Below are 57,456 nucleotides of genomic sequence, written 5' to 3'. Positions count from 1 at the left end.
CTGGTGTGGGCCCTGCAAAATGTTCGCGCCGGTGTTTGCGCAAATGGCCGGCACTTATGCCAGCCGTGTTCGTTTTGCCAAGGTGGACACCGAGGCGGACCCCTCGCTGGGTGCGCGCTACAACATTCGCAGCATCCCGACGCTGGCCTTGTTCAGCCAGGGGCGGGAGCTGGATCGGGTCTCGGGTGCCTTGCCGCCAGCCCAGTTGCAGGCCTGGCTGGCGCGACACGGTCTGTAGACGGCTGGCAGGCCGCACCCAAGGCGATCAGTATTGGTCGCCTTCGCCGGTATAGGTGCCGGGCGCGAGGTTTTCGAAGCGCGTGTTCGACTTCAGGAAGGCCAGGTGCACGCTGCCCACAGGCCCGTTACGCTGCTTGCCGATGATGATTTCGGCCTGTCCTTGCAGCTTGGACTCGCGGTTGTAGTACTCGTCACGGTAGATGAACATGATGACGTCCGCGTCCTGCTCGATGGCGCCGGATTCGCGGAGGTCGGACATCATGGGGCGCTTGTCAGGGCGCGTTTCCACCGAACGGTTCAGCTGCGACAGCGCGATCACCGGGCATTGCAGCTCCTTGGCCAGGGCCTTCAGCCCCCGGGAGATTTCACCGATCACGGTCGCGCGGTTTTCCTCGTTGCCGCCCGAGCCACTCATCAGCTGCAGGTAGTCGATGATGATCAGGCCGAGGGTGCCACCGAACTGACGAGCCAGGCGACGCGCACGCGCGCGCAGTTCGTTGGGAGACAGGCCTGGGGTCTCATCGATGAACACATTGGCTGTGCGCAGTTTTTCAACCGTTTCGCTCAGCCGGCTCCATTCGTCGTCCGACAGTCGGCCAGTACGCAGATTCTGCTGGTTGATGCGGCCGATCGAGCCCACCATACGCAGTGCCAGTTGCGAGGCGCCCATTTCCATCGAGAAGATGGCCACGGGCAGGCCTTCATTGACGGCCACGTTTTCGCCGATGTTCAGCGCAAAAGCGGTTTTACCCATGGAGGGGCGGGCCGCCAGAATGATCAGGTCGCCCTTTTGCAGGCCGGCCGTCATCTTGTCCATGTCGATGAAGCCAGTGCGCACGCCGGTGACGTCATCCAGACCGTTGTCGGCCAGTTCGGTCACGCGGTCCAACAGGTCGACCACCAGGCCGTCCATCGCATGAAAGCCTTGCTTGTTCTTGTTACCCTCTTCGCCGATCTTCATGATCTTGGCTTCGGCCTCGTCGAGGATGTCCGACACCGACTTGCCGTTGGGGCTGAAGGCATTGGTGGCGATTTCATCGCTCACCGTGACGAGTTTGCGCAGCACGGCGCGTTCACGCACGATTTCGGCGTAACGGCGCATGTTGGCCGCGCTGGGCACCGACTGGGCCAGGGCATTCAGATAGGTCAGGCCACCGACGTCCGAGCCTTTGCCGGACATCTGCAACTGTTCATAGACCGTGATCACGTCCGCCGGCTTGGACGCGTTGATCAACTGCTGAATCGCCGTGAAGATGAGCTGATGCTCGTGGCGATAGAAGTCGGAGTCGCTCAGCAGATCGGAGGCGCGGTCCCAGGCGCTGTTGTCCAGCAGCAGGCCGCCCAGCACGCTTTGTTCGGCTTCGATCGAGTGGGGCGGGACGCGCAGTTTGGCGACTTCATCGGCGCCTATCGCGTCAGTGAGCTTCGAAGGGGAAAACGGGGTCGGTAGAACAGCGGCCATGGTCTGCAATCATAAGCTCGCCCACAGCAGGCACCTGTGGGTAACTCTGTGGACATGTGGGCAAGTCTGTGGACAGCCGTGGGAAATCCTGGGGATCAGCGGGGATAACTGCCAGATACTTCCTGAGGGCGTGTTCGTGAAACGACAAAGCCGGCACGAGGCCGGCTTTGTGTCGGGGGCGGCGAGCCGCCCCCTTCAGGTACAAGACCTGACTCAGGCGGTTTCGCCAACCACAGCGACGACGATCTCGGCGACCACGTCAGTGTGCAGCGACAGCGACACAGGGTGCTCGCCCACGGTCTTCAGAGGACCGTTAGGCAGGCGGATCTGGTGCTTGGCCACGTCGAAGCCGGCAGCCTTCAGGCCTTCAGCGATGTCGAAGTTGGTCACGGAGCCGAACAGGCGACCGTCCACGCCAGCCTTCTGGGTGACGTTGATGGTCTTGCCGGAGAGCTTCTCGCCCAGAGCTTGAGCGGCGGCCAGCTTTTCAGCCTGGACCTTTTCCAGTTCAGCGCGGCGGGCTTCGAACTCGGCGACAGCCTTTTCAGTGGCGCGACGGGCTTGGCCTGTGGGGATCAGGAAGTTACGAGCGTAACCGTCCTTCACGCGGACCACATCACCCAGGTTGCCCAGGTTGGCGACTTTTTCGAGGAGGATGATTTGCATGACAGAGAACTCCTTAGACGCGGTGCTGGTCGCTGTAAGGCAGCAGAGCCAGGAAGCGAGCACGCTTGATGGCGGTGGTCAGCTGACGCTGGTAGATCGCGCGGGTGCCGGTCAGGCGTGCGGGGATGATCTTGCCGTTTTCAGCGATGAAGTCGCGCAGGGTGTCAACGTCCTTGTAGTCGATCTGTTCGACGTTGGCGACGGTGAAGCGGCAGAAGCGCTTGCGACGGAACAGCAGGGATTGCGTGTTGCGCTTGCCCTTGCGGTCTTTGGAGAACTTGCCGTTCTTGGAGCGGGGAGCAGCCATGATGACCTCTCAGTATCCGAATGGATGTGTTTAAACGATGTCGTTGAGTTCGGTGATGTGGAGCAGTACGCCACGTCCGTTTCGCGGAGCACCCAGGAAGCCGGCAATGCCCAGGGGCACGCCAACTGGCTGCAGGTTCAATTGCTGTGCAATCGGACCCATGGCCACGGCCTTGATTTCCACCTTCACCTTGCGGGGAAGCTGGGCCTCGGTCACTTCGGATTCGTGCTCAAGCACGACGTCGAGTGCGGGCAGGCCGGCGGGTGTGTATCTCAAAGCCTTTCGCTCGATGATCTGGGCTGTCAACAGCACACGGTTCATGAACGTCGGGCTCGCAAAAAAACTACTTGCGGACGCGTTGTCTGACGATGCCTTGCGGCATCAATCAGGCAGCGGCTTGCTCTTGCTGGGCCTTGCGGGCCTCTTCACGCTCAACTTGCTTCATCATCACGGAAGGAGTGGTCTCAGCCTTGTCCTTCAGCACGGTGAGGTGACGCAGCACGGCGTCGTTGAACTTGAAGCCGGTTTCGAGCTCAGCCAGGGTTTCCTTGCTGGTTTCGATGTTCAGGCACAGGTAGTGAGCCTTGGCCAGCTTGTTGATCTGGTATGCCAGCTGACGACGGCCCCAGTCTTCAAGACGGTGAACTTGACCGCCGGTGGAGGCGATCAGGGCCTTGTAGCGTTCCAGCATGGCGGGAACTTGTTCGCTTTGATCCGGGTGGATCAGCACGACGATTTCATAGTGACGCATGGATACTCCTTGTGGATTCCAGTTGATGGAAGCCGCTACGAAGCGTCAAACCCGTAAACGGCAAGGGCTGCTCAGAAATTGAGCAACAGATGGAAAGCCTGCGATTGTAGCAAGGAAAACGCCACCCGAGGGTGGCGCGCTGTCGGAAAAAGCCGGATTTCTGTCTGAAACCCAGCCGGTTTGTCCGAAAAACTTATTTGGCAGCCAGGCGCTGCCAGGTCTCGACAACCGTATCCGGGTTCAGGGACATCGACACGATGCCTTCGTCGGCCAGCCATTCGGCGAAGTCGGGGTGGTCCGAAGGGCCCTGGCCACAGATGCCGATGTACTTGCCGTGTGCACGGCAGGCCGCGATGGCGCGCGAGATCATGGCCTTGACGGCCGGGTCGCGTTCGTCGAAGTCCTGTGCCAGCAGTTCCAGGCCGGAGTCGCGGTCCAGGCCCAGGGTCAGCTGGGTCAGGTCGTTGGAGCCGATGGACATGCCGTCGAAGAACTCCAGGAACTGCTCTGCGAGGATGGCGTTGGATGGCACTTCGCACATCATGATGACGCGCAGGCCGTCAGTGCCGCCCTTGGAGGCGCGCACCAGGCCGTGGTCAGCCAGCATGCCCGTGACGCGCTCGGCCTGCTTCAGGGTGCGCACGAAGGGCACCATGATCTCGACGTTGGTCAGGCCCATGTCGGTGCGCACGCGCTTGAGCGCTTCGCATTCCATGGCGAAGGCCTCACCGAACTCGGCGCTGATGTAGCGCGAGGCGCCGCGGAAGCCCAGCATGGGGTTTTCTTCCTCGGGCTCGTAGCGCGAACCACCGATCAGCTTCTTGTATTCGTTGGACTTGAAGTCCGACAGGCGCACGATGACGGGCTTGGGCCAGAAGGCGGCGGCAATCGTGGCGATGCCTTCGGCCAGCTTGTCCACGTAGAAAGCGCGAGGCGAGGCGTGGCCGCGGGCGACCGACTCCACGGCCTTCTTCAGGTCGCTGTCAATGTTCGGATAGTCCAGGATGGCCTTGGGGTGGACGCCGATGTTGTTGTTGATGATGAACTCGAGACGAGCCAGGCCGACGCCGTTGTTGGGCATCTGGCAGAAGTCGAAGGCGAGCTGTGGGTTGCCCACGTTCATCATGATCTTCAGGCCGATGTGGGGCATCTCGCCGCGGGTCACCTCGGTGACTTCGGTTTCCAGCAGGCCTTCGTAGATGTAGCCGGTGTCACCCTCGGAGCAGGCCACGGTCACCAGGGTGCCGTCGGTCAGGCGCTCGGTGGCGTTGCCGCAACCCACGACGGCAGGGATGCCGAGTTCGCGGGCGATGATGGCGGCGTGGCAGGTGCGGCCGCCACGGTTCGTGACGATGGCCGAAGCGCGCTTCATCACGGGTTCCCAGTTGGGGTCGGTCATGTCGGTGACCAGCACGTCGCCAGGCTTGACGGTGTCCATCTCGGAGATGTTGTGCACGATGCGCACGGGGCCGGTACCGATCTTCTGACCGATGGCGCGGCCTTCAGCCAGGATGGTGCCGGTGCTCTTGAGCTTGTAGCGCTGCTCCACCTTGCCCTGCATCTGGCTCTTGACCGTTTCAGGGCGAGCCTGAAGGATGTAGAGCTTGCCGTCGCCGCCGTCCTTGCCCCACTCGATGTCCATCGGGCGGCCATAGTGCTGCTCGATGATCACGGCGTAGCGGGCCAGTTCGGTCACGTCCTCGTTGGTCAGGCTGTAGCGGTTGCGGGCCTCGACGGTGGTGTCGACCGTCTTGACCAGCTTGCCCGTGGCGGCCTTTTCCTCTGGCGTGGCGAACTCCATCTTCAGGAGCTTGGAGCCCAGGTTGCGGCGAATCACGGCCTGCTTGCCAGCCTTCAGCGCTGGCTTGTGCACGTAGAACTCGTCAGGGTTGACGGCGCCTTGCACCACGGTCTCACCCAGGCCATAGCTGGAGGTGATGAAGACCACGTCCTGGAAACCGGATTCGGTGTCGATCGTGAACATCACGCCGGCGGCGCCGAGGTCGGAGCGCACCATGCGCTGCACGCCGGCCGACAGGGCCACGACGTCATGGGCAAAGCCCTTGTGCACGCGGTAGGAAATGGCGCGGTCGTTGTACAGCGAGGCGAACACTTCCTTCATCTTGTGCAGGATGTCTTCGATGCCGACCACATTCAGGAATGTTTCCTGTTGACCGGCAAACGAGGCGTCGGGCAGGTCTTCTGCTGTAGCGGAGGAACGCACGGCAAACGATGCCTGCAGGTTGTCGCCGGCGAGCGTCGCGAAGGCGCCACGGATGGCCTGTTCCAGGTCGGCAGGGAAGGGTTGGGCCTCGACCCAGCCACGGATTTCGGCGCCGGCTTCCGCCAGCGCGCGCACGTCTTCGGTGTTCAAGGCTGCCAGGCGCTGGCTGATGCGGTCAGCCAGGCCGTCGTGCTTGAGGAACTCGCGGAAGGCATGGGCCGTGGTGGCAAAGCCTGTGGGCACACGCACGCCATTGGGCAGTTGCGAGATCATCTCGCCGAGCGAGGCGTTCTTGCCGCCGACGACTTCGACATCGGACATGCGCAGTTGCTCGAAGGGCACGACCAGGGCGGTCGGCTCAAAGCGGTTGGTCATAAAAGCTCCAGGATGGTGAAAAAAATGCTTGTGGCATCCACGGCCCGGCGTCGGTCTGTTGGTGTTGTTGGGTGACCTTCATCGAGCGTCCGTGCGGCATCTGACAACACGTGTGGACACGAGATGGACTGATTGTAGGGTCAGGCCTATGATGATGGGTTCACCAAATTGAAATCCTGGGGCCCTCATGCGGGTGATTGGCGCGCGTTTGCGTACATTTGCGTGCATACCTCGCATGTCTCGGGAAAAACTTGTCTGCTTATGTCTGATCGCAGCGTCTTTTTCGTGTCCGATGGCACGGGTATCACGGCCGAAACCATGGGGAATTCCATCCTCGCGCAGTTCGCCATCAAGCCTCGGCACGTGCGCCGCCCCTTCATCGACACGGTGGACAAGGCGCATCAGGTGGTGCGTGAGATCAACGCTGCCGGCTTGCGCGAGGGCAAACGCCCCATCGTGTTCACGACCCTGGCCAACGACGACGTGCTGGCGATCCTGCGCGGCTGCGAGGCCCGTGTGTTCGACGTGATCAAGACCTTCGTCGAGCCGCTGGAAGAAGAGTTCAACATGAAGTCCAACCACCGGGTGGGGCGCTTCAGCGATGCCAGCGTGGATCAGGAATACAACGACCGCATCGAGGCCATCAACTTTGCGCTGGAGCACGACGACGGGCAGTCTTCCCGCAGTCTGGAACTGGCCGATGTGGTCCTGGTCGGCGTGAGCCGTTGCGGCAAGACACCGACATCTCTCTATCTGGCGATGCAGCACGGCATCAAGGCCGCCAACGTGCCTTTGATCCCCGAGGATTTCGATCGCGGTTTTCTGCCCTCGATGCTCAAGCCTTACAAGAAGAAGTGCTTCGGCCTGACGATCGAGCCGAACCGCCTCAGTCAGATCCGCAACGAGCGTCGGCCAGGCAGCAAGTACGCCAGCCTGGAAAACTGCCGCCTGGAGGTGGCGCAGGCCGAGGCCATGATGCGCCGTGAGGGCATCGACTGGCTGTCATCCACGCACAAGTCGATCGAAGAGATCGCCACGACCATCCTGCGCGACATCCGCCCGGATCGCCTGATCTATTGAGATCTGGCCGCCTGGTATCGGGTGGCCATGTCGATGAAGTCGCCCAGGCGTGCCGACAGCGTCTCGGCTGTGGTCAGGGCTTCATCGCTTTGCTGGCGAGCCTGTTCCTGCGTCTGAACGGACAGCCGTGCCAGTTCGGGCGTATGCAGGTTCAGCGCCGTGCCCTTGATGTTGTGCGCCACCTTGGCCAGCGCGTCCATGTTGCGCGCCATCCGGGCTTGCTCAAGCTCTGTCTGAATCGCCGAGAGTGTGGGCGTCAGCATGCCAATCAGTTTGTCCAGCAGTTGAGGCTGGGATTGGAAGTACTGCTGCATCGCTTGCCAGTCAGTGATGTCCTGCTGCATGGAAGGCTCGGGCGTGTTGCCGCCAGTGAGTGGCTCGTCGTCTGAAGGTGGTGGATCCCCTGGGCGCCGACGGGCAAAGCGCCTGATTTCTTCGACCAGTGTATCGAGCATATACGGCTTGGTGACGTAGCCGACCATGCCTGCGCGTCGGGCTTGTTGTTTGGCCGTGTCAAAGGCGTGGGCGGTCAGGCCGATCACGGGCAGGGAGGGGGCGATGTGGCCGAGTGCCTGTGCAGTCTGGTAGCCGTCCATGATGGGCATCTGGATGTCGCACAGCACGAGATCGAAACTGGCCGGCCCTTGAACACGAACTTGTTCCAGTGCATGAGCGCCGTCAAAGGCAAAGCTCATGATGGCGCCTTCCTGCTCGAGCATCTGTTGCAACACCAGTCGGTTGACGGGGTTGTCTTCGGCAGCCAGGATGCGGATGCCTTCCAGGCGATGTGGGCTGCTTGCCGCAGGGTGGGCCAGACGGGTCTTGATGGCATTGAGCAACCTGAGCGGGCTGAGTGGCCCGGCCAGCACTGGCAGATCGTCTGGCATGCCTTCGGGAAAGGCCAGCGCCGTACTGGCGGGAGAGTTCACCACAATGGTGTGCCCGCTCTGGCGCAGGCGCGCCATCTCGCGGGGGGCGCATTGCGAGAGCGTCGAGGCGTCAACGATGAGCATGTCGAAGGCCTGGTTGGTGATGTCGGGCCAGTGCGCGTACTGCTGGGTGGGAACGTGGCGACACGTGAGCGCTTTGTGCAAGGCTTCGCTTTGTGCATCGACGGGCGCCAGCAATGCCACCCGCCCCAGTTGACGGACCTGCGCCCCCTCGGGGTGGAGCAAGGGCAGCTTGACCGTGAAGCAGGTGCCTTGCCCTGCGGTGCTGTGCACGTCGATGCGCCCCCGCATCAGGTCGATGAGCCGCTTGGTGATGGCCAGTCCGAGACCCGTGCCACCGGTCTGAAGCGGGTGGTTGCCATGAACCTGCACGAAGGGCTTGAAGAGCTGCGCCAGCTTGTCCGGTGTCATGCCCAGACCGGTGTCCTTCACCTCCATGATCATGTCTGGTGCGACGTAGTCGAGCGTCAGCGTGACCTGTCCTCGTTCCGTGAACTTGATGGCGTTGGAAAGCAGGTTCAGCAGGATCTGCGAGATGCGGGTGGCGTCGCCATGGAAGTATTGGGGCACGTTGGCGGACTCGTGGACAACGAGCGGCAGGCCTTTGCTCTGTGCCCGGATGGCCTTGAGCGTGAGCACATGTTCCAGCACCTGCCCGAGGTTGATGCGTTCGTAATGCAGGCTCAGCTTGCCGGACTCGATCTTCGAAAAATCCAGCACGTCATTGACCAGCGTGAGCAGGTGTTGCGCCGAATCCAGGATCTGCTCGAAGGTCCGACCCAGTGGCGTGGGGCCAGCTTGCCTGGCGCCGACCTGGGCCAGCCCGAACATGGCGTTCAAGGGTGTGCGAACTTCGTGGCTGATGTTGGCGAGGAATTCGCTTTTGGCTTGATTGGCAGCCTCGGCCGCCAGCTCCGCCTGCTTGATCTGGCTGATGTCGAACACGATGACCAGGAAGCCCTGCACCACGCCGTTGACGGTGTCGGGCAGGTAATGGGCTTCGCTGTGTCTGACCTCTCCGGGACGGCCCGGTACCGGGATCTGGCGTTCGAAGCGCTGGCGCTGGCCACTGAGGGCCGCTTCGATGTGCGGTCGATTGAGTTCGTAGAGTTCTGCGCCAAGCAGTTCCTTGATGTGTTTGTTGCGGAGTTCCTCAGGCGTCAGGCCAAACCATTCGCTGTAGGCACGATTGGCAAACCGGCTGTAGAGATCCTTGCCCCAGTACCCGATCAAACCTGGTATGCCATCCAGAATGTTCTGCAGGAGCCGTTCGTGTTCGGACAGAGCGGCCGTGCGTTCACGGACGCGCTCTTCCAGTGTTTCGGTGAGCTTGAGCACGGCATGCTCCGCCTTCTTGCGCGCCGTGATGTCCATGACGATGCCGGTATAGGTGGCCTGCCCGTTGTCTCGCGGCTTGCCTGGTTGGCCCCGCGACATCAGCCACCGCACGGTCCCTAGTGCTGGATTGGTTCGCCACTCGATTTCGAACGGCACCCGGCATTGACTGGCGGCAGCAATGGTCTGGCGCGCGTAGGTGCGGTCTTCCGGGTGGATGCTGTAGAGCCAGGCATCGTAAGTGGCTGGAATGTCCCTGCTCAAGCCGTAGAGCAGCCAGACTTCTGTCGACCAGATGTTTTCATTGCTGTCGAGGTGCCATTCCCAAATGCCGGCCTGCGCGGCAGCCAGTGCCATCTTCAGGCCCTCTTCGGTGGGGATGAAGCTGGTCGACGCAAGCCTGGGTTCCGTCAATGCCGGCATAAGCCTCCCGTTGCATTTTGCTGGGGGCGCACCGTACTGTGCGATACGCCCGAGACAGGGGGCTCGGTCTGGCACTGCGGCAGACGAAGCCGGCGAGCCCAGGCCGACTTCAGCAGCACATTAGCGCCGAACTGGCGGCTTGGCAACGACCCGGCTTGAGCCTGGTCAGTTTGTTGGCCACTGGAAACAGTTCGGCCCGCCCTGGTGTGGTGCACCAGGGCGGGCCGTTCAGGTCGGAGGCTGTCAGAATCAGCCCTGGTAGTCGCTCACGGGCACGCAGGAGCAGAACAGGTTGCGGTCACCGTAGACGTTGTCCACGCGGCCAACAGGCGACCAGTACTTCTGCTTGAGCAGGCTGGGCACCGGGTAGGCGGCCAGTTCGCGGCTGTACGCGTGCGTCCAGTCGGTTTTCAGCAGGCTGGCAGCCGTGTGAGGTGCGTTTTTCAGCGGGTTGTCGTCTTGCGGCAGCTTGCCTTGCTCCACCAGGCGAATTTCCTCGCGGATGGCGATCATGGCGTCACAGAAACGGTCCAGCTCGGCCTTGGATTCGCTCTCTGTGGGTTCCACCATCAGTGTGCCCGCCACCGGGAAGCTGAGCGTGGGGGCATGGAAGCCGTAGTCGATGAGGCGCTTGGCCACGTCTTCGGCGCCCACGCCACTGGCGTCCTTGAGTGGGCGGATGTCCAGAATGCACTCGTGGGCCACGCCGCCACCCTTGATGGTCTGGCTGCCGCCGCTGAAGTGGATGTCGTAGTGGTCAGCCAGGCGGGCCGCCACGTAGTTGGCGTTGAGGATGGCCACTTCAGTGGCAGCCTTCAGGCCCTCGGCACCCATCATGCGGATGTACATCCAGCTGATGGGCAGCACGGCGGCGTTGCCCAAAGGTGCGGCAGACACGGCGCCCACTTGCACCTCGGTGCCGATGCCGGCAGAGCGGTGAGCCGGCAGGAAGGGCGCCAGATCTTCGACCACGCAGACGGGGCCGACACCGGGACCACCACCGCCGTGAGGGATGCAGAAGGTCTTGTGCAGGTTCAGGTGGCTCACATCGCCACCGAACTGTCCAGGCGCAGCCAGGCCGACCAGGGCGTTCATGTTGGCGCCGTCAACGTAGACGCGGCCGCCGTGCTGGTGCACGAGCTTGCACAGCTCGGTCACGCGGGTTTCGAACACGCCATAGGTGGAGGGGTAGGTGATCATCACGGCGGCCAGGTTGGCGCTGTGCTGTTCGCACTTGGCCTTCAGGTCGTCGAGATCGACGTTGCCTTCGCTGTCGCACTTGGTGACCACCACCTTCATGCCCGTCATCTGGGCGCTGGCAGGGTTGGTGCCGTGTGCCGATTCGGGGATCAGGCAGATGTCGCGGTGACCCTGGCCCTTGGATTCGTGGTAGGCCTTGATGATCAGCAGGCCGGCGTATTCGCCTTGCGAGCCTGCATTGGGTTGCAGGCTGATGCCGGCATAGCCCGTGGCCTGGCTCAGCCACGCGCACAGCTGTTCGTCCAGCAGTTCATAGCCCTTGAGCTGGTCACGTGGGGCGAAGGGGTGGATGTGCGCGAACTCGGGCCAGGTGATGGGGATCATCTCGCTGGTGGCGTTGAGCTTCATGGTGCACGAACCCAGAGGGATCATGGTGCGGTCCAGCGCCAGGTCCTTGTCGGCCAGGGCGCGCAGGTAGCGCAGCATGTCCGTTTCGCTGTGGTGGGTGTTGAACACCGGGTGCGTCAGGAAGGCGCTGGTGCGGCGCAGCGTGGCGGGCAGGCCCAAGGCCACGCCGTTCTCGAACGCGGCGAACGAGGGCAGGGCCTTGCCGCCGGAGAAGACACTCCACAGGTCGATGATGTCGTTGCGGGTGGTGGTCTCGTCCAGCGAGATGCTGATGCTGTCGTTGCTGGCGTCACGCAGGTTGATGCCGAGCTTGCGGGCCGCTTCCAGCACGGCTTCGCGGTCTTCGGCCAGCACTTGCACCGTGTCGAACCAGGTGTCATGCACCAGCTTGCGGCCCAGCGATTTCAGGCCTTCGGCCAGGATCGAGGTGTAGGCGGCCACACGCAGGGCAATGCGCTTGAGGCCTTCGGGGCCGTGGTAGACCGCGTACATGCTGGCCACGACGGCGGGCAGCACCTGGGCCGTGCAGATGTTGGAGGTGGCCTTCTCGCGGCGGATATGCTGCTCGCGGGTTTGCAGGGCCAGGCGGTAGGCGGGGTTGCCATGGCTGTCCACGCTCACGCCCACCAGGCGGCCGGGCATGGAACGCTTGAACTCGTCCTTGGTGGACATGTAGGCCGCGTGCGGGCCGCCGTTGCCCATGGGCATGCCGAAACGCTGGGTGGTGCCGCAGGCGATGTCGGCACCCAGTTCGCCCGGAGGCGTCAACAGGGTCAGGGCCAGCAGGTCGGCGGCCACGATGGCCAGGGCGCCCTTGGCGTGCAGGGCATCAATCAGGGGCTTGAGCTCACGGACCTGACCGTTGACGCCAGGGTATTGCAGCAAGGCGGCAAAGCAGTCGTTGCCTTGCAGGTGTTCAACCAGTTGCGCGGCATGAACCAGGTCCACAGTGATACCCAGGGGCTTGGCGCGCGTCTGGATCACTTCCAGGGTTTGCGGCATCACGTCATGGCAGACCACGAATCGGGTGGACTTGCTCTTGCCGCCACGTGCGGCCAGCGTCATCGCTTCAGCGGCGGCCGTGGCTTCGTCCAGCATGGAGGCGTTGGCAATCGCCATGCCGGTCAGGTCGGTGATCATGGTCTGGAAGTTCACCAGCGCTTCCATGCGACCTTGCGAGATCTCGGCCTGGTAAGGCGTGTAGGCCGTGTACCAGGCGGGATTTTCCAGGATGTTGCGCAGGATGACTCCAGGCGTCAGCGTGCCGTAGTAGCCCTGGCCGATGAAGTTGCGCATCACCTTGTTTTGCTGGGCGATGGCCTTCAGCTCGGCCAGTGCCTGCGCTTCGGTCAGGGGGGCGGGCAACTCCATGGGGTTGCCGCGCTTGATGGTGCCGGGCACGATGCCGTCGATCAGGGCCTGGCGCGAGGCCACGCCGATGGCGCTGAGCATGAGTTGCTGCTCGTCGTCCCAGGGGCCGAGGTGGCGGGCCTGGAATTCGGTCGCGTTTTCAAGTTCAGCGAGTGTGGGCAGGTGGGTGTTCAGCATGGCGTTCGGCGGCATCGTTCGGGCGGGGCGCGGGATCAGGCGTTCTTCAGCAGGTCGTCGTAAGCGGTCGCGTCCAGCAGGGCGTCCAGCTCGGCCGGGTTGCTCAGCTTGACCTTGAAGAACCAGCCAGCGCCGGTGGGGTCGCTGTTGGCCAGGGCGGGGTCGTCACGCAGGGCTTCGTTGACTTCGGTGATTTCACCGGTCACGGGCATGTAGACGTCAGCGGCGGCCTTCACGGACTCGACCACACCGGCCACGTCCTTGGGGTTGAAGGTGGCGCCCACGGCGGGCAGGTCCACGAACACCACGTCGCCCAGGGCGTCTTGAGCGTGGTGGGTGATGCCGACGGTCGCGGTGCCGTCAGCTTCGATTTGCAGCCATTCGTGGTCGGGCGTGTACTTGATGGTCATGATGGACGTCCTAGGTATGAATTGATGTAGGTGGTGTGCCGAACGGCCGAGAGTATCCCTCAAGAGACCCTCAGGCCGATGCGGCCATGTCAGCGGTTTCAGCCGCGGTAGTAGCGGTTGGGCACAAAGGGCAGGTTGGTCACGGTCATGGCGACGCGCTTGTCGCGCACGATGGCGAAAACCGGGGTGCCGATCGCAGCTTGAGCGGTGGCCACATAGGCCAGGGCAATGGGCTGGCCCAGGCTGGGGCTGGGCGAGCCGCTGGTGACGATGCCGATATCCGCGCCGTTGGCATCCACCACCTTGGCACCTTCGCGCACGGGCATGCGTTCGGTGCTGATCAGGCCGACGCGCTTGCGGGCCGCGCCGTTGGCCAGCTGGCCGTCGATCACGCTGGCGCCAGGGTAGCCACCGGCACGGGCGCCACCGGCGCGGCGCACTTTCTGGATCGCCCAGGTGATGCTGCCTTCAACGGGCGTGGTCGTGGTATCGATGTCATGGCCGTACAGGCACAGGCCGGCTTCCAGGCGCAGGGTGTCGCGGGCGCCCAGGCCGATGGGTTTGACTTCCGGCTGGGCCAGCAGGGCGCGGGCCAGTTGCACGGCCTTGTCGGCAGGCACGGAAATCTCGAAGCCATCTTCACCGGTGTAGCCGGAGCGGGTCAGGAAGCAGTCGATGCCATCGAGCTCGAAATGGCCGCCTGTCATGAAGGTGAGCTTCTGCACGTCGGCGTTCAGGCGGGCCAGGGCGGTGACGGCTTGCGGGCCTTGCAGTGCCAGCAGGGCCTGGTCGGGCAGGGGCTGCACGGTGCAGCGGCTGCCGATGTGCTGCTGCATGTGGGCGATGTCCTGCGTCTTGCAGGCGGCGTTGACGACCACGAACAGGTCGTTGTCGCGGCGGGTGACCATTAGGTCGTCCAGGATGCCGCCTTGGTCGTTCGTGAACAGCGCGTAGCGTTGCTTGAACTTGGGCAGATCGACGATGTCCACGGGTACCAGGGATTCCAGTGCGGCATCAGCGCCTTCGCCCTTGAGCAGGACCTGACCCATGTGGGAAACGTCGAACAGGCCGGCAGCGGCACGGGTGTGCTTGTGTTCAGTCAGGATGCCGGTAGCGTACTGCACGGGCATGTCATAGCCGCCGAACGGGACCATCTTGGCGCCGAGTTCAACGTGCAAGGCGTGCAGGGGTGTCTTGAGCAAATCTGCGGACATGGCAAAAGCTGGCTGCTAGGCCAGTGGAGGGCATTCGATCTGAATCCGCCCCGGCATCTCAACTTGCGTTGAAGCCGGTTTGGTGCTGCCCTCTCTGTCCGCTTTACCTGAGAGATTGACCCCTCGCAACAACATTGGCCGTCGCGTTATGGGCTTGCCCCTTCGGTGGCCGGGCTCACCTTGCAGGATGCAGGGTCACGCGGCTCTCTCCAGTGAGGATCACGACAACCTGGGTTGCCGTGCTTGCCAGTCCTTTTGCCTGAGCGTTCGGGCGGTCAACTCGCGTTGGGTGGCCCTGCGCCTTCGGCGACCCGAGTGCCGTGCGGCTTGGCCGCGCGGTCAGGTTCTCTCCTGGCCGGGCGATTGTAAGGGAGGTTGAGGGGAAACACGATCTGCTTTTTGATCGGCCTCCCCCCGAGTGCGTGATGTGCGTGAAATCAGCCCGTGTTGCGCAAGGCTGCCGCGACGCCGTTGATGGACAGGTGGATACCCCGGCGGACACGCTCGGCCACCGTTTCCCCCTCGACTTCGGAGGCCCGGGTGTCGGGCGCCTTGCGATGGCGGCGCATCAGCTCGACCTGCAGGTGATTGAGCGGGTCGACATAGGGGAAGCGGTAGGCCAGGAAACTGGCCAGTTCGGGCTGGGTCTCCAGTCGGCCTTTCGACCCCGTGATGAGGTTGAGCGCCTGGATGGTCAGATCCCACTCTGCGCGGATCGCGGCCAGGATCTTCTTGCCCAGGCGTTTGTCTTCCACCAGATCGACATAGCGCGCCGCGATGGCCTGATCGCTCTTGGCCAGCACCATGTCCATGTTGGACAGCAGTGTCTTGAAGAAGGGCCACTGTTTGTACATGCGTTGCAGCAAGGCCAGTTGGGTCTTGCGATCACGGCCAGGCGCCGACAGGAAAGCCTCGATCGCCGAGCCCAGGCCGAACCAGCCGGGCAGGGCCACGCGGCATTGCCCCCACGAGAAGCCCCAGGGAATGGCGCGCAGGTCTTCGATGCGGCGCGTGGCCTTGCGAGACGCGGGCCGAGAGCCGATGTTCAGCTCTGCGATCTCCCGGATGGGCGTGGCCGAGAAGAAGTAGTCGGTGAAGCCCGGCGTTTCGTAGACCAGCTTGCGGTAGGCCTTCATGCTGGCCTGCGAGATGGCATCGGCCGCCTGCAGGAAGCTCGCGGGCACCTGGCGATCGGGCTGGATCAGGCTGGCTTCCAGCAGGGCCGATACGAGGGTCTCCAGGTTGCGGCGGCCGATTTCCGGGTTGGCGTACTTGGAGGCGATGACTTCACCTTGCTCGGTGAGCCTGAGTTGCCCGTTGACCGTGCCGGGTGGCTGGGCCAGGATGGCCTGATGCGATGGCCCGCCGCCTCGGCCCACGGTGCCGCCTCGGCCATGGAAGAGGCGCAGCCGGATGCCGGCATCCTTGCGCAATTGGTCGAACAGGGCCACCAGTGCCACCTCGGCTCGATACAGCTCCCAGTTGCTGGTGAACACGCCGCCGTCCTTGTTGCTGTCGCTGTAGCCCAGCATGATGTCCTGCTCGCCACCGGAGCGGGCCATCAGGCTTGAAATGCCGGGCAGGGCATAGAAAGCCTTCATGATCAGCGGCGCGTTCTGCAAGTCGGCAATCGTTTCGAACAGGGGCACGACGATCAGTTCCAGCTGAGATTGGGCATCGTCCAGCGTGCCCTGCATCAGGCCGCATTCCTTTTGCAACAGCAAGACTTCCAGCAGGTCACTGACGGTCTCGGTGTGGGAGATGATGTAGTGGCGAACAGCCTGTGGCCCGAGCTGCCGTCTGGCCACCACCGCGGCTTCAAAAATGGCCAGTTCACCCTTGCTCAGTTCGCTGTAGGCGCTGCCCACCACGCGCAGGGGGCGAGCTTCGTTCAGCAAGCGCAGCAGCAGGGCCTGCTTCTGGCTCTCGTCCAGCGAGGCGTAATCGGGCTCGACACGCGCCTTGGCCAGCAATTCACTGACCACGAGCTCATGTTGATCCGAGCTCTGGCGCAGATCCAGCGTGGCCAGGTGAAAGCCGAATACCTGCACGGCTCGCATGATGGGGCGCACGCGCAGGTCAGCCAGCACGGCCGCATGGTGGCCGCGCAGGGACGCGTCGATCACGGCGAGATCGGCCAGAAATTCCTCCGCACTGGCGTAGGGCTGGACCTGGGCGACGGCATGCCGCAGGGCCACGGTGCCGGTGAGTTGCTCGAGGGTGGAGGCCAGGCGCGCATAAACACCAGTCAGGGCGCGGCGATAGGGCTCGTCGGAGCGATGCGGGTTGTGGTCCGGCGAGCGCTCGGTCAAGGCCTGCATGTCGGCGCTGACATCAATCAGCCTGCCGGACATGGACAGCTCTGCGCCCAGTTGATGGATCTCGGCCAGATAGTGACGCAGGGCCACTTCGGACTGACGTGCCATGGCCAGCTGCAAGGTTTGCGCGGTGACGTTCGGGTTGCCATCGCGGTCGCCGCCGATCCAGTGGCCCATGCGCAAAAATGGTGCGATGTGGCGCCCCGGCAGAGCGCGCTCCAGTTGCCCGTACAGCTGGGGAATCTCGCGCAGGAAGGTGGCGTGGTAATAGCTCAGCGCGTTCTCGATCTCGTCGGCCACGGTGAGCTTGGAAAAGCGCAGCATGCGTGTCTGCCAGAGCTGGGTCACACGGGCGCGCAGAGCCAGTTCCAGGTCCACCTGCGGCGTGTCGGCATGCTCGTCAAGCAGGGCAATCAGTTCGGCCACGCCGCGTTCGGCGTCCAGGATGGACTTGCGTTGTACTTCCGTGGGGTGCGCCGTCAGAACCGGTGCGAGGTAGGCCCCATTCAAGAGGCCGGCAATGTCGTCGGCATGGATGCCCTCGTCGGCGAGGCGCTGAAAGCACGCGGCCAGCGAGCCGGTCGCCGGTTTGAGACTCTGGCGGGCGGTGCGCAACTGGTGGCGGTCTTCCGCCAGGTTGGCCAGGTGTGAGAAATAGCTGAAGGCGCGGATGACCGAGACGCTCTGGTCGGCCGACAAGCCTTTGAGCAGTCGATCCAGATCCTTGCCGGCCTGATCGTCACGCTTGGTTCGATAGGCGACCGCCAGCTGGCGAATGCGTTCAATGAGGTCGTAGGCCTCTCGACCCTCCTGCTCGCGAATCACATCGCCGAGGATGCGCCCAAGGAAGCGGATGTCTCGCAGCAGAGGGGCGTTGTGTCGCCTGGCTGATTCGGGTGTGCCGGTCTTGCGAGCCGATGGGCTCCTGGCAGCGGTGGTGCGCGTTTTGGGCGTGGTGCGGGGTGTGGCCTGGGTTGTCATTCGATGGTGTTCGATGGGTGGCAGGGCAAGGGCGGACAGGGGTAGCGTCCGCCCTTGATCACATCGCACACATCGTGCCAGGGTTTGCACCCTGCGCGCATCACTTCATCAGCAAATGTGGCAACCACAGGGACAATGGCGGCCAGTAGGTGACCAGGCCCAGGAAGACCAGCATGGTCAGCAGCCAGGGCCACACGGCCACCGTCAGCTCCGTGATGCCCATCTTGGTGATGCCCGAGGCCACATACAGGTTCAGCCCGACCGGAGGGTGGCACATGCCGACTTCCATGTTCACCACGATCAGGATGCCGAAGTGGATGGGGTCGATGCCCAGCTTCACGGCCACGGGGAACAGGATGGGCGCCATGATCAGCACGATCGACGAAGGCTCCATGAAGTTGCCCGCCACCAGCAGCAGGATGTTGACCACCAGCAGGAAAGCAATCGGGCCCAGACCCATGCCCACCAGCCAGTCAGCCAGTTGCTGCGGGATGTTCTCGTTGGCCAGCACGAAGCTGAACAGCACCGCGTTGGTGATGATGTAGAGCAGCATCGCGCTCATGTTGGCCGAGTTCAACAACACGCGGGGCACGTCCTTCAGGCCCATGTCCTTGTAGACGAATACGGCGATGATGAAGGCGTACACCGCAGCCATGGCGGCCGCTTCGGTCGGGGTGAACAGGCCGGTGTAGATCCCGCCCATCACCACCACGATCAGCAGCAGACCCCAGAACGAGTCTTTCAGCGCCTTCAGGCGTTGCGCAAACGTGGCCTTGGGCTGGCGAGGGTAGCCGAACTTGCGTGCGCGCCACCAGGTGGTGAAGCCCAGGAACAGGGCCAGCACGATGCCGGGCACCACGCCTGCCAGGAACAAGGCGCCCACGGACGTGTTGGTGGACACCGAATACATCACCATCACGATGGATGGCGGGATCAGGATGCCCAGGGCACCCGAGGTGGTGACCACGCCCGCACCAAACTTGTTGGGGAAGCCTGCCTTGGCCATGGCCGGCAGCAGGATCGAGCCGATCGCCACCACCGTGGCTGGCGAGGAACCGGACACCGCCGCGAACAGGGCGCATGCCAGCACGCCAGCCAGCGCCAGGCCGCCATGCCAATGACCCACCATGCTGGTGGCGAAATTGATCATGCGCTTGGCCACACCACCGTGGGTGAGGAAGTTGCCAGCCAGGATGAAGAAGGGGATCGCCATGATCTCGAACTTCTCGATACCGGTGAACAGTTTGAGCGCCACGGATTCCAGCGGAACCTCGGTGAAGCCAAAGATGAAGGTGAGAACCGTGAGGCCCAGCGAGATGGACACGGGCATGCCCGTGAGCATCAGTGCCAGCAGCACGGAGAAGATGATGATGCCGTTCATGTGCTGCTCCTTCAGGCCTTGGCCACTTCTTCGTCCAGACCGTCCACGTGACCGTGGTCATGGTGTGGCAGCTCACCTGTCTTCGCGAAGTTCCATGCCACCTGCAGGAAGCGGAAACACATCAGCGACGAACCCAGTGGGATGGCGGAGTAAATGATCCAGGTCTGCCATTCCAGGTCGGGGGTGGTCGGGCCTTCTACGAGGTCGGTCATGTCCAGGTGAAGCGCGTTGAACAGGGCGTAGTGCGCGCCGTTTTCCCAGACGAAGCTCGCGCCCATGGTGGCCACGGTGCCCGTGAACAGGGCGCCCGCCATCAGGCCGAACAACACGAAGACCTTGCGTTTGGGTGTGGACAGTTGGTTGATGAGCACGTCAACTCCCACATGGATGCCGGTGCGCACGCCATAGGCGGCACCAAACTTGGCCATCCACACGAAGAGGTAGATGGTGGCTTCCTGTGCCCAGGCGAAGTTCAGTGTCAGCAGCCAGTCCTGTATGGGGCTTTGGACGCCCACCAGATAGCGGTGTAACACCGAGGTAAAAATGATCAGCGTGGCGGCGCCCATGAACGACGCGATCAGCCACTCTTCCAGATGGTCAAGCCATTTCATGATGGGCTCTCCTGTTCAAAAAAAAGCCCACGACCTGGCGTGGGCTGAGGTGCAGTCAACCCGCCTGATCACATCTTGCTGGGATCGAAGTTGGTTTCCTTGTAGATGGCCTGGATGACGTCGTCGCCAATCCGTGATGCCATTTGCTTGTGCACGGGCATCAAGGCCTTCTTGAGCAGGAAGCGCTCGCCCATGGTGGGCTTGTAGATCACGGTCTTGCCGGAGGCCTGAACCTTGGCCAGCGCGTCCTGGTTGTCCTGGAAAGCCACATCGTTGGCGACCTGGGTGGACTCCGTCATGGCCTTGGTCAGGGCGGCACGAATGTCGCTGGGCAGGCCCTCCCAGAACTTCTTGTTGACCACCACCGCGTAGCCCAGGTAGCCGTGGTTGGTGACGCTCAGGTGCTTTTGAACCTCGTGCATCTTCTGGGTGTACAGGTTGGAGGGCGGGTTCTCGGTGCCATCCACCACACCGGTCTGCAGGGCCTGGTAGGTTTCAGAGAAGGCCAGCACCTGAGGCAGGGCGCCCAGTGCCCGCATTTCCGCGTCCAGCACCTTGGACGACTGGATGCGCATCTTCAGGCCGCGGTAGTCTTCCACGCTCTTCAAGGGGCGGTTGGCGGACATGACCTTGAAGCCGTTGTCCCAGTAGGCCAGACCATGGATGCCGCGTGATTCCAGCTTCTTGAGCAGACCCTGGCCGATCGGCCCGTTGGTGACGCGGTGCAGAGAAGGGTAATCGTCAAAGATGAAGGGCAGGTCGAAGACTTCGAATTCCTTCACGCCCAACGGGGCGAACTTCGACAGCGAGGGCGCGAGCATCTGGACAGAGCCCAGTTGCAGGGCTTCCAGCTCTTCCTTGTCCTTGTAGAGCTGGCTGTTGGGATAGACCTCGACCTTGACGCGGCCTTTGGTCAGCTCCGCCGCACGTTTGGCGAAGAATTCAGCGGCCTTGCCTTTGGGCGTATCGACCGCCACCACGTGGCTGAACTTGATGACGATGGGGGATTGCGCGAATGCTGCAGGCAGGAGCGTGAGCGAGGCCGCGATCGATGCGGCCATCGTCAGCATGTTGCGACGCAGCAAATGACGGGACTGACGGTTGAACATGATGGCGTCTCCGTTTGGTTTTGGATAGGCTCATTGTTCAACCAGCCACGTGCGGTGCAAATTGTGGAGTTCCACATTCCTGCGAATGCGGCTCGTGCGACATCCTTGCCAGCGCCTAGACTGCCGACATGACAGACAAGTCAAACAACGCCTTTGCACCCAGCGTGCGTGTCCCGCAGCGGCCGGCGATGGCTGTGCCGCCCAGGCCACGTCTCCAGCTGTGGGGGTCGCGCCTGGCCTTGATGCCATCCATGTGGGCCTGGCCCCTGGTGCTGTCGCTGTTGCTGGTGGGAGGGGTGATGGTGTGGCTGCGGGCCAAGGAAGTGGCCGACCTGGAGTCGCAACGCGCCGACATGATTTCCGACGCCTTGTCGCTGGAGGCCCAGATCACCAGTCGCCTTGACGATGAGACCGGCAAGTTGCGAGCGCTGGCCAACGAAATCGAATCGCACACCATGACGCAAGATGCGTTTTCGCGGCACGCCCTCGTGCTGGACGGACTGCGGCGCTTCTGGGTCAGCCTGACCTGGCTGGGTGACGACGGTCGGATCATGGCGCATTTGCCGGACGACACACTGCCCGCCCGCGATGCACTTCGAAACAGTAGTGATGAAGGTGGCATGGCCGGGCACCTGTCCGTGTCGCTGCCTGGGCGAGCCGATCACCCCGGCGGCATGCTTGTGGCGCGGTATTCCGCCGCAGCCTTGTTGCGCCAGAAGGTACCCTGGTGGCTGGCGAGCAAATACGACATCCGCCTGGTCGATGAATCGGATGAGGTGATCGCCGCCACGGTGGATGGCCCTCGTCGCGCGGTTCAGGCCTGGTACAGGGTGTCCATGGCACCGACCTTGCCCAACGCCTGGCTGGAGTTGAGCTCGCGAGAACGCATCACACCCTGGTGGCGCACCATGCCCATGGCCTTGATGGGCGGCTTCGTGCTGCTGCTCGGCGTGGCCAGCTTCATGCTCCGGCGCCAGATGCAGAGCGTGTCCCGCGCGGAGGAAGCCTGGCGCACGGAGGCGGCCTGGCGTTCAGCCATGGAGGACTCTCTGGCCGTGGGCATTCGTGCCCGCGATCTGCAAGGGCGTCTGGTGTATGTCAACAAGACCATGGCCGACATGGTGGGCTACCAGCCCGACGAGTTGATCGGTCTGATGCCGCCCATGCCTTACTGGGTGCCCCACGAGCTCGATCAAAGCATGCGTCGTCATTTGCGCAACATGGCGGGCAAGGCGCCGCGCGAGGGTTACGAGTCACGCTGGCAGCACCGGGATGGGCGCCTGGTCGAAGTCATGGTGTTCGAAGCACCCCTGGTGGACGCCAAAGGCGTGCAGATCGGCTGGATGGCCTCGGTGCTCAACGTCACGGAACGCAAGCGCATGGAAGAGCGTGAGCGCAAGCAACTGGAGACCATGGCCCACCATGCGCGCCTGACCATGCTGGGCGAGGTGGCCTCCACGCTGGCGCACGAACTCAACCAACCTTTGACGGCGATCGCCAGCTACAACGCAGGCTTGCTCAATGCGCTGGGGCCCCGTGATGACCTGGATCCTCAGGTCATGAAGGCCCTGCAGACCATGGGCGAGCAGGCCAGGCATGCCGGTCGCATCGTCATGCGCATCCGGGAGTTCCTGACTCGGCGTGAGCCACAGCGAGAGCCCTGCCGCATCATGGATGTGATCGAGTCCGGCGCAGGCTTGCTCAAACGCGATCTGTCCCGGCATCAAGTGCGGCTGGACATCCATGGCGATGACACCTTGCCAGCCGTATGGGCCGATCCTGTGCTGATCGAGCAGGTGGTGGTCAACCTGGTTCGCAACGCCTGCGACGCCTTGGCGGCCGGACCGGCGCCCAGGCACATTCAGGTCTCGGCGACGCAGTCAGGCGGGTTTGTGCGCGTGAGCGTGACCGACAACGGACCAGGGCTACACGGCCAGGACAGCGAGCGACTTTTCGCACCCTTCTACTCGACGAAGTCAGAGGGCATGGGCATGGGCCTGGCCATCTGCCGCTCGATCATCGAATTGCACTACGGCGCACTCGACGCATCGGATGCGCCTGAGGGTGGCGCCACCTTTTCATTCAGCTTGCCCATTCACCACGAGGATGAGCCGGGCAAGGACGCGGGAGAATCATCTTGACAATCCATCACTCGGCTTCAGGGGGGGGCGTGGTCTACCTGGTGGATGACGAAGCCGTCGTCAGGGATGCGCTGGTGTTCCTGTTGGGCTCCAGAGGGCTGGTTGTGCATGCGTTCGACAGCGGCCTGGCTTTGCTGGATTTTCTGGCGCGCAGCGGCACGCCGGTGCAGGGCGTGTTCGTGCTCGATGTGCGCATGGAGCCCATGTCTGGCCTGATGCTGCATGAGTCCCTGCTGGCCATGGGCGTGCACAACCCGGTGCTGTTTCTCAGCGGCCATGGCGACATTCCCATGGTGGTGGAAGCGCTCAAGAAGGGCGCCTTCGATTTCCTGGAAAAGCCCTACAGCGACAACACCCTGGTGGACCGTATCGAACAGGCACTGGCCGTGGAGGCCGCATCCAGAGCGCAGAACGCCCAGTCGCAGGAGCGGCAGGCCCGACTCGCCAGCCTCAGCGAGCGCGAGCAGGAGGTCATGACGCGTGTAGCGGCAGGCAAGCTCAACAAGGTGATCGCGGACGAACTGCACATTGCCGTTCGTACCGTGGAAGTGCATCGCGCACGTGTTTTCGCCAAGCTGGGCGTCCGTTCTGCCGCGGAACTGGCGGGCTGGCTGGCAAGCGGGTGATTCCGTGACAGCCATGGGGTGGACGACGACAAGTGCATGCCCATGAGCAGGTGAAACCCTTTGCCGATTGATGTGGCGCGTTTGGTAGATTGGCGCACTGATTTCAAGGATGGACTTCTCGATGCCCCGTATTCTTTCCCGTGCACGTTTCGGCAAACTGATGGCCCTCGGTGTGGCCGGTGTGGTGAGCACGTCTGCCTGGTCCGCCCAGACGGCCTGCGTGTTCGACATCGTGGGCACGACCGGGCCCGCCTATGCTGCAGCCAAGGACTTCGTGCTGGCCATGCAGAAGCTCAACATGGGCATCGACATCGAACTCAAGGCCTACACCGACGAGCGCGTGGCTGCAGAAGACTTCCGCAGTGGCCAGTGTGATGCGATGGCCGTCACATCCTTTCGCAGCAAGCCCTACAACCTGGTAGCCGCCACGGTGGATGCCATGGGTGCGACGACCTTTGCCCGTAACGGCAAGATCGACATGGACGCCAGCTACGAGATCTTGCGCAAGGCCATCGAGATCTTTGCGTCGCCCGCGGCTTCCAAGATGATGGTGCAGGACAAGTACGAGGTGGCCGGCATCGTCCCCATGGGCGCGGCTTATCCCATCGTGAATGACCGCAAGATCAACAGCGTCGAAGCAGCGGCTGGCAAGCGCATCGCGGCACTGGATGTGGACCGTGTGCAGACCATGGCCATCACGCGCATCGGGGCACAACCGGTGCCCGCTGACATTACCAATTTCGCCAGCAAGTTCAACAACGGGCTGGTGGACGTGATTTTCGCGCCGGCCCTGGCTTACAAACCCCTGGAGTTGTACAAGGGCATCGGCACCAAGGGCGCCATCTCTCGCATGCCGATCACGTTCCTGACCTACCAGATCATCATCAACAAGAACAAGTTTCCGGCAGGTACGGGCCTGAAGTCGCGTCAGTACTGGCTCAGCCAGTTCGAACCGACCATGAACATGATCCGCCGTGCCGAGGCCGAGTTGCCCGCCAAGGTCTGGATGGAGATCCCTCCGGCCGACCTGGCACGCTACATCCACATGCTGCGCGATGGGCGTGTCGAGATCGCTGAAGCCGGTTTGTATGACAAGAAGGCACTCAAGGTGCTCAAGCGCATCCGTTGTGACATGAATCCGGCTGATTCAGAGTGCACCAGCCCGCTGGAAACCGAGTGGCCGGACAAGCCCAAGGCCGTACCGGCCAACTGACGCGATGACGGGGTGGGGCAGGAGGCTGTGCCCACCGACCTCACCGGGGCTGTTGGCCGAATTTGCCTGCGTTGCGCTCCAGCACCCGCTCGATCACGTCAACAAGCACCTGCGTCTGTTGTTCCACCTCGATGTTGAGGCGATCTCCCGTCTTGTATTGAAACAAGCCGGTGACGCGGATGGTTTCCGGAATCAGGTTGACGCGGCAATATCCGCGTTCCGCATCGGCCTCGGCCAAGGTCAGGCTGCATCCGTTGATGGACAGAAAGCCCCGTGGGAACAGGTAGCGGCGCCAGGGATCGCGCACATGCAGTTCAACGTGGGCACGGGGGCCCTCCAGCACGATGGAGCTGATGCGGGCGGTGTCGGACACGTGGCCGTACATCGCGTGGCCGCCGTTTTCATCGCCTTGACGTGCGGAGCGCTCGATGTTGACCACGTCGCCTGCGCGGCGGTCGCCCAGGTTGGTTCGCTCCAGGGTGGCGTTGATGGCGTCAAACGAGATCAACTCGCCGTCGATGGCGACCACACTGAGGCAGACGCCGTCGACGGACACGCTGGCGCCGATCTGCAGATCGTGCAGCAAGGCCTGCGGAATGCGCAGGGTGAGGTGCAAGCCACTGATGGTCGGGGTGAGGGTGACGACGCGTCCGAGGCCCTGGACGATACCGGTATACATGATCGGGCAATCCTGTTGTTCAAGCCAATACGCCATTATCGTTGCAGCGCAGCATGGCCAGCTTGAGGGTGGGTGTATGCACAGGCTGTGAAATAGGTCCGACCTGGGCCATTACAAGGGGCGAGAAGGCCTGTTTTTTCCCCGTGAAAGCGATAGACCACAAGGTGATATGGCGTCCTACACTGGGCCATATTCAGGTTTCCTGCTGCGCGGCGAGCCTGTCGATCGTGATCAGGCATGATGCGGTGCAGCAGACCCGAGGAGGACGTGATGAACGCTCCGCTGCCTGCAGAAGTGCTCAAGGCCCTGGCGACACTCTCGCTGGACGACAAGTACGCGCTTGATCGAGGCCAGGCCTTCATGAGCGGGATCCAGGCGCTGGTTCGCCTGCCCATCCTGCAACACACCCGCGACGCCATGCAAGGCCTCAACACGGCGGGATTCATCAGTGGTTACCGCGGCTCGCCCCTGGGTGGCTATGACCAGGCCTTGTGGCAGGCCAAATCGCACCTGCAGAAGCACCACATCGTCTTCCAGCCCGGCGTGAATGAAGAACTGGGTGCCACGGCTGTCTGGGGCACGCAGCAGCTTGCGCTGACGCCTGGCCCGCATCGTTTCGATGGTGTCTTCGGCATGTGGTACGGCAAAGGCCCGGGCGTGGACCGTTGCTCCGACGTGTTCAAGCACGCCAACATGGCCGGCACATCACAATATGGCGGTGTGGTGGCGGTGGCGGGTGACGATCACGTGGCCAAGAGCTCGTCTGTGGCGCACCAGAGCGACCACATCTTCAAGGCCTGCGGCCTGCCAGTGTTCTTCCCCAGTACGGTTCAGGAGATTCTGGATCTGGGCCTGCACGCCTTTGCGATGAGCCGCTTCTCCGGCTTGTGGGCCAGCCTCAAGGCGATTCAGGAGGTGGTGGAATCCTCCAGCACAGTCAATGTGGACCCGGACCGAGTGCGCATCATGCTGCCCGAGGACTTCGTGATGCCCGACGGCGGCGTGCACATCCGCTGGCCTGACACGCCGCTGGCTCAGGAAGCGCGCTTGATGGACTACAAGTGGTATGCCGCGCTGGCCTACATCCGTGCCAACAAGCTCAACCGCACGGTGCTGGACAGCGATCATGCCCGCTTGGGGCTGATCGCCAGTGGCAAGGCCTACAACGATCTGCGCCAGGCCTTGCATGACCTGGGTCTGGACGACGAGACCTGCCGACGCATCGGCTTGCGCATTCACAAGGTGTCGGTCGTGTGGCCCCTGGAGGCCAGCAGCACGCGCGAATTCGCCACGGGTTTGCAGGAGATCCTGGTCATCGAAGAAAAGCGCCAGATGATCGAATACCAGCTTAAGGAAGAGCTGTACAACTGGCGTGAAGACGTGCGGCCCAATGTGTTGGGCAAGTTCAGCGAACCCGATGGCGATTTCACCGGCGGTGAATGGTCCATGCCCAACCCTGCCTCACGCTGGTTGCTGCGCGCCAAGGCCGATCTGAACCCCTCGCTCATCGCCAAGGCCGTGGCGCAGCGCATTGACAAGCTGGGCCTGTTGCGCGACATGGACCCCAGTCTGCGCGAGCGCATGGCCGAACGCCTGCGCGTGATCGAAGCCAAGGAGCGTGCGCTGGAAAGCCAGGGCGCCAGTGTGGAGCGCGCCCCCTGGTTCTGCAGCGGCTGCCCTCACAACACCTCGACCCGTGTGCCGGAAGGCTCACGCGCCATGGCGGGCATCGGCTGCCACTACATGGCCATGTGGATGGACCGCAGCACGGGCACCTTCACGCAGATGGGCGGCGAAGGTGTGAGCTGGGTGGGGCAGGCGCCGTTCACGGATGAGAAACACGTGTTCGTGAACCTGGGCGACGGCACTTACTTCCACTCCGGTCTGCTGGCTGTGAGGCAGGCGATCGCGGCCAAGGTCAACATCACCTACAAGATCCTCTTCAACGACGCTGTGGCCATGACCGGTGGGCAGCCCGTGGACGGCACCTTGTCGGTCTCTGCCATGACGCGGGAGTTGCACGCCGAAGGCGCGCGGCGCATCGTGGTGGTCAGTGATGACACGGACAAGTACCTGAGCATCGAAGACCTGGCACCCGGCACCGAGGTGTTCCACCGTGATCAGCTGGATCAGGTGCAAAAGACACTGCGCGAGGTGGAAGGCTGCACCGTCATCATCTACGAGCAGACCTGCGCCACGGAAAAGCGTCGCCGCCGCAAGCGCGGCACCATGCCCGCGTTGGCCAAGCGCGTGGTCATCAACGAGCTGGTGTGCGAAGGCTGTGGTGATTGCGCCGTGCAATCCAATTGCCTGAGCGTGGAGCCGGTCGACACCGAGTTTGGCCGCAAGCGCCGCATCAACCAGAGTTCCTGCAACCAGGACTTCTCATGCGTGAAGGGGTTCTGCCCGAGCCTGGTCACCATTGAAGGTGGTCAGCTGAGGGCGCCCAAGGCCAAAGAGAGCGCACCTGACGTCAGCAAGTTGCCTCCGATCCCCGAGCCCGATGTGCCCGCGGCCACGACGGCTTATGGCATCGTGGTGGGTGGCATTGGTGGCACGGGCGTGATCACCATTGGCCAGTTGCTCGGCATGGCCGCGCACCTGGAAGGCAAAGGCGCTGTCACGCAGGAATCCGCGGGGCTGGCACAAAAGGGCGGCGCCACCTGGAGCCACATCCAGATTGCCGACACACAAGAGGCCATCTTCACGACCAAGGTGGGCATGGCCGAGGCTGATCTGGTGATCGGTTGCGACCCGATTGTGGCGGCGCACGCCACCACGGTGGCGGTGATGAGCCCGGGACGTACGAGGGTGGTGCTCAACACGCATCACACGCCCACTGCCGCCCTGATGCACGATGCCAACTGGCAGTTTCCGGCTGGCCATTGCGACAAGGTGCTGGGTGATGAGGTGGGCACACAAGCCATCAAGCGCCTGGACGCCGTGGTGCTGGCCAATCGCCTCTTGGGTGATGCGATCTACGCCAATCCCTTGATGCTGGGTTATGCATGGCAGATGGGCTGGGTGCCGCTCACCCTGGCTTCGTTGACCAGGGCGATCGAGCTCAATGCGGTGCAGGTGGAGCGCAATCTGGCTGCGTTCGAGTGGGGCCGCCGCGCCGCGCACGACCCTGTGTTCGTCGCGCGCATGAGCATGCCGGCCCAGCCTGTGCAGTGGTCGGCCAGGCCGCTTCGTTATGGCAAGGATGATCTGGACACGCTGGTGCAGCGTCGCATGAACTACCTGGCCGAATACCAGGATGAAGCCTATGCCGAGCGCTACAGGGCCCTGGTAGGTCGGGTGCGTCAGGCTGAGTCCACCTTGAACAGCACGCGGCTGACCGAAACGGTGGCGCGGCAGCTGTTCAGGCTGATGGCCTACAAGGATGAGTACGAGGTTGCCAGGCTGCTGACGTCAAAGGCGTTCAAGGCGCAACTGGATGAGCAGTTTGAAGGTGATTGGCGCATGGTGCTGCATCTGGCGCCGCCCTGGATGGGCGGTGGCAAGACGCCGTCGGAGCGTCCGCCCAAGCACGACTTCGGGCCATTCTGGCAGTGGGCGATGCAAGGCCTTGCCATGTTCCGTGGCTTGCGTGGCACCTGGTTTGATCCCATGGGCTACAGCCACGACCGGCGTGAAGACCGCGCGGTATTGGCCCAATACATCAGCCTGCTGGAGCAGATCATGCGCAAGCTCCATGCAGGGTCCCTTGATCACGCCTGCCGCATGGCCGAACTGGCCGACAAGATCAAGGGCTATGGGCCGGTGCGGCACGCACAGGTTCAGGCTGTGCGTACGCAGTGGGCTGCCATGAGTGATGCCTGGCCAGGTGACGACAAGCGTTGATGGCCAGGCCGGCCCGGGTTGCGCTTACTTGCCGCAATCCAGGCCGTACATGCGCTTCATTTCTTCGCGGTCGGCCTGTGGCCCCTTGGTCAGCTTGGCGCATGTCGAGTAATTGCCGTGCATCTTGTGGCCTGCGGTGTCGTAGTACATCCAGTCCACGACATCGTCGCGGCTGAAGATCCACTGCTGGCCTTCCTTGACGTTGCCCACGACTTCCGGCTTTTCGTTGATCTTGCCGGTGAAGTGGCTCTTGCCCAAGGTGGAGAACGGCGTCACCCAGATGTGCTCCAACTTGTTGCCATCACGAATGGCCACCTTCAGCGAGACCGCCTGATTGTTGGGGTCCGCCTTTTCAGCGATGGGCAGAAAGCTGTCCAGCGTGGCTTGGGCCTTGCGGGTGGCCGCCTTGATGGCTGGATCTCGGAGGCTGATGACAACGGGCTTCGGGGGCGGCGGTGCAGGGGTGGCAGCCGCAGCGGCTTTGCGTGCCGCCTGGGCAGCCGCCAAGGCCGCCAATTTGGCAGCGATCTCTTCTTTCGTGAGTTTGGGCTTGGCGGGTTTGGACGCAGCCGACTCGACGGCAGACGCGGCAGAGGCGGCAGAGGCGGCAGAGGCCGCAGCAGGTTCCTGCTGGGCCTGGCTCACGGTGGGCAGCGCCAGCAGCCAAGATGTCAATGCCAGAGTAAGGGTGATTCGATTTTTCACGTGCATGGTTTGAACAGAAGGTGCCAAGGCACCGATTTGTGACCCGGAATCGCTGGTGAGTCTACTGGGAGAATCACGCTCCGGCCGTGAATGCGCTATGGTGCCGGGATGATTTCGTTGACGAGCTCGCGGGCAACGCTGCGCACCCAAGGACTGATTTTTGCCGTTTGTGGGGCCGTGGCTTTCTCAGGCAAGGCCATCGTGGCCAAGCTGATGTACAGGCTGGGGGCCGATCCATTTGCCGTAGTGGGCTTGCGCATGCTGATGGCCTTTCCGATGTTCCTGGCGATGGCCTGGTGGGCCGGACGGCAGCAGCGGGCCGAGCGGGGTAACGACGCCGATCTGACACGTCAGCAGTGGTGGCAGATTCTGGGCCTGGGTTTCACGGGCTATTACCTTGCCAGCACCCTGGACTTCATGGGCTTGAAGTACATCAGTGCGAGTCTGGAGCGCGCCATCCTGTACCTGAATCCGACCATCGTGCTGGTGTTGTCGGCGGTGTTTCTGCGCCAGCCGGTGCGTTTGCTTCAGTTGGGGGCCATGCTGCTGTCCTACAGTGGGGTGGTTCTGGTGTGGTTGCACGACTGGGATGCCGCGGCCATGCTCGCCAGCCACGGTGGCAGCCTGGATGCACGGGAGGCGATCACCGTTGGGAGCCTGCTGGTGTTCTTCAGTGCGGTGTCGTACGCTGTGTACCTCATGGGTAGCGGCCAGCTCGTGCAGCGGCTGGGCTCCATGCGGCTGGTGGGGCTGGCGTCGTGTGCCGCATGCTTCATGGCGCTGCTGCAATGGTGGGTGGTTCACCGTGCCACGCATGGCCAGCAAGGTGCCGTGGCGCAACTGCCCTGGCAGGCCTGGGCCTTGTCACTGGTGAATGCCACCCTGTGCACGGTGCTGCCCGTCTGGCTGGTGATGCGTGGCGTGCAACTCGTGGGCGCTTCCATGGCATCGCAGGCGGGCATGGTCGGCCCCTTGTCGACCATCTGGATGGCGGCCTGGTGGCTGGGAGAGCCGGTGACCTGGCGCCTGATGCTGGGCACGGCCGTCGTGCTGGCCGGTATCGTGATCCTCGCGCGAACCGGTCAGGCAGGCAAACCTGCTCAATCCGTGCCCGCAGGTGCCGTCACGCGCGCCAAGGCTTGAACCAGCGCGGTGGCTTGCGCGTGTATCGCTGCAGGCAGGTGTTGCTGGCCGCTGTGCACAGCGGCAATGTAGGCGGCCGTATCTTCGGCACTGTGGCTGACAGGCAGATCAGGCAAGGTTGTGAGCACGCCTTCGGTGGGTGACAGGCAGAGTTCCTCTGCGCGCTCACCATGCAGGAAGACATCGCATTTGGGCTGCCGCCTCGCATCGGCCACCGGCTCGCCTTCCGTGCCGCGCATGAGCATGGCGTTGGCCTGCGCGTGCTGCAGAAATGCCGCCATGGACAAGGCGTATTCAGGATGCGTGTGGTTGACCACGCGAACGCTTTTCACGCCCTGTGGCAGAAGGGCTGCAAAAGGATCCAGCAACTTGGCCACGGAGTGGGCTGGGGTGCGCAGGCCGATGGTCCAGCGAACAGCCAGAAGCGCGTCCATGGGCGGGCACAGGTGGGCTATGTCCATGAAAGCGGGCTGGGCGGCTTGCCACGCAGCGCCCAGCGCCTGGGCATCCTTCACCACGGGCAGGGCGGCGGCCTCGAATACCTGTGCCGTGGTGACCCGCCCCGGATCATGTGATGGGCCGTGCACCAGCACGCCCACGCCTTGTCGGGCCAGCTCTTGCGCCAGCAGGGCAGTCAGGTTGGGCAGCTTGCGCGCACCGTTGTAAGAGGGCAGCACCACGATGCCTTTGGGTGCGAACTGCGCGGCTTCGGACAGATCGACGCAGCGTGCATGGCTGGCCTGAACGAAGCCATCGAGCTCTTCGGTGGACTCACCCTTGATGCGCATGGCCAGGCAGAAGGCACCGATTTCCAGTTCGGTGACCTGGCGGTCCAGAACCTGTTCGAACAGATCTCGGGATTCGTCCACGCCAAGGGAGCGGGCCCCGTCCTTGCCTCGACCGATGACCTTGATGTAGGGCGCGATGCTCATGATGTTGTGTCCACGACTTGAGGCTTGATTATCCTTGGAGACGTGGACACAAGCCTGCAGGACATCAAGTAGCTGACGCCATGGCTGGGTGCAGCTTGACGAGCTGCCGCAAGGCCGGGATGCACGAGCCGCAGTTGGTGCCGCACTTGAGCGCGCCTTGCAGCTGTTGCAGTCGCGCGTCCGTGTCACCCTGGCATGTGGCCAGCGTGTCGATGATGGCCGGCTCTGTCACATTGAAGCAGGTGCAGATCTGCTTGCCCTTGGACACAATCGCCACTGGAGGCGTGGCTCCCGGCGAGAGCAAGGCACGACCGTAGGTGTCGGCCACGAGCTCCTCCTGCAGCAGCGGGCGAATCCAGGCTTCGGCGCTGATGTCGCCGGCCATGAGGAAGGCTGTGAGTTTGAGCCCTTCTTCGCTGCGCTCCATGCGCATGGCGCGCTTTTGCCCACGATGCTTGTCCTGGTAGCGCATGACGTCAACGCCATCAACGCCCATCAGCGATTCAATGCGGGCAAGGATGTCGCTGCTGGCTGGCTCCATGGCTGCAGCACGGAACAGCACGCCGACCTTGCCTTGCGCATGTGGCTCCCGCCCGAAAGGGACGCAGCTCGTGAAGGCGAACGCCGACATCAGGGGCTTGAGCGCCTCACGCACGGCCAGCGCGTCGGTTTCAGGCAACCACGCCACGGCCAGCAAACGCCAGGGCAGTGCGACAGGTGTGACCCTGACTGCTGCATGCTTGAGTTCGGGTTGTTTGGACTTGGGGCAGAACGCCGGAACGGTCAGGGCATTGACACCATTCATGGCGCGGCCATGATGGTCGAGACCGCTGAGGTACTCTTCGCCCCAGTGCATGGCGATGAAAGCCTGCATGGGCGCGATGGTGTCGCTGGCTTGTGCGGGGATCACGATCTGCCCGCGGCGCGACGCCACCTCCACCAGATCGCCTGGCTGCAGGCCCATGCGGGCCAGATCTTGAGGGTGGAGCTCAACGGCTGGCTCGCTGACGTGCCCGAAGAGCCGGCCCAGTGTGCCGGTACGGCTCATGCCATGCCATTGATCGCGCAGGCGGCCGGTGTTCAGGCTGAATGGATAGCGTTGATCGCGCTGCTCGCTGACAGGTTCATGGCGCACGGCGGCAAAGCGCGCCTTGCCATTGTCGGTCGGGAACTGGCCGTCAGCGTACAGGCGAGCCTGACCTGCGACCGCGCCTTCAGGCATGGGCCATTGTTGTGGCCCCGCGCCCTCCAGAATGGCGTAGCTCAGCCCCGTGATGTCGAGATCGCGGCCTCGTGTGGACTCGCGGTGCTCGTTCCACACGGATTCGGGTGACTCATACGGGAAGAGTGTCTCGATGCCGTCGCGGTAATGCGCCGTGCGCTGGCTCAGCCGCTTTTCGAGCCGGCGCCCGATGTCCGACAGGATGGCCCAGTCGTGGCGCGCTTCACCTGATGGGGGCACCGCTGCCTTCACACGGCTGATACGCCGTTCGCTGTTGGTGACCGTGCCTTCCTTTTCGCCCCACGTGGTGGCGGGCAGCAGCAGGTCTGCATAGGCGCACGTGGCCGTGGTGCCAAAGGCCTCCTGTACGACCACGAACTCGGCAGTTTCCAGGGCCTTGCGCACGGTGGCCTGGTCAGGCAGCGATTGCGCAGGGTTGGTGCAGGCAATCCACAAGGCCTTGATCTCGCCTCGGGCCGCAGCCTCGAACATCTCGACAGCGGTCTTGCCCGGCTGAGCGGGGACATCGTCCACCCCCCAGAGTGAAGCCACTTCAGCCCGGTGTTGCGGATTGCTCAGATCCCGGTGCGCACTCAGCAGATTGGCCATGCCGCCGACTTCGCGTCCGCCCATGGCGTTAGGCTGTCCGGTGAGCGAGAAAGGGCCCGCACCGGGCAGACCGATCTGACCGGTCGCCAGATGCAGGTTGATCAGTGCCGCGTTCTTGTCGGTGCCACTGCTGCTCTGGTTGAGGCCCTGGCAATAGAGGGACAGCGTCGGTGTCTGCTGACCGAACCAGCGCGCGGCCTGGATCAGGTCCTCCACCTTGATGCCACAGGTGCGGGCAACGACTTCCGGCGTGTAGTCATGCACGATGGCTTGCAAGGCCTCGAAGCCTTGCGTGTGCTGCTTGACGTAGGCCGTGTCGATCAGCCCATCGGCGATCAACACATGCAACATGCCGTGGAACAGGGCCACGTCCGTGCCGGGGAGGATCTGCAGGAACAGGTCGGCCATGTCGGCCGTTTCGGTGCGACGTGGGTCGACCACGATCAGCTTCATGGCTGGATTGGCCCGGCGCGCTTCCTCGATGCGCCGGAACAGGATGGGGTGGGCGTAAGCGGTGTTGGCCCCGACGATGAAGAGGGTCCGGGCGTGGTTGAAGTCCTCGTAACACGCAGGAGGCGCGTCGCTGCCCAAGGTGGCTTTGTAGCCCGCCACCGCACTGCTCATGCACAGCCGCGAATTGGTGTCGACGTTGTTGGTGCCGACAAGGCCCTTGGCCAGCTTGTTGAGAACGTAGTAGTCCTCGGTGAGCAACTGGCCCGAGCCATAAAAACCCACGGCGTCGGGGCCATGCTGGCGAATGATGCCGGCGAGCTTGTCAGCGGCTTCTTCCATCGCCGTCTCCCAGGCGATGGGGGCAGGTGCTTCCCCTCGCTGATCCCGGCGCATCGGGGCCAGCAGACGGGTCTGTTGCGTCACGGTTTCGGCCGCGGTCAGATGCAGGGTGCTGCCCTTGGTACACAAGCGGCCAAAGTTGGCAGGGTGCTGCGGGTCGCCCTGTACGTTGATGATGCGACCCTGCCGGGATTCGATCAGCACGCCGCATCCTGTGCCGCAGTAGGGGCAGGTCGCACGCGTCGTCTGTGTGGTGTCAGACGAAGGAGGGAGGGCGCTTGCGGCGCTCGGGGGCGCGCTCACGACTTGCTCCATGCACGGGTGCCAATGCGCCCCTGGCTGGGCAGCTTGCCCTGCTCCTGGCAGGCTGCCAGCCGGCCTGGCGCATCAACGTTGCAAATGGGCTTCCATTGGCTCATGGCTGTTCTCGATTTGATGTGGTTCTCAGCGGGTTTCATTCGTACAAAAGAGCGAGGCGGTTGTTGCCGCCAGGTTGGCAGGGTGCGCGACCACCCGATCAACCCATGTGGTCAGGCGAGCTTGCTATACAGGCTGGTGACCTTGTCCATGACTTGCAGGATGTTCTCGCTGCTGGCAAAGACTTCAGTGGCGTGTTGGCTGGCACTGCTGCGTTCGCCGACCCTGGACAGGGCGTTGTCAAAGAATATCCATTGCTGTCGGGCCAGCTCCAGCTCCTGCTTGATGGCTGTGGTGGCTTGTGGCGCCGTCGTCAATGTCTGGAGCGCTTGCGCGAATTCCTGGCGTGCGGTGTTGAGTTCCTTGAGTTGCTCGGGTACGGCCGCGCCCCAGCTTTGGCTGAGGTAGAACTTGGCGGTGCGTTGCGACAACATGCGCTGTCGCCCGGCGACGTTCACCAACTTGCCCACGGCCTTGCCCGAGTACTGTTCCAGCTGCACGGTGCCTTGATGGGCCAGTTTGAGTACCTTGGCATCCAGGCTGAGCAGTAAGGGGGCGGCGCTGCGATCGGGGGCAGACCCCACCAGCGCGGCCTTGTAATCCGCCCACAAAGGCTCAAGGGCCTTGTAGGTCGATTCGATCTCAGGCGTGGGCGCGTAGGCTTTGAGTTCGACGAACTGCCGGTCAAACCAGGCCATCGAATCAAACAGGATCTTCTCGGCTCGCTTCACGTCCACGCCTTGCCCCATGGCCAGCCAGGCCTTGGCCATGCGCTGGGACAGCATGCGCTGACGCCCGGCCTTGTTGATGGCCTCGTTGAGGCTCACGATCTGTGCTGAAGCAGGCCGCACCATGGTCGCCCCGATGGCCAGCGCCAGGCCTTGCTTCATCCATTCACGACGACACGTAATCGACTGCATACCGCTCTATCACTCAAGAAATCAAACGCCCATGGGCTCTGGCTGACGCGTGCTGGCCTTGGCGCCAGCCTTGTTGTGTTCTGGGTCGCTGGGTGCGATCACGGGCGGTGCGCCGAACATCAAGGTGTCTCGCTGGTCGTTGACGCAGGTGCCTTCGCGGATGAGCTTGAAGTAGTAGCTGCCGTCAACGGTGTCGCCATACATGCAGGCGCCCACCAGTTTGTCGCCCTTGAGCACCAGCTTCTTGTAGACGCCACCAAAGGGGTCGGACAGCACGATTTCCTCCGTGCCTTCGCCACCCATGAAGTCGCCTGCGGAGAACAGGTCAATGCCCGTTACCTTGAGTTTGGTCGAGGTTTGAGAGCCCGTGTAGCGGCCAATGCCGGACATGGCCAGATGGTTCGCGCAGACCTTGCCCTGCTCGAACAGTGGGGCAACCAGACCATAGGCGATGCCGCGGTGTGCCGCACATTCACCTACCGAATAGACACGTGGGTCGGTGATGGTCTGCATCGAGTCGGTCACGACGATACCGCGGTTGCAGTGAATGCCGGTCTTCTCGGCCAGGGCCGTGTTGGGACGAATGCCGGCGGCCATGACGACCAGATCGGCGGGAACTTCGGTGCCGTCCTTGAATTTGACGGACCTGACGCGGCCATCCTCACCACCCACGAGTTCCTGCGTCTGCGCGCCGATGCGGAACTTCAGCCCCCGCTCTTCCAGTGAGCGCTGCAGCAACTTGGCGGCGACCTCGTCAAGCTGGCGCTCCATCAACCAGGGAGCGATGTGCACCACCGTGACGGTCATGCCGCGCAGCATCAGGCCGTTGGCGGCCTCCAGCCCCAGCAGACCGCCGCCAATCACCACCGCGTGCTGGTGGGTTTTCGCGGTCTCGATCATGTAGTTGGTGTCGGCGATGTCCCGGTAGGCGATCACGCCTTCGAGATCCTTGCCGGGCACAGGCAGCACAAAGGGCATGGAGCCCGTGGCCAGAAGCAGGCGATCGTACTCTGCCTCGGTACCGTCGTCAGCGATCACGACGCGACGGGTCCGGTCCACGCTGACGACTTTCTTGTTCACGTGAAGCGTGATGCCGTTTCGCGCGTACCAGTCCAGCGGATTGAGGATGATCTCTTCCAGCGTTTGTTCTCCCGCCAGCACGGGAGACAACAGGATGCGGTTGTAGTTCGGGTGCGGTTCAGCACCGAATACGGTGATGTCGTACAGGTCTGGCGCCAACTTCAGCAGCTCTTCGAGCGTGCGGACGCCGGCCATGCCGTTGCCCACCAGCACCAGCTTCATCTTCTTCATGCGAATGCTCCGTCAGCGGGAATCGAAATAGTTGTACCTTTCACTCAGCAATAAGCAGGCCAGCACCCTTTCTGGGCGCACCAAGTTGGTCTGACGTGATGAGTGCTGCGGTGCACCGATAGCGGGCGTGGAAATTGCGTACTTTTTGCGTGAACATGCACAGACGCACGGCAATAGTGCGCATCACCCTTGACCGCTGAAGGATATGGATGAGCTTTGATCTCGATGTGGGCTACGCCAGCCAGCGTGGGCCGCGCTCGGTACTGGAGGACCACGCCGGTGTGGGCCAGCCGGCGCCCCATGAAGAAGCCTGGGGAGTCATCGCTGCGCTGGCTGACGGCGTGTCTGCTGGCGGCCTGGGGTGGGAGGCCGCTCAGACAACGGTTGAGACACTGCTACGGGACTACTACGCCACGCCGGCGACCTGGGACACGACCGTTGCCCTGGACCGTTTGATCGCTGCCCAGAATGCCTGGCTGGCTGACCACAACCGCAGGCGTCAGGCCATCGGCGGTGCGCAAGGTCGTGGCACGGCCGGCATGACGACCTTGACCGCCATCGTGCTTCGGGGGCATGGCTACACCTTGGCGCACGTGGGCGATACCAGGGCCTACCTCTTGCGCGGTGGTGAGCTTTCACCCTTGACGCAGGACCATACCCTGGGGCCCTTCGAGTTTCAGAACGGTCTGACACGCGCCATCGGGCTGGATGATGCCTTGCGAGTGGATTACCTGGAGGGTGATCTGCAGATCGGCGACACCTTCGTGCTCACCAGTGATGGCGTGCACGGTGTGATCAAGCCGTCCGCGCTGCAAAGTCTGGCGGGGCAGGGCAGTGCACAGGAGGCCAGTGAGGCCCTCGTCGCCAAAGCCCTGACCAGCGGGGGGCGAGACAACGCCACCGCCTTGGTCATCCGTGTCAAGGGCCTGGCCGCGGCCAGGCTGGAGGATGCTGCCCGTCAGGGGCGCCAGTTGCCCATTCCGCACAAGATGCAGGTGGGTGATCTGGTCGATGGCATGCGCATCGAGGCTTGTGTGTTTGCCAATGGCGTACATCGTCTGTACAAGGTTCGGCATCTGCAAAGCGGCTGTCTGTACGCCCTCAAGACACTGCACGAAGCCCGTGCAAGCGATCCCGAGGAGCGCGCAATGCTGGCCCACGAAGCCTGGTTGGGTGCCCGTGTGACGGAGCGTGAAGCTCGGGGATTGGTCCGTGTGCACGAAACCAAGGATGCCACTTGTTTCTATGCCCTGTTTGACTGGCACAGCGGGCAGACGCTGGGTGATCTGCTGCAAGCGCAGCAACGGTTCCCGGTGGGCGAGATCGTGGCCACCACCACTACTGTGGTGCGTGCGCTGGGGCGACTGCATCAGTTTGGTGTGATCCATCGCGACGTCAAGCCGGACAACATCCATCTGGGGGACGATGGGCAATGGCGCCTGCTTGATCTGGGTGTGGCCCTGTCAGGCAAGGAGCCCGAGAGTTTGCGTGTATTACATGCAGGCACGCCCAGCTACATGAATCCGGAGCAATGGGAGGATGACCCGGCTGTTGCACGGGTCACGGCGCAAAGTGACCTGTTCGCGTTGGGTGTCACCTTGTACCAATGGTTGACCGGCCGCTTGCCCTACGGCGAAATCGAACCCTACCAACTGGGGCGCTACCGACGTGATCCGGTGCCGCCTTCGCGCTTGCGCCCTGATGTGCCAATCTGGTTGGATCATGTCGTACTCAAGGCGGTGGCGAGAGATCGACGGCAACGGTTCGAGACGGCAGAGGAGTTGCTGCTGGCACTGGAGCGGGGGGCGTCAAGGCCTTTGTCGGCGCCGATGTCCACACCCCTGCTGGGTCGGGATCCGGTCGCCATGTGGAAGATCGCGTTGACCGTGTCGGTGCTGTTCAATCTGTTGCTGGTGTATTGGCTGGCCTTCTTGCCGCGTGCCTGAGGAGCGCCTCGACCGCGTGCGGTCGTGAGGCGCAAAAAAAGCCCTGTGCGCACGGCGTGGCGCCAGGGCTGCTGACCAGGGGTGGCGGTCAGGTCGACGCCAGCCTTGTGGGCTGGCGCTTTGATTGAACAACAAAGGAGACGAGAAATCGTTTCAGCGGCTGTTGACGGATCCCTGGCTGCCATAGGCCATGGACATCGTGCCGCCAGTGCGGGCGCGGCCACCTTTTTCGGCCCAGGTGCGCGTCCAGCGCAGTTGCATGACACGCATCATCACGAGGATCGCCACACCCAGCAGGGCGAAGGCCAGGAAGCCATAGAAGTAGGTGCCATAGTGCTGCTTGGACATGCCCATGGCATTGGGGATGAAGCCCCCGCCCAGGGCACCGAGCTCACCGATCATCGAGCCTGCCACCGCAGTGGCCAGGGGCCAGCGCAAGGGCACCAGTTGGAACAGCGCACCATTGCCCGCACCGAGCGCAGCAAAGCACAGCATGAAGAGCAGGGTGGTGACGGTCAGTTGCTGCCCCATGGTGCCGCAGATCACGAGTGTCACGATGACCAGGCACAGCACGCCGGTGAGCGTGTTGATGCCGCCCCAGCGATCGGATACATAGCCGCCCAGTACGCGCGTTGCCGAACCCATCAAGGTAGCGAGCATCGTGAGCTGCCCCGCCTCGATCTTGGTGACCTTGAACTGATCGTAGAAATAGGTGGGCAGGAAGTTCGCCAGGCCGATGAAGCCGCCAAAGGTGATCACGTAGATCAGGCTGAAAGCCCAGCCATCCTTTTCGAACAAGCAGGCAATGTGTTCGCGAAAGGACTGGTGTTCCCGATCGGGGGGCTCCTTGGCTGCGATGGCCATCACGATCATGGGCAGCACCATGGTGGCGGCTGCCAGGCCATACACAGCCTGCCACCCGAACCTGGTCGCCAGCGGTGGTGCAAACAGCACGGCCAGCACGGTACCGCTGTTGCCTGCCCCTGCGATGCCCATGGCCAGCCCCTTGTACTTGGGCGGGAACCAGCCGGACCCCAGCGACAGGGCGATCCCGAAGCTGCCGCCTGCAATGCCCAGCAGCACGCCCATGGCCAGCACGCGATCATGCGTGTCCACGAAGAAGTAGCCGAAGAGCAGGGCCAGGACGATGAGTGCCATTTCGGTCATCGCCGCATTCTTTCGCCCGATGTACTGCGAGAGGATGCCAAGTGGGAAGCGCATCAGGGCGCCTGCCAGAATGGGCACCGAGATCATGAAGCCCTTCTGGGCGGGTGTCAGGTTGAACGATTCGCTGATGAACGGTGCCATGGCCCCGTTGAGCACCCAGATCGCGAACGTGAAATCGAAATACAGAAAAGAAGCGAGCAAGGTAGGGGCGTGCCCCGACCTCAGGAAGGCTTTGTAATCGGACATGTGAACCTCAGCGTAGCGTGCGCACCATCGTGGGTGGCACTTGGATTTGTGAGGGTTTTCAAGCGAAAAACGTGCCAATGTGAGGCGTGCCAGTTTGGTGCGCCCTCAAAATGGGCGGCAAGCCAGCCGGATCTGGTGCGTGGGCGCCATCTCGTTTGGATCTTGTAACAAGCCGATCAGAAAACACGCGCCTCTCATCAAGCACAATCACGCCTGTCACACAGGAGTATTCATGAGCATCAAGTCAGACCGCTGGATCCGCCGCATGGCTGAAGAGCACGGCATGATCGAACCCTTCGAGCCCGGTCAGGTTCGGGCGGCAGCCGATGGCCAGAAAATCGTGAGCTACGGCACGAGCAGCTACGGCTACGATATTCGGTGCGCCCCGGAATTCAAGGTCTTCACCAACATCCATTCCACGGTGGTGGACCCCAAGAATTTCGACGAAAAGAGTTTCGTGGACATCAACAGCGATGTCTGCATCATCCCGCCCAACAGCTTTGCGCTGGCCCGTACGGTCGAGTATTTCCGCATTCCCCGCAATGTGCTGACCATCTGCCTGGGCAAGAGCACTTATGCGCGCTGCGGCATCATCGTCAACGTGACACCGTTCGAACCCGAATGGGAGGGGTATGTCACCCTGGAGTTCAGCAACACCACACCCCTGCCGGCCAAGATTTATGCTGGCGAAGGATGTGCGCAGGTGCTGTTCTTCGAGAGCGATGAAGTCTGCGAAACCAGCTACCGTGACCGAGGTGGCAAATATCAGGGCCAAACTGGTGTGACCCTGCCTAAGACCTGAGTCAGATCGTCCGATAACAGCTGTATCCACCACTTTGGTGGGGCAGCTGTTCATTACGGTCTGTTACAATCGGGGCAGAAACATCGAGCGCAACATAAACGCCTGTCAGGGCGGCGCGTCCGGTACGTGATCCCACTGAAACGGATCTGTCAAATGACAGTCATCCCTGCCAGAAGTACAAAAGCAGAAGGTGGTCATGAAAAAGGGCTGTGCATTCACACAGAGGCCTTGAGGCTTCAGGGAGGGGGTGTCGAGTGTGCATTGATGTCGTTGTAGTAAATTTTTTGGGCCTACCCCCATGCGCCGACCGCTTCAGTCCCCCGCGTTGATCAACGCGTTTTATGACAGCCTTCGTCCTGAGCAGCGTGATACTGCCCAGGCCATGCACAAAGCCATTCTGGCCGCTGCGCCACACCTCCGCCCTGAAGTGAAATGGGGCAACCTGTGTTTCATGAACGATGGCGACAACGTGATGGCCATCGTCCTGCACAAGATGCATGCGCATCTGCAGGTGTTCAATGGTGTCATGCTGGTGGGCGAGTTCCCCGAGCTGGATGGTGCCGGCAAGGGCATGCGCCACATCAAGGTGCGCTATCGCCAGCCCGTCAATGAGCAACTGGTGCGCGAGCTGACCCTGGCTTGTCTGCAGGCCTGGGGCGCATCGCAAGCGCGTTCCGGCCCGCGGTGGGGTTAATTGGTGCGTGACAGCCAACAAAGGCTTGGCTTGATAGCATCACCGACATGCATTTGATGAACGCCGATCTGCACTGCCACTCCAATGTCTCTGACGGGACCTTGTCGCCAGAGGATGTCGCCGAGCGCGCGCGACGAAACGGTGTGGAGTTGTGGGCGCTGACCGACCACGACGAAATCGGTGGTCAGTTGCGAGCAAGGCAGGCAGCGGCGGCTTTGGGCATGTCCTACCTGCCGGGCGTTGAGATCTCGGTCACCTTTGCCGGTCGGACGGTTCACATCGTTGGCCTTGGCTTTGACCCCGAGAACGCGGACATCGTCCAGGGCTTGGCCGATACCCGTGGAGGGCGCGAGCGTCGTGCCCGCGACATGGCAGCCAGCCTCGCAGGTGCCGGTATTCCCGGCGCGTTTGAAGGCGCCCTGAAGTACGTCGGCAACCCGGATCTGATCTCGCGCACGCACTTTGCGCGCTACCTGGTCGAGATCGGTGTCTGCGGTGATCCGCACGAGGTATTCAAGCGCTATCTGACCGAGGGCAAGCCTGGCTTTGTCGAGCACCGGTGGGCCAGCCTGTCGGATGCCGTGTCTTGGGTCGTAGGTGCAGGCGGCGTGGCGGTGATCGCGCATCCTGGTCGCTACGACTTCACACCCAACGAGGAATTCGCCCTCTTCACCGAGTTCAAGGCCCTGGGTGGCCTGGGCGTGGAGGTCGTCACAGGCAGCCACACCGTGGCCGAGTACGGCAAGTACGCCGACATGGCCCAGGAGTTCGACCTGCTGGCCTCTCGCGGCTCCGACTTCCATGATCCAGCAGAGAGCCACACCGACCTGGGCACCTTGCCTGATCTGCCTGGCCGGGTCACACCCGTCTGGGAGGCACTGGCCAGTCGCGTGTTGCATCCATAAGGAAAACACCTTGCATTGGTTGCAAGGCGCGGTAGGCTAGTGGGCTATGGCCCAACTCTTCGAAGTTCACCCCGAACATCCCCAGCCCCGTCTGCTCAAGCAGGCGGTCGAGATCCTCCATCGTGGCGGCGTGGTGGCTTTGCCCACCGATTCCAGCTATGCCCTGGTCTGCCATCTGGATGACAAGGCCGCCGTGGATGAACTGCGCCGTATCCGGGGCGTGGACGAGCGCCATCACCTCAGTCTCTTGTGCCGTGATCTGTCGGAGCTGGCCAATTACGCGCGGGTGGACAACCGACAGTACCGGCTCCTGAAGCTGGCCACCCCCGGGCCTTTTACCTTCATCCTGGAGGCCACCAAGGAGGTCCCGCGGCGTGTGTCGCACCCGTCGCGTCGCACCATCGGTCTGCGCGTGCCTGATCACAAGGTGACCCAGGCGGTGCTGGAGCTGATGGGCCAGCCCTTGCTGGCGACCACGCTCATCCTGCCGGATCAGGAAGAGCCGCTCAACGATGCCAGCGAGATCCGTGAGGCCTTGCAAAAGCGCATCAAGGCTGTGGTGGACGCCGGCGCCTGCCAGATGGAGCCCACGACGGTGATCGACCTCAGCCAGGGCGAAGCGCAGGTAATTCGTCAGGGGCGTGGCGACGTGTCCGCCCTGGGGCTGGATGCGGGCTGAGCAGCAGTCTTGATCGGCGTCGTGAGGGCTTCGGCAATCCAGCCAGGATCAAAACCCAGGTGCCAGTGGCCGCCCACGCGAACGATCGGGGTGCCGGGGGCACCTTGGGCGTCGAACGTGGCTTTGCAACTGGCGTCGCGTTCCACGTCACACTCATCCCAGGCGATACCGTGTGAGCGCAGCCAGAATTTGGCGTCCACACAGAAGACGCAGGTTTGCGTCGTGTAAAGCGTGATGCGCTGCGGCCCCAGATTGGCTTTGATCAGATCCGCTGTGCGGGCCTCCCTCCACCAGTTGATGGCCTTCGAGCCCCCGGCAATCAGCGCCAGCAGCAACACCAATGTCCACAAGGACCCGGTCTTGGGCGGGCGGGGAGGGGTGCTCATGTCAGCAAGTCATCAAGGGCCGCTTGGCGGGGTCGCCTTCTGGCCCAGCTTGCTTTCCTGCCCGGCCAGCAGCTTGCGAATATTGGCTTCGTGGCGCCAGATGAGCAGCACGCTCATCACGATCACGCCAACGGTCATGGCACTGAAGCCCCAGCCTTGTACTTGAATGATCGGTGCTGCCAGCGAAGCCGTCAGCGCTGCGAGCGAAGAGTAACGGAAGACCACCGCCATGCCCAGCCAGACCAGCAGCACCAGGCCCCCCATGGCCGGCGCAAAGCCTAACAACACGCCGGCGGCAGTGGCCACACCTTTGCCGCCCTCGAACTTGAAGAACACGGGCCACAGGTGGCCGATGAAGGCGCCCAGGCCCACCACGGTCACTGTCAGGTTATCCATGCCCATGCTTTGCGCGATCACGACGGGGATGTAGCCTTTGAGGGCGTCAAACAGCAGCGTCAGGATGGCTGCGGCCTTGTTGCCCGAGCGCAGCACGTTCGTGGCGCCTGGGTTGCCGGAGCCGTAGCTGCGTGGATCGGCCAGGCCGAACAGGCGGCTGACGATGACGGCAAACGACAGCGAGCCGATCAGGTAGGCGATGACCGCGCCAATGGCGGCAAGCAGGCGAGGGTCGAGGCTGGAGAGGTTCATGCGCAACGGTGGAGTCTTCTCGTAACAGGGCGCAAGTGTAGTGGCAAGGTGACGTCAGTTCGCCCGACGGGGTTTGTCCCATGATGGGAGGCGCTATCCTTTGCGGACAATCCGCCCATCTTGTTTGCTTCCCGTTAACCGCTGGCAGGCTACCCACCTCATGATCACTTACGAAAACCCCAAGCTCTGGCAGCGCACCTGGGTTCTGGCCATGGTGCTGGGGGGCGGCGTGGGTGTGGCGGCGTGGTGGTGGCAGACACATGCTGCTCAGCAGGCTGAGGCCGCGCCGGAGGCTGCACCGGCGGTATCTGCCAAAACAGGTGCGCAGAAAGCGGTGGCCACTGTGGATTCAGCGCTGCTGGTTCAGCCGAGGATCATGGAAGACGGGAGGCCCTCCGATTTCACCCCTGAAGACTGGTCGGCCTTGAAAGAGGCGATGTCCAAGACGGCCAATCCGCGCAGTGAACTGGAGCGCGTGGTGAAGTACCTGCGCTTTCAGAAGGGCTTCGAGCAATGGCAAAGCCTGCAGGACAGCCCGGATGTGACCACGCGCCATCAACTGGCCAGGCGCTTGCTGGAGCAGATCCCGGATCGTCTGAAGCAGGCTGAACTGACCATGGGCGAGGCGCTCATGCTGGAAGCGGCGCTGTGGACGGATCTGGAGCCCAACGAAGAGTTGCGCAAGCAGAAGCTGGAGCAGGCGCAAAGTGCCTTGACGTCCGCCGCACCCCAACCAGACGCAGAGCAGCAGGCACGCGATGCCAGCCTGCTCAAGGAATACAAGCGCCGTGAGGCTGCCATCCTGGCGGATTTTCAGGCCAAGCCTGAAGGGCAGCGCGACCAGGCCAAGCTGGAGCAAGCCCTGGAAGCGGCGCGCGTGTCGGTTTACGGCCGCAAGAATTGATCGGCTTTGTGACGCCAAGGAGACGGGGAGGTCTATAAAATCCCCCCGTTCATGACCCAAGCGCCCGCCCACCCCCTCAAACCCATCTGGAGCCTGTTGGCCGCAGCCGCCTTGATTGGCGTGCTGTGGTGGCATGCCGCCGTGCTGGCGCCATTTGTCATCAGCCTTGTGCTGGCCTATGCCCTCCATCCCGCGGTGGACAAGCTGGTCAGCTGGCGCCTGCCCAAGTCGGTGGCGGTCACGGTGTGCCTGGTCCTGCTGGCGCTGGTGGTGGCCACGCTGATGGTGCTGCTGGTGCCCATCGTGTCGCAACTGGTGCCGGCCTTGCGGGATCAGCTGCCGGACTTGCTCGTGGCCATCTGGGGCAAGGTGGCGCCCGTGTTGAGCCAATGGGGCATCAAGCTGCCGACCACGGTGGATGCGCTCAAGGCCGAGCTGGTGAAGCTGGTTCAGAGCCACGCTGCGCAGTGGAGCGGCACGGTGTGGACTTCACTGCTCATCGGGGGCAGCAGCATCATGACCCTGGCCGGCTTGGCCGTGTTGGTGCCCATGCTCGCGTTTTACTGGATGCTCGACTGGGAGGCCCTGACCGGGCGGTTCCGCAGCCTGCTGCCGGCACGCTGGCGGCCGCTCGCGCATGACGTGATGGCCGAGTGCGATGAGTTGATGGGCCAGTATCTGCGTGGACAAGCCCTGGTCATGCTGATTCTGGCGGCCTACTACAGCGTTGGTCTGAGCCTGTTTGGCTTCAACCTGGCCTTGCCCATTGGTGTGTTCACCGGTCTGGCCATCTGCATTCCCTATCTCGGGTACGGCCTGGGGCTGGTGCTGGCCATTCTGGCCGGGCTGCTGCAGTTCGGTGTGGGTAACACCGAAGCCACCTCGCCCGTGATCGCCATTGCCGTCGTCTATGGCTTCGGACAGGTCATCGAGAGCTTCTTCCTGACGCCGCGCCTGGTGGGTGAGCGCATCGGCCTGCATCCGCTGGGTGTGATCCTGGCCTTGATGCTGTTTGGGCGCTGGATGGGCTTTGCTGGCGTCGTGATTGCCCTGCCTGTGGCCGCGTTTGCGACCTTGCTGGGGCGGCGCCTGCTGCGGGCCTATCGGTCCAGCGATTTTTTCCTGGCCCAGCAAGCTGGTGAATAGGGCCCTGCCGTGACCTTGTTCGATACCGTGGCCGAGCGCCCGGCACCCCGTACGGCCATGCGCCAGATCCCGCTGGATCTGGGGCCGGCCGTCATGCAAGGCCTGGACGATTTCGTGGTGGGAGGCAACGAGGCTCTGATGGCCTGGCTGCGTGCCTGGCCGCATGTCGAGGGCACGGTGTCGCCTGCCTACATCTGGGGGCCAGCCGGAGCCGGCAAGACGCACCTCTTGCGCGCCATGGTCGAGCGCGCCTTGTCGATGGGCTTCGGCGCCATCTGGCTCAACGCACAAACCTGCCAGATGTGGGATGCGCCCGATCCCATGATGCCGACCCTGGCCGTGATCGACGAATGCGAGCGCCTGGGGGAGGACCACCAGCACCTCGCCTTCAACCTGTTCATCGAATCGGCCAGTTCGCTGGCAGCACAAGCCAGTGGGCAACTGGAGGAACGCGGCAGCGGGCCGTTGCTCATCCTGGCGGCGGGCGCGGTCCCTGCGGTTGACCTGCCGGTGCGTGATGACCTGCGCACGCGCCTCGGTTGGGGCCTGACCTTTGGCCTGAGCCTGCTGGACGAAGGTGGCCTGCGCGCCGCCTTGCACCACGAAGCCACGCGCCGCGGCATCGCCCTGGATGAAGGCGTGGTGAGCTACCTGCTGACCCGATACAGCCGCGATCTGGGCTTTCTGATGAGCCTGCTGGACCGCCTCGACCGGTTCGCTTTGGCCGAAAAGCGCGAAGTCACCGTGCCCTTGTTGAAACAAATGCTGGCCCTGGAGACCGCATGAACAACCTCTGTCTGTTTGATCTGGACCACACCCTGTTGCCGCTGGATTCCGATCACGAATTTGGCGAATTCCTGATTCGCCAGGGCCTGGCCGACGCGGTCGAGTACCGCCAGCGCAACGACGGCTTCTACCAGCAGTACTGCAACGGCACCCTGGTGCTGGGCGAGTACATCCAGTTCACCACCAGCATCTGGCGTGAGATGGATGCGGCTGGCCAGCAGGCGCTGCAACAGGCCTTCATGGACGAGGTCGTTTTCCCTGCCATGAAGCCCCAGGCCATCGAGCTGGTGGAGCGGCACCGTGCCATGGGCGACCTGATCGCCATCGTGACTGCCACCAACGAATTCGTGACCCGGCCCATCGCTGATGCCTTCAACGTGCCTGAGTTGCTGGCCGTGAAGCTCGTCAGGGATAGCCTGGGGCGTGTGACGGGCGACATCGACGGCGTACCGTCCTTCCGAGAGGGCAAAATCACACGTGTGGAACAATGGCTGGCTCAACAGGGTCGCCAGCTGACGGATTTCGATCGCGTCAGCTTCTACAGCGACTCACCCAACGACCTGCCCCTGCTGGAACGCGCCAACGACCCGGTGGCCACCAACCCCAGCCCCGCGCTGGAAGCCGTCGCCCATGAACGTGGCTGGCGCATCCTTAGACTGTTTGCATGATCAAAAGCCTGATAGACAAGATCCTGGGCAAGGCCCCGGCCAAGCGCGCAGGCGCCACTGGAGGCAAGAGTGCCAAGGCGCCCCGCATCCCGACTGGCAAGCGGGTGGACGTGCCCGCCAGCGAGCATGGCATCGACCCCACGCTCGTCGATGACCGCGCCCGCAAGGTCGTGGAGACGCTGCAAGATGCCGGCTACGAGGCCTACATCGTCGGCGGTGCCGTGCGCGACCTGATCCTGGGCCATCGCCCCAAGGATTTCGACGTGGCCACCAACGCCACGCCCGAACAGGTCAAGGGCCTGTTCCGCCGCGCCTTCATCATCGGCCGGCGCTTTCGCATCGTCCACGTGGTGTACGGCCGAGGTCGTGAGCACGAGGTGATCGAGGTCTCGACCTTCCGCGCCTACCTGGACGCCAATGCCGCCGAGCAGGTGACGGGCAACGAAAAGACCTCTCGCAAGGACCTGGCCGACAAGACCCACGTGGTGGATGCCAGCGGCCGCGTGCTGCGCGACAACGTCTGGGGCCCGCAGGACCAGGATGCCGCCCGCCGTGACTTCACCGTCAACGCCATGTACTACGACCCCCGCACGGGCAATGTCGTGGACTACCACGGTGGCATCAAGGACGCCAAGAAGCGCGTGCTGCGCATGATCGGTGACCCGGAGACCCGTTACCGCGAAGACCCCGTCCGCATCATCCGCGTGGTGCGCTTTGCCGCCAAGCTGGGCTTCGAGATCGAACCCAAGACCCGCGCACCGTTGCAGGAGATGGCCGAGTTGCTGTCGAACGTGCCGCAATCGCGCCTGTTTGACGAGATGATCAAGCTGCTGCAGACCGGCCACGCGCAAGCCTCGCTGGACCAGTTGCGCAAGCAGGGCCTGGACCGTGGCGTGTTCCCGATCCTGGATGCCGTGTTCGACGAGGCGCGCCGCCACCCCGGCCGAGACCATTTCGTGCAACTGGCGCTGGCGGATACCGACCGCCGCGTGTCGGAAGACAAGCCGGTGGCGCCCAGCTTCCTGCTGGCCTGCCTGTTGTGGCATGACGTGCTGGATCACTGGAAGCGCAACCAGGCGCAAGGCGAGCCGCCATTCCCTGCGCTGCAATCGGCCACGGATGCCGTCTTCGACGCCCGCATCGGTGACATCTCCGGTCGGGGCAAGCTGGCCGCCGACATGCGCGAGATCTGGACCATGCAGCCGCGCTTCGATCGTCGCTCCGGCAATGGCCCGTTGACCTTGGTGGAGCAACCCCGTTTCCGCGCTGGCTTCGATTTCCTGCGCCTGCGCGCTGCCGCCGGCGAGGCCGATCCCGAGCTGGCCAAGTGGTGGGAAGACTTCTCTCTGGCCGACATGCCCGAGCGCCGCGACCTGATGGACGTCGCCCGCCAGCAGGATCTGGCCAAGCGTCAGCAGCCTCGCGCTGCCGGCGCAGATGGTGGCGAAGGCGCTGTGGGTGGCGATGCCCCTGCGAAGAAGCGCCGTCGTCGTCGCCGCAAGCCGGCCGGTGAGGGCGGTGCGCCCGCCTCGGGCGAAGGTGGAGATTGAGCCAGGGCCCTGATCCCCAGCAGGTGACGGCCTTGTCGGCCGTGCCGCGCCACCGTGCCTTCATCGGCATGGGCGGCAACCTGGGGGATGTGGCCAGGCGTTTGCAGGAAGCTTTACGTGGCCTGGCTGCCTTGCCTGGCACGCAGGTCGAGGCCGTGTCCAGCCTGTATCGCACCAGGCCTGTTGAATCGTCGGGGCCGGATTACCTGAACGCGGTGGCGGTGTTGCAGTCGTCCCTGGGGCCGCGCGAGCTCTTGCACGCCTTGTTGGCGCTGGAGTTGACCCATGACCGTGAGCGGCCGTACCAGAACGCGCCTCGCACCCTGGATCTGGACCTGCTCTGGTACGGTGCCTGCCACTGTGACACACCCACGCTGACCCTGCCTCACCCGCGCATGATGCAGCGCGCTTTCGTGCTGGTGCCCCTGGCGGAGGTGCTCAAGTCCCTCAAGGGGGATGTGATGCCAGCGCTGCCGGATGCCACGGCGGTGGCGGCCCTGGCGCAGGCACAAGGCATCGAAGCCGCAGGGGTGCTTGACCTTCGTTGAGCGCCGGCGGCAAACTGATCGGCTTGAAAAATCGCCCGTTTCGAGGCCTTTTTTGTTCTTTTGAGGCCTGGAGCGCCTGAAATTCGGGCAAGTTTTGAATCCCTCCCCGCCAGAATGCTGGAATATTGTTCAAAACCGGGGTAGAATCTCAGGCTTTGTTGGTGGGGCTTGCTTGCATGCTTGCAAGGAAGTCCACCAGTTGCGAGCGTTTTGAGCAGCGCCGTGCACACCGAGACCGGTCAGCCCGTTTTCGTCCGCGAAATCCGGACGTGGAAACACGGGAGCGGGCCCAGACCCTGGTGGCTTGACGGCAAACCTCTTGCAGGTTTTGTGCAGCAAACTCGAAGCAATCCGCTGGTGGCCGTGTTGGCAGCCCTTTGAATGCATTCAATCTGAAAGCGAATTTGTAATGACGACCATCCGTGTCAAGGAAAACGAGCCGTTCGACGTGGCCCTGCGCCGCTTCAAGCGCACCATTGAAAAGCTGGGTCTGCTGACCGAACTGCGCGCCCGCGAGTTCTACGAAAAGCCCACCGCCGAGCGCAAGCGCAAGAAGGCCGCGGCCGTCAAGCGTCACTACAAGCGCGTGCGCAGCATGCAGCTGCCCAAGAAGCTGTACTGATTCGCTTCTTGCTGTCCAACCCGCACAATGCGCTGATCGCGCTGTAGCCGGGTAGGCACCAAAGCCCGCGCGGGGACGCCCATGCGGGCTTTTGTATTTTTCAGCCCCGTTTTCCTCTTACATCGAGACCGATCATGAGCCTCAAAGAACGCATCACCGAAGACATGAAGACCGCCATGCGCGCCAAGGAAGCCGAGCGCCTGGGCACCATCCGCATGCTGCTGGCCGCCATGAAGCAAAAGGAAGTCGATGAGCGCGTGGAGCTGGATGACGCCATGGTGGTGTCCATCGTCGACAAGCTGATCAAGCAGCGCAAGGACGCCGCGCAGCAGTACGAAGCCGGTGGTCGTCAGGATCTGGCCGACAAGGAAAAGTCCGAGATCGTGGTGCTGGAGGCTTATCTGCCCCAACGCCTGAGCGCTGACGAGATCACGGCCGCCGTCAAGGCCATCGTGGTCGAATTGGGTGCGGCAGGCCCTGGCGACATGGGCAAGGTCATGGGCGCGGTCAAGCAGCGTCTGGCTGGCCAGGCTGACATGGGCCTGGTGTCCGCTGCGGTCAAGGCTGCGCTGGCTGGTTAATCACTGGCAAATGGCTTGCTTGCAACGAAGACGTACATAGCTGGGTAGCCGCCGCTGGAGTGCGGCTACAGTCTCCGGGTTTCATCAAACAGGGTCCACCATGAGCAACGTGTCCTTGACGCCGATCGCAGAAGACGTTTACGCCGCCCCCCAACTCACGCCGGAGGCCATGGCGGCTGCGGCCGAGGCGGGTTTCAAGTCTGTGATGAACAACCGCCCCGACATGGAAGGCGGTGCAGAGCAACCCGCCAGCGCGGCCATCGAGGCTGCAGCCAAGGCCGCTGGCCTGGCGTACGCGTATCTGCCGGTGCAAGGGGGCTATCAGTCGCCCGAAGAAATCGCCAGGTGCGCCGAGCTGCTCAAGACCCTGCCTCGCCCCTTGCTGATGTTCTGCCGCAGCGGGGCGCGCTCCAGCAAGCTGTACATGCAGGCTGTGGCACTCGATCAATAAGGTCGTTTCTTCATGCAAAGCTACATCCGCGTGATGGATGCGGTGTCGCGCTGGTGCGGCAATCTGGCGTCCTGGGCCTTGCTGGCCGCCTGCCTGATCAGCGCAGGCAACGCCACCTTGCGTTACGCCTTCAACATCGGCTCCAACTCCTGGCTGGAGGTGCAGTGGTACCTCTTTGGCATGGCCGTGTTCGCGGGCGCGCCCATGCTGCTCAAGCTCAACGAGCACGTCCGGGTGGATGTGGTCTATGGTGGGCTGCAACCTCGCACCAAGGCCTGGATCGATCTGCTGGGCATCCTGTTCGTGTTGCTGCCGCTTTCCCTGACGGTGGCCTGGCTGGCCTGGCCCTTTGTGGCCGAGTCCTTTGCGCAGCATGAGGTGTCGCCCAGTGCGGGGGGGCTGATCCGCTGGCCGATCAAGCTGGCCATTCCGCTGGGCTTTGGCCTCGTGGCCCTGCAGGGCCTGGCCGAGTTGTTCAAGCGTGTGGGCTATCTGCGTGGCACGTCCAACCTCGATCTGCACTACGAGAGGCCGCTGCAATGATCGAGATGCAACATCTGGCGCCGATCATGTTCGGCTCGCTGGTCTTTGCCATGCTGATTGGCTTCCCGGTCGCCTTCACGCTGGGGGGGCTGGGGCTGGGCTTTGGCTTCTATGCGGTATCGCAAGGCTTCTTCCCTGAAGCCTTCATGTCGAATTTGCCACTGCGTTTGTTCGGCATCGTCTCCAATGAGCTGCTGCTGTCCATTCCTTTCTTCACCTTCATGGGCGCGATCCTGGAGCGCTGCGGTCTGGCGGAGGATCTGCTCGAAGGCACCGGCCAGCTGTTTGGCAGCAAGCCGGGCGGCCTGGGCTTTGCCGTCATCATCGTGGGGGCCATCCTGGGCGCCATCACCGGGACGGTGGCTGCCAGCGTGATCGCCATGGGCGTGATCTCGCTGCCGGTCATGATGCGCAACGGCTACAACATGCGCTATGCCACGGGCGTGATCGCCGCCTCGGGCACGATCACGCAGCTCATCCCGCCGTCGCTCGTGCTGGTGGTGCTGGCTGACCAACTGGGCCGTTCCGTGGGCGACATGTACCGCGGTGCCATCGGCCCGTCCATCATGCAGACGGGGATCTTCCTGTTGTTCACGCTGGGTGTGGCGATTTTCCGCCCGCAGTGGGTGCCACCTCTGCCGGAAGAGGCCCGTACCGAGCGGGGCTGGGCGTTGTTCAAGCGTGTCATGTGGGGCATGCTGCCCTCCGTCGTGCTGATCTTCCTGGTGCTGGGCACACTCTTCATGGGCCTGGCTACGCCCACGGAGGCGGGGGCGCTCGGCGCCATCGGTGGCATGGTGCTGGCGGCCATGCACCGTCGCCTGACGCTGTCGCTGATCTGGCAGGCCATGGATTCGACCATGCGCGTCACCGCCATGGTCATCTTCATCCTGTTGGGCTCCAGCGTGTTTTCGCTGGTGTTCCAGGGCGTGGATGGCAACAAGTGGATCGAGGATCTGCTGTCGAGCCTGCCTGGTGGCCCGGTGGGCTTCCTGATCGTGGTGAACATCTTCGTGTTCTTCCTGGCCTTCTTCCTGGACTTCTTCGAGATCGCCTTCATCATCGTGCCGCTGCTGGCGCCGGTGGCCGAGAAACTGGGCATCGATCTGGTCTGGTTCGGGGTGCTGCTGTGCGTGAACATGCAGACCAGTTTCATGCACCCGCCATTTGGTTTCGCCTTGTTCTATCTGCGTGGCATTGCCGATCAGATTTTCAAGAACAAGGCCATCGAGCGGCCCATCGAATCCAAGGACATCTACCTGGGCGCAATTCCCTGGGTGGTGATGCAACTGATGCTGGTGGCCGTGGTGATCTTCTGGCCCGAGTCGGTGACCTACTGGCTGGACAAGGAGCAGAAGGTCAACGTTGACGATGTGAAGATCGAGATGCAGATCGAAGACACCTCCGCACCGGATCCGGCGGCTTCAGGTGCCAGCGGTGCGTCGGCGGCAGACGGTGGCGGCGATCCGTTGAGCGTGCCGGTACCCGATGTCACACCTGAGGACGATCCCACCAAGGCGGTGAAGGACGCGATCAACGCGAAATGAAGAAGGCCTCCTTCCCAGGAGGCCTTTTTTCATGTCTGCGGAGTGGTGTCGGGCGCCTGGGGCGGAAGCCGGTGCTGACCTCGGTGCATCCACCAGCGCCAGGGGGCGCCGATGATAGGGTGTGCGGCCAGCCGGGCGCCCAGTGTGGGGTTGGCCTTGAAGTGTGCCCAGATGCTGGCCAGCAGCAGGCCCAGGGCAGGGCTGCGTGGCACGAAGGCCAGTGCATAAGCCAGGGCGAAGGTCGCGCAGATCACGCTGGCAGTGCGCCAGGTTCGCTGCAAGGCGTGTTCACCCCATTGCGCATGCATGTGCAGGGCCCGCAAGGGCTGGATGCCGTGCGGCCTCCGCTGGACGGGAGGACGACGGGCAGAAAGAGGGGCAAAGCTCATTGGCGGCTTTCCTGACGCGGGGCGACTGACCCCGGGTAAATCGACCGGTTCGATGCCGTACTTGAGCACGGACCGTGCCTGACATCATTGTCCAGCGACAAGCCTCATGCAAAAAGGGCCCGAAGGCCCTTTTTTGGTGATGGATTACCCGTAAATCAGAGCTTGGCGGCCTGCATGTAGCGGTCGAACGTGGCTTCGGTGAAGCGGAACCACATGTTCTGGTCGCCACGGAATTTGGCGTAATCGGCGTAAACCTTACGCCAGTTGGGGTTCTTCTCGCTCAATTCGCTGTAGATGTCCATCGAGGCCTTGAAGGCTGCGTCCATCACGGGCTTGGGGAACTGAACCAGTTGCGTCTTGGCCGCGACCAGTTGCTTGAGGGCCAGTGGGTTGCGGGCATCGTAGCGGGCCTGCATTTCCACGTGGGCCTGCGAGGCAGCGGCCTCGATCATGGCCTTGTATTCGGCGCTGAGGCTGTCGTAGGCCTTCTGGTTGATGAAGAAGTCGAGTTGCGGACCGCCTTCCCACCAGCCAGGGAAGTGATAGTGAGGCGCGACCTTGTGGAAGCCCAGCTTCTGGTCGTCGTAGGGGCCGACCCATTCGGCGGCATCGATGGTGCCTTTTTCCAGGGCCTGATAGATCTCGCCGCCCGGGATGTTCTGCGGGACGGCGCCCAGGCGCTCGATGACCTTGCCGGCAAAGCCGCCAATGCGCATCTTCAGGCCCTTCATGTCTTCGATGGACTTGATGGGCTTGCGGAACCAGCCACCCATCTGCGCGCCGGTGTTGCCACCGGGGAAGCTGATGATGTTGTACTTGGCGTAGAACTCGCGCATCAGCTTGAGGCCGTTGCCTTCGTACATCCAGGCCGTCATCTGACGCGAGTTCAGCCCGAAGGGGATGGCGCAACCGATGGCGAAGGTTTCGTCCTTGCCTACGAAGTAGTAGGGGGCCGTGTGGGCCATTTCGACGGTGCCGTTCTGCACGCCGTCGACCACGCCGAACGCGGGCATCAGCTCGCCACCAGCGTGTACGGAGATCTGGAACTTGCCGCCGGACATGTCGGCGATCTTTTTGGTGAAGACGTCAGCCGCGCCAAAGATGGTGTCCAGCGACTTGGGGAAGCTGGAGGCCAGGCGCCAGCGCACGGTCGTCTGCGCGTGAACGATGGCGGGGGCTGCACCGGCAGCCAGCACGCCGGCCAGGCCTGCGTGGTTGATGAAGGAACGACGTTGCATGTGGGGCTCCTGAGCGTCTGAGTAACGCCTCGGATTCTAGGAGCGCTGTCAGGCTGCACGGGCTCGGCCCATGCAGGGCTTACCCGCTTGTCAGCTTCCTAGGGGGACGAACGTGGCGCGCCGCCAACGCGCCGGTTCGTCACGCACCCCTGCGGCGCACCAGATCGGCGCGCCAACGCCCGGATCAGTGCCCGGCGATCTTCATCTTCTCGATCAGCACCGAGCCGATGGTCTTGCTGCCATAGGTGTAGGCATCGGCGCCCACCGCCACGATCTGCTTGAACATCTCGCCCAGGTGGCTGGCGATGGTGATCTCGTGCACGGGGTACTGGATCGCGCCGTTTTCCACCCAGTAGCCGGCCGCACCGCGCGAGTAGTCGCCCGTCACGTAGTTGACGCCCTGGCCCATGAGTTCGGTGACGAACAAGCCGGTGCCGAGCTTCTTGAGCATGGCCTTGAGGTTGTCTTTGGGATCTGTGAGCTTGCTGTGCAGCACCAGGTTTTGCGAGCCGCCTGCGTGGCCCGTGGTGCGCATGCCCAGCTTGCGTGCCGAATAGCTGCTCAGGAAGTAGCCCTGCACCACGCCGTTCTTGACCACGCTGCGCTTGCGGGTGAGCACGCCTTCGTCGTCAAACGGAGCGCTGCCCTTGGCCTTGAGGATGTGCGGATCTTCAACGATGTTGATGTGCTTGGGAAAGACGGGCTTGCCCAGGCTGTCAAGCAGGAAGGTGGACTTGCGGTACAGGGCGCCACCGCTGGTGGCTTGCACATAAGCGCCCAGCAGGCCGGCGGCCAGCGTGTTCTCAAACAGCACGGGCACTTCGCAGGTGGCGATCTTGCGGGATTTCAGGCGGGCCAGTGCACGTTCGGCGGCATAGCGGCCCACGGCCTCGGGGCGGGCCATGTCGCGGGCGTCGCGCTCGGAGGTGTACCAGAAGTCGCGCTGCATGTCGTTGCCGCGGCCCGCAATGGGCGAGACCGACAGCGAGTGGCGCGAGCTGGCGTAGCCGCCACGAAAACCGCGGCTGTTGCCCGCAAAGAAGTGCGATTGCTGCGCCGAGACGCCACCGCCTTCGGAATTGGTGATACGCGGGTCGACGCTCAGCGCGGCGTCTTCGCAACGGCGGGCCAGCTCGGCTGCTGCCTCGGCGTCAATCGCCCAGGGGTGGAACAGGTCCAGATCGCGGGTGGCGTGGCGGCCCATGGCCAGGTCTTCCACATCGGGCAGGCCGGCGGCCGGGTCTTCCGCGGTGTAGCGGGCGATGTCGTAAGCCGCACGCACCGTTTGTTCCAGCGCCTGGGGCGAGAAGTCGGACGTACTGGCATTGCCGCGGCGTTGGCCCACGTAGACGGACACGCCGATGCTCTTGTCGCGATTGCGCTCGACGTTTTCGAGCTTGCCCTTGCGCACGGAGACCGACAGGCCGGCGCCTTCGGACACTTCAGCCGCCGAATCGGTGG

The 57,456-nt window shown here is 63.1% G+C and carries 48 protein-coding genes, 1 pseudogene and 2 riboswitches (1 of these 51 only partly in view); of the genes and pseudogenes, 23 read left to right on the top strand and 26 right to left on the bottom strand.

Annotation, left to right across the window (positions count from 1 at the left end; all coding sequences use genetic code 11):
• On the top strand, positions 1-238 hold the 3' portion of the coding sequence (trxC, locus tag VFW93_RS16840) for a thioredoxin TrxC (protein ID WP_329695109.1). 203 nt of this gene lie to the left of the window's left edge; only the last 238 of its 441 coding nucleotides appear in the window; its start codon lies beyond the left edge, outside the window; the stop codon is at positions 236-238.
• Between the two features lie 27 nt (positions 239-265).
• Here trxC and dnaB read toward each other — a convergent pair whose 3' ends face one another.
• From dnaB to ppsA, 6 genes are all read right to left on the bottom strand, one after another.
• Positions 266-1,702, bottom strand: coding sequence for a replicative DNA helicase (gene dnaB / locus VFW93_RS16835; protein WP_329695108.1), 1,437 nt, complete (start codon positions 1,700-1,702; stop codon positions 266-268).
• A 213-nt stretch (positions 1,703-1,915) separates the two neighbouring features.
• On the bottom strand, positions 1,916-2,368 hold the full coding sequence (gene rplI, locus VFW93_RS16830; RefSeq protein ID WP_329695107.1) for a 50S ribosomal protein L9: 453 nt from the start codon (positions 2,366-2,368) through the stop codon (positions 1,916-1,918).
• Positions 2,369-2,381: 13 nt separating this feature from the next.
• On the bottom strand, positions 2,382-2,675 hold the full coding sequence (gene rpsR, locus VFW93_RS16825; protein WP_035034561.1) for a 30S ribosomal protein S18: 294 nt from the start codon (positions 2,673-2,675) through the stop codon (positions 2,382-2,384).
• Positions 2,676-2,705: 30 nt separating this feature from the next.
• Complete coding sequence (gene priB / locus VFW93_RS16820) at positions 2,706-2,996, bottom strand: primosomal replication protein N (protein ID WP_329695106.1); 291 nt, start codon at positions 2,994-2,996, stop codon at positions 2,706-2,708.
• Between the two features lie 64 nt (positions 2,997-3,060).
• Positions 3,061-3,426, bottom strand: a complete 366-nt coding sequence (gene rpsF, locus VFW93_RS16815; protein WP_290645269.1) for a 30S ribosomal protein S6 — start codon at positions 3,424-3,426, stop codon at positions 3,061-3,063.
• A gap of 193 nt (positions 3,427-3,619) precedes the next feature.
• Entirely contained in the window at positions 3,620-6,025 is a 2,406-nt protein-coding gene (gene ppsA / locus VFW93_RS16810) for a phosphoenolpyruvate synthase (protein ID WP_329695105.1), read from the bottom strand.
• Between the two features lie 261 nt (positions 6,026-6,286).
• On the opposite strand from ppsA, the gene ppsR reads away from it, so the two are divergent.
• A complete protein-coding gene (ppsR, locus tag VFW93_RS16805; protein WP_329695104.1) occupies positions 6,287-7,105 on the top strand; it encodes a posphoenolpyruvate synthetase regulatory kinase/phosphorylase PpsR in 819 nt (272 codons plus the stop codon).
• On the opposite strand, the gene VFW93_RS16800 is transcribed toward ppsR, so the two are convergent.
• From VFW93_RS16800 to VFW93_RS16765, 8 genes are all read right to left on the bottom strand, one after another.
• The gene (locus tag VFW93_RS16800; RefSeq protein ID WP_329695103.1) at positions 7,099-9,813 is read right to left on the bottom strand and encodes an ATP-binding protein; all 2,715 of its coding nucleotides are present in this window, start codon (positions 9,811-9,813) and stop codon (positions 7,099-7,101) included. The two genes, ppsR and VFW93_RS16800, sit on opposite strands and share 7 nt — an antisense overlap.
• A gap of 249 nt (positions 9,814-10,062) precedes the next feature.
• Entirely contained in the window at positions 10,063-12,969 is a 2,907-nt protein-coding gene (gene gcvP, locus VFW93_RS16795; RefSeq protein ID WP_329695102.1) for an aminomethyl-transferring glycine dehydrogenase, read from the bottom strand.
• Between the two features lie 35 nt (positions 12,970-13,004).
• On the bottom strand, positions 13,005-13,379 hold the full coding sequence (gcvH, locus tag VFW93_RS16790; RefSeq protein ID WP_329695101.1) for a glycine cleavage system protein GcvH: 375 nt from the start codon (positions 13,377-13,379) through the stop codon (positions 13,005-13,007).
• Between the two features lie 98 nt (positions 13,380-13,477).
• Positions 13,478-14,593, bottom strand: a complete 1,116-nt coding sequence (gene gcvT, locus VFW93_RS16785) for a glycine cleavage system aminomethyltransferase GcvT (RefSeq protein ID WP_329695100.1) — start codon at positions 14,591-14,593, stop codon at positions 13,478-13,480.
• Positions 14,594-14,677: 84 nt separating this feature from the next.
• A riboswitch (glycine riboswitch) is annotated at positions 14,678-14,816 on the bottom strand.
• 14 nt (positions 14,817-14,830) lie between these two features.
• Positions 14,831-14,957, bottom strand: a riboswitch (glycine riboswitch).
• Positions 14,958-15,030: 73 nt separating this feature from the next.
• Positions 15,031-17,892 (bottom strand): phosphoenolpyruvate carboxylase, encoded by a 2,862-nt coding sequence (gene ppc, locus VFW93_RS16780; RefSeq protein ID WP_329695099.1) that lies wholly within the window; start codon positions 17,890-17,892, stop codon positions 15,031-15,033.
• A gap of 100 nt (positions 17,893-17,992) precedes the next feature.
• Positions 17,993-19,273, bottom strand: a complete 1,281-nt coding sequence (locus VFW93_RS16775) for a TRAP transporter large permease subunit (protein ID WP_329695098.1) — start codon at positions 19,271-19,273, stop codon at positions 17,993-17,995.
• Between the two features lie 11 nt (positions 19,274-19,284).
• Positions 19,285-19,884 carry a TRAP transporter small permease gene (locus VFW93_RS16770; protein ID WP_329695097.1) on the bottom strand — a complete coding sequence of 200 codons (600 nt, stop codon included), beginning with the start codon at positions 19,882-19,884 and terminating at the stop codon, positions 19,285-19,287.
• A 68-nt stretch (positions 19,885-19,952) separates the two neighbouring features.
• Complete coding sequence (locus tag VFW93_RS16765) at positions 19,953-20,954, bottom strand: TRAP transporter substrate-binding protein (RefSeq protein ID WP_329695153.1); 1,002 nt, start codon at positions 20,952-20,954, stop codon at positions 19,953-19,955.
• Between the two features lie 167 nt (positions 20,955-21,121).
• On the opposite strand from VFW93_RS16765, the gene VFW93_RS16760 reads away from it, so the two are divergent.
• The 3 genes from VFW93_RS16760 to VFW93_RS16750 all read left to right on the top strand — a co-directional run bounded on the left by VFW93_RS16760 (position 21,122) and on the right by VFW93_RS16750 (position 24,973).
• Positions 21,122-23,134, top strand: a complete 2,013-nt coding sequence (locus VFW93_RS16760; protein WP_329695096.1) for a sensor histidine kinase — start codon at positions 21,122-21,124, stop codon at positions 23,132-23,134.
• Positions 23,131-23,760: a response regulator transcription factor gene (locus VFW93_RS16755; RefSeq protein WP_329695095.1), complete on the top strand. Its 630-nt coding sequence runs from the start codon at positions 23,131-23,133 to the stop codon at positions 23,758-23,760. Before VFW93_RS16760 ends, VFW93_RS16755 begins: the two co-directional genes overlap by 4 nt.
• A 121-nt stretch (positions 23,761-23,881) precedes the next feature.
• Positions 23,882-24,973 (top strand): putative solute-binding protein, encoded by a 1,092-nt coding sequence (locus VFW93_RS16750; protein ID WP_329695094.1) that lies wholly within the window; start codon positions 23,882-23,884, stop codon positions 24,971-24,973.
• Positions 24,974-25,013: 40 nt separating this feature from the next.
• On the opposite strand, the gene VFW93_RS16745 is transcribed toward VFW93_RS16750, so the two are convergent.
• Positions 25,014-25,652 carry a riboflavin synthase subunit alpha gene (locus VFW93_RS16745; protein ID WP_329695093.1) on the bottom strand — a complete coding sequence of 213 codons (639 nt, stop codon included), beginning with the start codon at positions 25,650-25,652 and terminating at the stop codon, positions 25,014-25,016.
• Positions 25,653-25,922: 270 nt separating this feature from the next.
• On the opposite strand from VFW93_RS16745, the gene VFW93_RS16740 reads away from it, so the two are divergent.
• Entirely contained in the window at positions 25,923-29,498 is a 3,576-nt protein-coding gene (locus tag VFW93_RS16740; protein ID WP_329695092.1) for an indolepyruvate ferredoxin oxidoreductase family protein, read from the top strand.
• A 24-nt stretch (positions 29,499-29,522) separates the two neighbouring features.
• Here VFW93_RS16740 and VFW93_RS16735 read toward each other — a convergent pair whose 3' ends face one another.
• Positions 29,523-30,173: a DUF2314 domain-containing protein gene (locus tag VFW93_RS16735; protein ID WP_329695091.1), complete on the bottom strand. Its 651-nt coding sequence runs from the start codon at positions 30,171-30,173 to the stop codon at positions 29,523-29,525.
• Between the two features lie 120 nt (positions 30,174-30,293).
• On the opposite strand from VFW93_RS16735, the gene VFW93_RS16730 reads away from it, so the two are divergent.
• Positions 30,294-31,346, top strand: a complete 1,053-nt coding sequence (locus VFW93_RS16730; RefSeq protein ID WP_329695090.1) for a DMT family transporter — start codon at positions 30,294-30,296, stop codon at positions 31,344-31,346.
• On the opposite strand, the gene ybiB is transcribed toward VFW93_RS16730, so the two are convergent.
• The 4 genes and pseudogenes from ybiB to VFW93_RS16710 form a co-directional block, all read right to left on the bottom strand.
• A complete protein-coding gene (gene ybiB / locus VFW93_RS16725) occupies positions 31,304-32,278 on the bottom strand; it encodes a DNA-binding protein YbiB (RefSeq protein ID WP_329695089.1) in 975 nt (324 codons plus the stop codon). The genes VFW93_RS16730 and ybiB overlap by 43 nt on opposite strands.
• Positions 32,279-32,342: 64 nt before the next feature.
• Complete coding sequence (locus VFW93_RS16720) at positions 32,343-35,216, bottom strand: molybdopterin-dependent oxidoreductase (protein WP_329695088.1); 2,874 nt, start codon at positions 35,214-35,216, stop codon at positions 32,343-32,345.
• A 215-nt stretch (positions 35,217-35,431) separates the two neighbouring features.
• The gene (locus VFW93_RS16715; protein ID WP_329695087.1) at positions 35,432-36,238 is read right to left on the bottom strand and encodes a type IV pili methyl-accepting chemotaxis transducer N-terminal domain-containing protein; all 807 of its coding nucleotides are present in this window, start codon (positions 36,236-36,238) and stop codon (positions 35,432-35,434) included.
• Between the two features lie 60 nt (positions 36,239-36,298).
• Positions 36,299-37,549, bottom strand: a pseudogene (locus VFW93_RS16710) (NAD(P)/FAD-dependent oxidoreductase); the annotation flags it as partial.
• A 209-nt stretch (positions 37,550-37,758) separates the two neighbouring features.
• On the opposite strand from VFW93_RS16710, the gene VFW93_RS16705 reads away from it, so the two are divergent.
• On the top strand, positions 37,759-39,495 hold the full coding sequence (locus tag VFW93_RS16705; RefSeq protein WP_329695086.1) for a bifunctional protein-serine/threonine kinase/phosphatase: 1,737 nt from the start codon (positions 37,759-37,761) through the stop codon (positions 39,493-39,495).
• Between the two features lie 153 nt (positions 39,496-39,648).
• Here VFW93_RS16705 and VFW93_RS16700 read toward each other — a convergent pair whose 3' ends face one another.
• Entirely contained in the window at positions 39,649-40,908 is a 1,260-nt protein-coding gene (locus tag VFW93_RS16700) for an MFS transporter (protein ID WP_329695085.1), read from the bottom strand.
• Between the two features lie 232 nt (positions 40,909-41,140).
• On the opposite strand from VFW93_RS16700, the gene dcd reads away from it, so the two are divergent.
• The 4 genes from dcd to VFW93_RS16680 all read left to right on the top strand — a co-directional run bounded on the left by dcd (position 41,141) and on the right by VFW93_RS16680 (position 43,988).
• Entirely contained in the window at positions 41,141-41,710 is a 570-nt protein-coding gene (gene dcd, locus VFW93_RS16695) for a dCTP deaminase (RefSeq protein ID WP_290641812.1), read from the top strand.
• Between the two features lie 298 nt (positions 41,711-42,008).
• Positions 42,009-42,404, top strand: coding sequence for an iron chaperone (locus tag VFW93_RS16690; protein ID WP_290678903.1), 396 nt, complete (start codon positions 42,009-42,011; stop codon positions 42,402-42,404).
• A 47-nt stretch (positions 42,405-42,451) separates the two neighbouring features.
• Positions 42,452-43,309 (top strand): 3',5'-nucleoside bisphosphate phosphatase, encoded by an 858-nt coding sequence (locus tag VFW93_RS16685; RefSeq protein WP_329695084.1) that lies wholly within the window; start codon positions 42,452-42,454, stop codon positions 43,307-43,309.
• A 46-nt stretch (positions 43,310-43,355) separates the two neighbouring features.
• On the top strand, positions 43,356-43,988 hold the full coding sequence (locus VFW93_RS16680) for an L-threonylcarbamoyladenylate synthase (protein WP_329695083.1): 633 nt from the start codon (positions 43,356-43,358) through the stop codon (positions 43,986-43,988).
• On the opposite strand, the gene VFW93_RS16675 is transcribed toward VFW93_RS16680, so the two are convergent.
• The gene (locus VFW93_RS16675) at positions 43,943-44,374 is read right to left on the bottom strand and encodes a glutaredoxin family protein (RefSeq protein ID WP_329695082.1); all 432 of its coding nucleotides are present in this window, start codon (positions 44,372-44,374) and stop codon (positions 43,943-43,945) included. The genes VFW93_RS16680 and VFW93_RS16675 overlap by 46 nt on opposite strands.
• Before the next feature lie 12 nt (positions 44,375-44,386).
• On the bottom strand, positions 44,387-45,022 hold the full coding sequence (gene plsY, locus VFW93_RS16670; RefSeq protein ID WP_329695081.1) for a glycerol-3-phosphate 1-O-acyltransferase PlsY: 636 nt from the start codon (positions 45,020-45,022) through the stop codon (positions 44,387-44,389).
• A gap of 160 nt (positions 45,023-45,182) precedes the next feature.
• On the opposite strand from plsY, the gene VFW93_RS16665 reads away from it, so the two are divergent.
• The 11 genes from VFW93_RS16665 to VFW93_RS16615 all read left to right on the top strand — a co-directional run bounded on the left by VFW93_RS16665 (position 45,183) and on the right by VFW93_RS16615 (position 54,368).
• A complete protein-coding gene (locus tag VFW93_RS16665) occupies positions 45,183-45,926 on the top strand; it encodes a hypothetical protein (RefSeq protein ID WP_329695080.1) in 744 nt (247 codons plus the stop codon).
• 51 nt (positions 45,927-45,977) lie between these two features.
• Entirely contained in the window at positions 45,978-47,072 is a 1,095-nt protein-coding gene (locus tag VFW93_RS16660; RefSeq protein WP_329695079.1) for an AI-2E family transporter, read from the top strand.
• 9 nt (positions 47,073-47,081) lie between these two features.
• Positions 47,082-47,858: an HdaA/DnaA family protein gene (locus VFW93_RS16655; RefSeq protein WP_329695078.1), complete on the top strand. Its 777-nt coding sequence runs from the start codon at positions 47,082-47,084 to the stop codon at positions 47,856-47,858.
• Positions 47,855-48,526, top strand: coding sequence for an HAD family hydrolase (locus tag VFW93_RS16650; RefSeq protein ID WP_329695077.1), 672 nt, complete (start codon positions 47,855-47,857; stop codon positions 48,524-48,526). Before VFW93_RS16655 ends, VFW93_RS16650 begins: the two co-directional genes overlap by 4 nt.
• A complete protein-coding gene (gene pcnB / locus VFW93_RS16645) occupies positions 48,523-50,076 on the top strand; it encodes a polynucleotide adenylyltransferase PcnB (protein WP_329695076.1) in 1,554 nt (517 codons plus the stop codon). Before VFW93_RS16650 ends, pcnB begins: the two co-directional genes overlap by 4 nt.
• A 68-nt stretch (positions 50,077-50,144) precedes the next feature.
• Positions 50,145-50,624, top strand: coding sequence for a 2-amino-4-hydroxy-6-hydroxymethyldihydropteridine diphosphokinase (folK, locus tag VFW93_RS16640; RefSeq protein ID WP_329695152.1), 480 nt, complete (start codon positions 50,145-50,147; stop codon positions 50,622-50,624).
• Positions 50,625-51,033: 409 nt separating this feature from the next.
• Complete coding sequence (gene rpsU, locus VFW93_RS16635) at positions 51,034-51,246, top strand: 30S ribosomal protein S21 (protein ID WP_012346814.1); 213 nt, start codon at positions 51,034-51,036, stop codon at positions 51,244-51,246.
• Between the two features lie 134 nt (positions 51,247-51,380).
• Positions 51,381-51,827 (top strand): GatB/YqeY domain-containing protein, encoded by a 447-nt coding sequence (locus VFW93_RS16630; protein WP_329695075.1) that lies wholly within the window; start codon positions 51,381-51,383, stop codon positions 51,825-51,827.
• A gap of 100 nt (positions 51,828-51,927) precedes the next feature.
• Complete coding sequence (locus VFW93_RS16625) at positions 51,928-52,278, top strand: TIGR01244 family sulfur transferase (protein ID WP_329695074.1); 351 nt, start codon at positions 51,928-51,930, stop codon at positions 52,276-52,278.
• A 12-nt stretch (positions 52,279-52,290) separates the two neighbouring features.
• Positions 52,291-52,821 carry a TRAP transporter small permease subunit gene (locus tag VFW93_RS16620; RefSeq protein ID WP_329695073.1) on the top strand — a complete coding sequence of 177 codons (531 nt, stop codon included), beginning with the start codon at positions 52,291-52,293 and terminating at the stop codon, positions 52,819-52,821.
• On the top strand, positions 52,821-54,368 hold the full coding sequence (locus VFW93_RS16615; RefSeq protein ID WP_329695151.1) for a TRAP transporter large permease subunit: 1,548 nt from the start codon (positions 52,821-52,823) through the stop codon (positions 54,366-54,368). The genes VFW93_RS16620 and VFW93_RS16615 overlap by 1 nt, the downstream gene beginning before the upstream one ends.
• Positions 54,369-54,397: 29 nt before the next feature.
• Here VFW93_RS16615 and VFW93_RS16610 read toward each other — a convergent pair whose 3' ends face one another.
• From VFW93_RS16610 to pmbA, 3 genes are all read right to left on the bottom strand, one after another.
• Entirely contained in the window at positions 54,398-54,757 is a 360-nt protein-coding gene (locus VFW93_RS16610) for a hypothetical protein (protein WP_329695072.1), read from the bottom strand.
• 155 nt (positions 54,758-54,912) lie between these two features.
• Entirely contained in the window at positions 54,913-55,995 is a 1,083-nt protein-coding gene (locus VFW93_RS16605; protein WP_329695071.1) for a TRAP transporter substrate-binding protein, read from the bottom strand.
• Between the two features lie 184 nt (positions 55,996-56,179).
• Positions 56,180-57,456 (bottom strand): metalloprotease PmbA (gene pmbA / locus VFW93_RS16600; protein ID WP_329695070.1); only part of this gene is annotated, 1,277 nt, incomplete at its 5' end.

Source organism: Aquabacterium sp. (assembly GCF_036279675.1).
Lineage (GTDB): Bacteria > Pseudomonadota > Gammaproteobacteria > Burkholderiales > Burkholderiaceae_C > Aquabacterium.
Note: the sequence above shows the minus strand (reverse complement) of the source record. Positions and strands in the feature narration are given on the sequence as shown.

Excerpts from the sequence above, each read along its gene's own strand:
- dnaB (WP_329695108.1), bottom strand. The coding sequence starts at position 1,702 with ATGGCCGCTGTTCTACCGACCCCGTTTTCCCCTTCGAAGCTCACTGAC.
- rplI (WP_329695107.1), bottom strand. The coding sequence starts at position 2,368 with ATGCAAATCATCCTCCTCGAAAAAGTCGCCAACCTGGGCAACCTGGGT.
- rpsR (WP_035034561.1), bottom strand. The coding sequence starts at position 2,675 with ATGGCTGCTCCCCGCTCCAAGAACGGCAAGTTCTCCAAAGACCGCAAG.
- priB (WP_329695106.1), bottom strand. The coding sequence starts at position 2,996 with ATGAACCGTGTGCTGTTGACAGCCCAGATCATCGAGCGAAAGGCTTTG.
- rpsF (WP_290645269.1), bottom strand. The coding sequence starts at position 3,426 with ATGCGTCACTATGAAATCGTCGTGCTGATCCACCCGGATCAAAGCGAA.
- ppsA (WP_329695105.1), bottom strand. The coding sequence starts at position 6,025 with ATGACCAACCGCTTTGAGCCGACCGCCCTGGTCGTGCCCTTCGAGCAA.
- ppsR (WP_329695104.1), top strand. The coding sequence starts at position 6,287 with ATGTCTGATCGCAGCGTCTTTTTCGTGTCCGATGGCACGGGTATCACG.
- VFW93_RS16800 (WP_329695103.1), bottom strand. The coding sequence starts at position 9,813 with ATGCCGGCATTGACGGAACCCAGGCTTGCGTCGACCAGCTTCATCCCC.
- gcvP (WP_329695102.1), bottom strand. The coding sequence starts at position 12,969 with ATGCTGAACACCCACCTGCCCACACTCGCTGAACTTGAAAACGCGACC.
- gcvH (WP_329695101.1), bottom strand. The coding sequence starts at position 13,379 with ATGACCATCAAGTACACGCCCGACCACGAATGGCTGCAAATCGAAGCT.
- gcvT (WP_329695100.1), bottom strand. The coding sequence starts at position 14,593 with ATGTCCGCAGATTTGCTCAAGACACCCCTGCACGCCTTGCACGTTGAA.
- ppc (WP_329695099.1), bottom strand. The coding sequence starts at position 17,892 with ATGACAACCCAGGCCACACCCCGCACCACGCCCAAAACGCGCACCACC.
- VFW93_RS16775 (WP_329695098.1), bottom strand. The coding sequence starts at position 19,273 with ATGAACGGCATCATCATCTTCTCCGTGCTGCTGGCACTGATGCTCACG.
- VFW93_RS16770 (WP_329695097.1), bottom strand. The coding sequence starts at position 19,884 with ATGAAATGGCTTGACCATCTGGAAGAGTGGCTGATCGCGTCGTTCATG.
- VFW93_RS16765 (WP_329695153.1), bottom strand. The coding sequence starts at position 20,954 with ATGCTGACGATGGCCGCATCGATCGCGGCCTCGCTCACGCTCCTGCCT.
- VFW93_RS16760 (WP_329695096.1), top strand. The coding sequence starts at position 21,122 with ATGACAGACAAGTCAAACAACGCCTTTGCACCCAGCGTGCGTGTCCCG.
- VFW93_RS16750 (WP_329695094.1), top strand. The coding sequence starts at position 23,882 with ATGCCCCGTATTCTTTCCCGTGCACGTTTCGGCAAACTGATGGCCCTC.
- VFW93_RS16745 (WP_329695093.1), bottom strand. The coding sequence starts at position 25,652 with ATGTATACCGGTATCGTCCAGGGCCTCGGACGCGTCGTCACCCTCACC.
- VFW93_RS16740 (WP_329695092.1), top strand. The coding sequence starts at position 25,923 with ATGAACGCTCCGCTGCCTGCAGAAGTGCTCAAGGCCCTGGCGACACTC.
- VFW93_RS16730 (WP_329695090.1), top strand. The coding sequence starts at position 30,294 with ATGCGCTATGGTGCCGGGATGATTTCGTTGACGAGCTCGCGGGCAACG.
- ybiB (WP_329695089.1), bottom strand. The coding sequence starts at position 32,278 with ATGAGCATCGCGCCCTACATCAAGGTCATCGGTCGAGGCAAGGACGGG.
- VFW93_RS16720 (WP_329695088.1), bottom strand. The coding sequence starts at position 35,216 with ATGGAGCAAGTCGTGAGCGCGCCCCCGAGCGCCGCAAGCGCCCTCCCT.
- VFW93_RS16715 (WP_329695087.1), bottom strand. The coding sequence starts at position 36,238 with ATGCAGTCGATTACGTGTCGTCGTGAATGGATGAAGCAAGGCCTGGCG.
- VFW93_RS16705 (WP_329695086.1), top strand. The coding sequence starts at position 37,759 with ATGAGCTTTGATCTCGATGTGGGCTACGCCAGCCAGCGTGGGCCGCGC.
- VFW93_RS16700 (WP_329695085.1), bottom strand. The coding sequence starts at position 40,908 with ATGTCCGATTACAAAGCCTTCCTGAGGTCGGGGCACGCCCCTACCTTG.
- dcd (WP_290641812.1), top strand. The coding sequence starts at position 41,141 with ATGAGCATCAAGTCAGACCGCTGGATCCGCCGCATGGCTGAAGAGCAC.
- VFW93_RS16690 (WP_290678903.1), top strand. The coding sequence starts at position 42,009 with ATGCGCCGACCGCTTCAGTCCCCCGCGTTGATCAACGCGTTTTATGAC.
- VFW93_RS16685 (WP_329695084.1), top strand. The coding sequence starts at position 42,452 with ATGCATTTGATGAACGCCGATCTGCACTGCCACTCCAATGTCTCTGAC.
- VFW93_RS16680 (WP_329695083.1), top strand. The coding sequence starts at position 43,356 with ATGGCCCAACTCTTCGAAGTTCACCCCGAACATCCCCAGCCCCGTCTG.
- VFW93_RS16675 (WP_329695082.1), bottom strand. The coding sequence starts at position 44,374 with ATGAGCACCCCTCCCCGCCCGCCCAAGACCGGGTCCTTGTGGACATTG.
- plsY (WP_329695081.1), bottom strand. The coding sequence starts at position 45,022 with ATGAACCTCTCCAGCCTCGACCCTCGCCTGCTTGCCGCCATTGGCGCG.
- VFW93_RS16665 (WP_329695080.1), top strand. The coding sequence starts at position 45,183 with ATGATCACTTACGAAAACCCCAAGCTCTGGCAGCGCACCTGGGTTCTG.
- VFW93_RS16660 (WP_329695079.1), top strand. The coding sequence starts at position 45,978 with ATGACCCAAGCGCCCGCCCACCCCCTCAAACCCATCTGGAGCCTGTTG.
- VFW93_RS16650 (WP_329695077.1), top strand. The coding sequence starts at position 47,855 with ATGAACAACCTCTGTCTGTTTGATCTGGACCACACCCTGTTGCCGCTG.
- pcnB (WP_329695076.1), top strand. The coding sequence starts at position 48,523 with ATGATCAAAAGCCTGATAGACAAGATCCTGGGCAAGGCCCCGGCCAAG.
- folK (WP_329695152.1), top strand. The coding sequence starts at position 50,145 with ATGGGCGGCAACCTGGGGGATGTGGCCAGGCGTTTGCAGGAAGCTTTA.
- rpsU (WP_012346814.1), top strand. The coding sequence starts at position 51,034 with ATGACGACCATCCGTGTCAAGGAAAACGAGCCGTTCGACGTGGCCCTG.
- VFW93_RS16630 (WP_329695075.1), top strand. The coding sequence starts at position 51,381 with ATGAGCCTCAAAGAACGCATCACCGAAGACATGAAGACCGCCATGCGC.
- VFW93_RS16625 (WP_329695074.1), top strand. The coding sequence starts at position 51,928 with ATGAGCAACGTGTCCTTGACGCCGATCGCAGAAGACGTTTACGCCGCC.
- VFW93_RS16620 (WP_329695073.1), top strand. The coding sequence starts at position 52,291 with ATGCAAAGCTACATCCGCGTGATGGATGCGGTGTCGCGCTGGTGCGGC.
- VFW93_RS16610 (WP_329695072.1), bottom strand. The coding sequence starts at position 54,757 with ATGAGCTTTGCCCCTCTTTCTGCCCGTCGTCCTCCCGTCCAGCGGAGG.
- VFW93_RS16605 (WP_329695071.1), bottom strand. The coding sequence starts at position 55,995 with ATGCAACGTCGTTCCTTCATCAACCACGCAGGCCTGGCCGGCGTGCTG.